The organism is Epilithonimonas bovis DSM 19482, assembly GCF_900108115.1.
Lineage (GTDB): Bacteria > Bacteroidota > Bacteroidia > Flavobacteriales > Weeksellaceae > Epilithonimonas > Epilithonimonas bovis.
In genome coordinates, this window is record NZ_FTPU01000024.1 from 1 (window position 1) to 49,632 (window position 49,632).

51 protein-coding genes and 2 pseudogenes are annotated in these 49,632 nt (G+C 38.6%); 24 read left to right on the forward strand and 29 right to left on the reverse strand.

Annotated elements, in window-relative coordinates; translation table 11 throughout:
- Window positions 1-212 (reverse strand): annotated as a pseudogene (locus tag B0B05_RS10640) (IS1595 family transposase); the annotation flags it as partial.
- Between the two features lie 64 nt (window positions 213-276).
- Complete coding sequence (locus tag B0B05_RS10645) at window positions 277-1,224, reverse strand: PhoH family protein (protein ID WP_076783633.1); 948 nt, start codon at window positions 1,222-1,224, stop codon at window positions 277-279.
- A 102-nt stretch (window positions 1,225-1,326) separates the two neighbouring features.
- On the opposite strand from B0B05_RS10645, the gene B0B05_RS10650 reads away from it, so the two are divergent.
- The 5 genes from B0B05_RS10650 to lnt all read left to right on the forward strand — a co-directional run bounded on the left by B0B05_RS10650 (window position 1,327) and on the right by lnt (window position 7,275).
- Window positions 1,327-2,154, forward strand: coding sequence for an SAM hydrolase/SAM-dependent halogenase family protein (locus tag B0B05_RS10650; RefSeq protein WP_076783634.1), 828 nt, complete (start codon window positions 1,327-1,329; stop codon window positions 2,152-2,154).
- Window positions 2,155-2,197: 43 nt separating this feature from the next.
- Window positions 2,198-2,770: a CopD family protein gene (locus B0B05_RS10655; RefSeq protein WP_076783678.1), complete on the forward strand. Its 573-nt coding sequence runs from the start codon at window positions 2,198-2,200 to the stop codon at window positions 2,768-2,770.
- Between the two features lie 95 nt (window positions 2,771-2,865).
- On the forward strand, window positions 2,866-3,594 hold the full coding sequence (locus B0B05_RS10660; RefSeq protein WP_076783635.1) for an ABC transporter permease: 729 nt from the start codon (window positions 2,866-2,868) through the stop codon (window positions 3,592-3,594).
- A gap of 192 nt (window positions 3,595-3,786) precedes the next feature.
- Entirely contained in the window at window positions 3,787-5,445 is a 1,659-nt protein-coding gene (gene gldG / locus B0B05_RS10665; RefSeq protein WP_076783636.1) for a gliding motility-associated ABC transporter substrate-binding protein GldG, read from the forward strand.
- A 177-nt stretch (window positions 5,446-5,622) separates the two neighbouring features.
- Window positions 5,623-7,275 carry an apolipoprotein N-acyltransferase gene (gene lnt / locus B0B05_RS10670; protein WP_076783637.1) on the forward strand — a complete coding sequence of 551 codons (1,653 nt, stop codon included), beginning with the start codon at window positions 5,623-5,625 and terminating at the stop codon, window positions 7,273-7,275.
- A gap of 112 nt (window positions 7,276-7,387) precedes the next feature.
- Here the strand turns inward: lnt and B0B05_RS10675 are convergent, their stop codons facing one another.
- The 8 genes from B0B05_RS10675 to B0B05_RS10710 all read right to left on the reverse strand — a co-directional run bounded on the left by B0B05_RS10675 (window position 7,388) and on the right by B0B05_RS10710 (window position 14,320).
- Window positions 7,388-7,891 (reverse strand): DinB family protein, encoded by a 504-nt coding sequence (locus B0B05_RS10675; protein ID WP_076783638.1) that lies wholly within the window; start codon window positions 7,889-7,891, stop codon window positions 7,388-7,390.
- A 111-nt stretch (window positions 7,892-8,002) separates the two neighbouring features.
- Window positions 8,003-8,455 (reverse strand): GNAT family N-acetyltransferase, encoded by a 453-nt coding sequence (locus B0B05_RS10680; RefSeq protein ID WP_076783639.1) that lies wholly within the window; start codon window positions 8,453-8,455, stop codon window positions 8,003-8,005.
- Window positions 8,445-8,732 carry a barstar family protein gene (locus tag B0B05_RS10685; protein WP_076783640.1) on the reverse strand — a complete coding sequence of 96 codons (288 nt, stop codon included), beginning with the start codon at window positions 8,730-8,732 and terminating at the stop codon, window positions 8,445-8,447. Before B0B05_RS10685 ends, B0B05_RS10680 begins: the two co-directional genes overlap by 11 nt.
- 168 nt (window positions 8,733-8,900) lie before the next feature.
- A complete protein-coding gene (locus B0B05_RS10690; protein WP_076783641.1) occupies window positions 8,901-10,076 on the reverse strand; it encodes an ABC transporter permease in 1,176 nt (391 codons plus the stop codon).
- Window positions 10,073-11,236, reverse strand: a complete 1,164-nt coding sequence (locus B0B05_RS10695) for an ABC transporter permease (RefSeq protein WP_076783642.1) — start codon at window positions 11,234-11,236, stop codon at window positions 10,073-10,075. The genes B0B05_RS10690 and B0B05_RS10695 overlap by 4 nt, the downstream gene beginning before the upstream one ends.
- Before the next feature lie 29 nt (window positions 11,237-11,265).
- Window positions 11,266-12,261 carry an HlyD family secretion protein gene (locus tag B0B05_RS10700; RefSeq protein ID WP_076783643.1) on the reverse strand — a complete coding sequence of 332 codons (996 nt, stop codon included), beginning with the start codon at window positions 12,259-12,261 and terminating at the stop codon, window positions 11,266-11,268.
- Between the two features lie 15 nt (window positions 12,262-12,276).
- The gene (locus tag B0B05_RS10705) at window positions 12,277-13,704 is read right to left on the reverse strand and encodes a TolC family protein (RefSeq protein ID WP_076783644.1); all 1,428 of its coding nucleotides are present in this window, start codon (window positions 13,702-13,704) and stop codon (window positions 12,277-12,279) included.
- Between the two features lie 97 nt (window positions 13,705-13,801).
- Window positions 13,802-14,320: a ribonuclease domain-containing protein gene (locus tag B0B05_RS10710; RefSeq protein WP_084173939.1), complete on the reverse strand. Its 519-nt coding sequence runs from the start codon at window positions 14,318-14,320 to the stop codon at window positions 13,802-13,804.
- Window positions 14,321-14,439: 119 nt separating this feature from the next.
- On the opposite strand from B0B05_RS10710, the gene B0B05_RS10715 reads away from it, so the two are divergent.
- From B0B05_RS10715 to B0B05_RS10740, 6 genes are all read left to right on the forward strand, one after another.
- The gene (locus B0B05_RS10715; protein ID WP_245799305.1) at window positions 14,440-15,579 is read left to right on the forward strand and encodes an acyl-CoA dehydrogenase family protein; all 1,140 of its coding nucleotides are present in this window, start codon (window positions 14,440-14,442) and stop codon (window positions 15,577-15,579) included.
- A 79-nt stretch (window positions 15,580-15,658) separates the two neighbouring features.
- Entirely contained in the window at window positions 15,659-16,126 is a 468-nt protein-coding gene (locus tag B0B05_RS10720; RefSeq protein ID WP_076783646.1) for a pyrophosphohydrolase domain-containing protein, read from the forward strand.
- A 4-nt stretch (window positions 16,127-16,130) separates the two neighbouring features.
- On the forward strand, window positions 16,131-16,673 hold the full coding sequence (locus B0B05_RS10725) for a TlpA family protein disulfide reductase (RefSeq protein WP_076783647.1): 543 nt from the start codon (window positions 16,131-16,133) through the stop codon (window positions 16,671-16,673).
- Between the two features lie 114 nt (window positions 16,674-16,787).
- Complete coding sequence (locus B0B05_RS10730) at window positions 16,788-17,399, forward strand: DUF4230 domain-containing protein (protein WP_076783648.1); 612 nt, start codon at window positions 16,788-16,790, stop codon at window positions 17,397-17,399.
- A gap of 11 nt (window positions 17,400-17,410) precedes the next feature.
- Window positions 17,411-17,593 carry a hypothetical protein gene (locus tag B0B05_RS10735; protein ID WP_076783649.1) on the forward strand — a complete coding sequence of 61 codons (183 nt, stop codon included), beginning with the start codon at window positions 17,411-17,413 and terminating at the stop codon, window positions 17,591-17,593.
- Between the two features lie 269 nt (window positions 17,594-17,862).
- On the forward strand, window positions 17,863-18,366 hold the full coding sequence (locus B0B05_RS10740) for a hypothetical protein (RefSeq protein WP_076783650.1): 504 nt from the start codon (window positions 17,863-17,865) through the stop codon (window positions 18,364-18,366).
- A 71-nt stretch (window positions 18,367-18,437) separates the two neighbouring features.
- Here B0B05_RS10740 and leuB read toward each other — a convergent pair whose 3' ends face one another.
- Genes leuB through B0B05_RS10760 form a run of 4 tightly spaced genes read right to left on the reverse strand, consistent with a single transcriptional unit; the run spans window position 18,438 to window position 22,762 of the window.
- Window positions 18,438-19,559 carry a 3-isopropylmalate dehydrogenase gene (gene leuB / locus B0B05_RS10745; protein ID WP_076783651.1) on the reverse strand — a complete coding sequence of 374 codons (1,122 nt, stop codon included), beginning with the start codon at window positions 19,557-19,559 and terminating at the stop codon, window positions 18,438-18,440.
- Window positions 19,543-20,148, reverse strand: a complete 606-nt coding sequence (gene leuD, locus B0B05_RS10750; RefSeq protein WP_076783652.1) for a 3-isopropylmalate dehydratase small subunit — start codon at window positions 20,146-20,148, stop codon at window positions 19,543-19,545. The genes leuB and leuD overlap by 17 nt, the downstream gene beginning before the upstream one ends.
- A 57-nt stretch (window positions 20,149-20,205) precedes the next feature.
- The gene (gene leuC, locus B0B05_RS10755) at window positions 20,206-21,591 is read right to left on the reverse strand and encodes a 3-isopropylmalate dehydratase large subunit (RefSeq protein ID WP_076783653.1); all 1,386 of its coding nucleotides are present in this window, start codon (window positions 21,589-21,591) and stop codon (window positions 20,206-20,208) included.
- A 7-nt stretch (window positions 21,592-21,598) separates the two neighbouring features.
- Complete coding sequence (locus B0B05_RS10760) at window positions 21,599-22,762, reverse strand: 2-isopropylmalate synthase (RefSeq protein ID WP_076783654.1); 1,164 nt, start codon at window positions 22,760-22,762, stop codon at window positions 21,599-21,601.
- Window positions 22,763-22,911: 149 nt separating this feature from the next.
- Between B0B05_RS10760 and B0B05_RS10765 the strand changes: the two genes are divergently transcribed.
- From B0B05_RS10765 to rplT, 8 genes are all read left to right on the forward strand, one after another.
- Window positions 22,912-24,447: a hypothetical protein gene (locus B0B05_RS10765; protein WP_076783655.1), complete on the forward strand. Its 1,536-nt coding sequence runs from the start codon at window positions 22,912-22,914 to the stop codon at window positions 24,445-24,447.
- Window positions 24,448-24,503: 56 nt separating this feature from the next.
- On the forward strand, window positions 24,504-26,441 hold the full coding sequence (gene thrS, locus B0B05_RS10770; protein ID WP_076783656.1) for a threonine--tRNA ligase: 1,938 nt from the start codon (window positions 24,504-24,506) through the stop codon (window positions 26,439-26,441).
- 167 nt (window positions 26,442-26,608) lie between these two features.
- Window positions 26,609-27,139: a translation initiation factor IF-3 gene (gene infC, locus B0B05_RS10775; protein WP_076783657.1), complete on the forward strand. Its 531-nt coding sequence runs from the start codon at window positions 26,609-26,611 to the stop codon at window positions 27,137-27,139.
- Window positions 27,140-27,268: 129 nt separating this feature from the next.
- Complete coding sequence (locus tag B0B05_RS10780; protein ID WP_076783658.1) at window positions 27,269-27,562, forward strand: hypothetical protein; 294 nt, start codon at window positions 27,269-27,271, stop codon at window positions 27,560-27,562.
- 29 nt (window positions 27,563-27,591) lie between these two features.
- Window positions 27,592-28,455, forward strand: coding sequence for a C10 family peptidase (locus B0B05_RS10785; RefSeq protein WP_076783659.1), 864 nt, complete (start codon window positions 27,592-27,594; stop codon window positions 28,453-28,455).
- A 10-nt stretch (window positions 28,456-28,465) separates the two neighbouring features.
- Window positions 28,466-28,933, forward strand: coding sequence for a hypothetical protein (locus B0B05_RS10790; protein ID WP_076783660.1), 468 nt, complete (start codon window positions 28,466-28,468; stop codon window positions 28,931-28,933).
- 154 nt (window positions 28,934-29,087) lie between these two features.
- Entirely contained in the window at window positions 29,088-29,285 is a 198-nt protein-coding gene (rpmI, locus tag B0B05_RS10795; protein WP_027384637.1) for a 50S ribosomal protein L35, read from the forward strand.
- 114 nt (window positions 29,286-29,399) lie between these two features.
- The gene (gene rplT / locus B0B05_RS10800) at window positions 29,400-29,744 is read left to right on the forward strand and encodes a 50S ribosomal protein L20 (RefSeq protein WP_074233035.1); all 345 of its coding nucleotides are present in this window, start codon (window positions 29,400-29,402) and stop codon (window positions 29,742-29,744) included.
- 120 nt (window positions 29,745-29,864) lie between these two features.
- Here the strand turns inward: rplT and B0B05_RS10805 are convergent, their stop codons facing one another.
- The 4 genes from B0B05_RS10805 to B0B05_RS10815 form a co-directional block, all read right to left on the reverse strand.
- The gene (locus tag B0B05_RS10805; RefSeq protein ID WP_076783661.1) at window positions 29,865-30,608 is read right to left on the reverse strand and encodes a carbonic anhydrase; all 744 of its coding nucleotides are present in this window, start codon (window positions 30,606-30,608) and stop codon (window positions 29,865-29,867) included.
- A gap of 29 nt (window positions 30,609-30,637) precedes the next feature.
- Window positions 30,638-31,288, reverse strand: coding sequence for a hypothetical protein (locus B0B05_RS16300; protein WP_084173940.1), 651 nt, complete (start codon window positions 31,286-31,288; stop codon window positions 30,638-30,640).
- Window positions 31,254-31,865 carry a hypothetical protein gene (locus B0B05_RS16305; RefSeq protein ID WP_143745999.1) on the reverse strand — a complete coding sequence of 204 codons (612 nt, stop codon included), beginning with the start codon at window positions 31,863-31,865 and terminating at the stop codon, window positions 31,254-31,256. Before B0B05_RS16305 ends, B0B05_RS16300 begins: the two co-directional genes overlap by 35 nt.
- A gap of 233 nt (window positions 31,866-32,098) precedes the next feature.
- On the reverse strand, window positions 32,099-32,431 hold the full coding sequence (locus tag B0B05_RS10815) for a hypothetical protein (RefSeq protein WP_143746000.1): 333 nt from the start codon (window positions 32,429-32,431) through the stop codon (window positions 32,099-32,101).
- Window positions 32,432-32,773: 342 nt separating this feature from the next.
- Here B0B05_RS10815 and B0B05_RS10820 point away from each other — a divergent pair, with 342 nt between their 5' ends.
- Both B0B05_RS10820 and B0B05_RS10825 read left to right on the forward strand, forming a co-directional pair.
- Window positions 32,774-35,008 (forward strand): M20/M25/M40 family metallo-hydrolase, encoded by a 2,235-nt coding sequence (locus B0B05_RS10820; RefSeq protein ID WP_076783663.1) that lies wholly within the window; start codon window positions 32,774-32,776, stop codon window positions 35,006-35,008.
- 175 nt (window positions 35,009-35,183) lie between these two features.
- Window positions 35,184-36,458: a Y-family DNA polymerase gene (locus B0B05_RS10825; protein ID WP_076783664.1), complete on the forward strand. Its 1,275-nt coding sequence runs from the start codon at window positions 35,184-35,186 to the stop codon at window positions 36,456-36,458.
- Window positions 36,459-36,494: 36 nt separating this feature from the next.
- Here B0B05_RS10825 and B0B05_RS10830 read toward each other — a convergent pair whose 3' ends face one another.
- The 9 genes from B0B05_RS10830 to B0B05_RS10870 form a co-directional block, all read right to left on the reverse strand.
- A complete protein-coding gene (locus B0B05_RS10830; protein WP_076783665.1) occupies window positions 36,495-36,797 on the reverse strand; it encodes an ATP-dependent Clp protease adaptor ClpS in 303 nt (100 codons plus the stop codon).
- 13 nt (window positions 36,798-36,810) lie between these two features.
- On the reverse strand, window positions 36,811-38,169 hold the full coding sequence (locus B0B05_RS10835; protein ID WP_076783666.1) for a hemolysin family protein: 1,359 nt from the start codon (window positions 38,167-38,169) through the stop codon (window positions 36,811-36,813).
- Between the two features lie 166 nt (window positions 38,170-38,335).
- Window positions 38,336-39,196: an ATP synthase F1 subunit gamma gene (gene atpG / locus B0B05_RS10840; protein WP_076783667.1), complete on the reverse strand. Its 861-nt coding sequence runs from the start codon at window positions 39,194-39,196 to the stop codon at window positions 38,336-38,338.
- 110 nt (window positions 39,197-39,306) lie between these two features.
- The gene (gene atpA, locus B0B05_RS10845; protein ID WP_076783668.1) at window positions 39,307-40,884 is read right to left on the reverse strand and encodes a F0F1 ATP synthase subunit alpha; all 1,578 of its coding nucleotides are present in this window, start codon (window positions 40,882-40,884) and stop codon (window positions 39,307-39,309) included.
- 18 nt (window positions 40,885-40,902) lie between these two features.
- On the reverse strand, window positions 40,903-41,439 hold the full coding sequence (gene atpH, locus B0B05_RS10850) for an ATP synthase F1 subunit delta (RefSeq protein WP_076783669.1): 537 nt from the start codon (window positions 41,437-41,439) through the stop codon (window positions 40,903-40,905).
- A 5-nt stretch (window positions 41,440-41,444) separates the two neighbouring features.
- The gene (locus B0B05_RS10855) at window positions 41,445-41,939 is read right to left on the reverse strand and encodes a F0F1 ATP synthase subunit B (RefSeq protein WP_076783670.1); all 495 of its coding nucleotides are present in this window, start codon (window positions 41,937-41,939) and stop codon (window positions 41,445-41,447) included.
- A gap of 90 nt (window positions 41,940-42,029) precedes the next feature.
- Window positions 42,030-42,239 carry an ATP synthase F0 subunit C gene (gene atpE, locus B0B05_RS10860; protein ID WP_002664302.1) on the reverse strand — a complete coding sequence of 70 codons (210 nt, stop codon included), beginning with the start codon at window positions 42,237-42,239 and terminating at the stop codon, window positions 42,030-42,032.
- Between the two features lie 36 nt (window positions 42,240-42,275).
- Window positions 42,276-43,346, reverse strand: coding sequence for a F0F1 ATP synthase subunit A (gene atpB / locus B0B05_RS10865; protein WP_076783671.1), 1,071 nt, complete (start codon window positions 43,344-43,346; stop codon window positions 42,276-42,278).
- Between the two features lie 82 nt (window positions 43,347-43,428).
- Window positions 43,429-43,794 (reverse strand): hypothetical protein, encoded by a 366-nt coding sequence (locus tag B0B05_RS10870; protein ID WP_076783672.1) that lies wholly within the window; start codon window positions 43,792-43,794, stop codon window positions 43,429-43,431.
- A gap of 610 nt (window positions 43,795-44,404) precedes the next feature.
- Here B0B05_RS10870 and B0B05_RS10875 point away from each other — a divergent pair.
- Genes B0B05_RS10875 through B0B05_RS10885 form a run of 3 tightly spaced genes read left to right on the forward strand, consistent with a single transcriptional unit; the run spans window position 44,405 to window position 48,638 of the window.
- Window positions 44,405-46,384: a KUP/HAK/KT family potassium transporter gene (locus tag B0B05_RS10875; RefSeq protein WP_076783673.1), complete on the forward strand. Its 1,980-nt coding sequence runs from the start codon at window positions 44,405-44,407 to the stop codon at window positions 46,382-46,384.
- A gap of 26 nt (window positions 46,385-46,410) precedes the next feature.
- On the forward strand, window positions 46,411-46,890 hold the full coding sequence (locus B0B05_RS10880; RefSeq protein ID WP_076783674.1) for a Fur family transcriptional regulator: 480 nt from the start codon (window positions 46,411-46,413) through the stop codon (window positions 46,888-46,890).
- Window positions 46,890-48,638, forward strand: a complete 1,749-nt coding sequence (locus tag B0B05_RS10885; protein WP_076783675.1) for an OstA-like protein — start codon at window positions 46,890-46,892, stop codon at window positions 48,636-48,638. Before B0B05_RS10880 ends, B0B05_RS10885 begins: the two co-directional genes overlap by 1 nt.
- Window positions 48,639-48,743: 105 nt before the next feature.
- Here the strand turns inward: B0B05_RS10885 and B0B05_RS10890 are convergent, their stop codons facing one another.
- Both B0B05_RS10890 and B0B05_RS16605 read right to left on the reverse strand, forming a co-directional pair.
- Window positions 48,744-49,247 carry a hypothetical protein gene (locus tag B0B05_RS10890; RefSeq protein WP_076783676.1) on the reverse strand — a complete coding sequence of 168 codons (504 nt, stop codon included), beginning with the start codon at window positions 49,245-49,247 and terminating at the stop codon, window positions 48,744-48,746.
- Between the two features lie 66 nt (window positions 49,248-49,313).
- A pseudogene (locus B0B05_RS16605) lies at window positions 49,314-49,632 on the reverse strand (IS5/IS1182 family transposase); the annotation flags it as partial.

Sequence of the window (49,632 nt, forward strand, 5' to 3'; positions counted from 1 at the left end):
AATGAAAGATTAGAATTTTGCATAATCGTTCCACTTTTCAAGGAAATTCTTTTACGACACTTTTTGCATTCGTAGCTCCAGATGCTTTTAATCCAGAAATGCTCCTTGTGACCGCACTTGCAAACCACTCCGATTTTATCTCTCTGCTCCTTAAAATGAATTCTGCAATCTTCCTCTCTCCCAAAATGCGTTGTAAAACTAAATATATTCATCTAACTAATTGAATTATAAGTAAATATACGAAATTATGTGTAATTACGGATATTCATTAAAAATTTACTTCTTCTCACTGTTATTGTAAGCCACAATAATTTTTTTAACCACAGGGTGCCTAACTACATCTTCCTCGGTAAGATGCACAAAGCCAATCTCTTCCACATCTTTCAGGATATGCATCGCTTCTTTAAGACCACTCTGCTGTTTGGGCGGCAAATCGATCTGGCTGGGATCTCCCGTAATGATAAATTTGGCATTCATACCCATCCTTGTGAGGAACATCTTCATTTGGGAATGTGTGGTGTTTTGCGCTTCATCCAAGATAACGAAGGCCTCATCCAGAGTTCGGCCTCTCATGAAAGCCAATGGCGCAACCTCGATCACTTTTTTCTCAATAAAACCTTCGAGCTTCTCGTGTGGAATCATATCGCGCAGTGCGTCATAAAGTGGCTGCAAGTAAGGATCCAGCTTTTCTTTGAGATCGCCCGGCAAAAAACCAAGGCTCTCACCCGCTTCTACAGCAGGCCTAGTAAGGATAATCCGCTTAACTTCTTTATCTCGCAGTGCGCGAACGGCCAAAGCTACACTGGTATACGTTTTACCAGTACCGGCTGGGCCAATGGCAAATACCATATCTTTTTTTTCTGATGTCTTAACCAGTTTTTTGAGATTGGTTGTTTTTGCCTTGATAACTTTGCCGTTGACGCCTTTTACAATAATATCCTGATCAAATACCAATTGTTTTTCAGACTCGTCTTTCAGCTTCAGCAACGACTCCAGATGCTTGAGGTCTATAGAATTATGTTTTGTTATGTAAGCGGATATGTCATCCAGTTTTTGCTTCAGCAGATCCAGCGCTTCGCGGTTTCCCATCGCAAAAATAAAATTATCCCGGCCTGTTATCTTAAGTGTCGGAAAGCTGGATTTTATCAGATTAAAATTCTGGTTCTGAACACCGTAGAAGGTTTTGCTGTTGATACCTTCCAATTCATAAGTGATTTCGAACATAAAAGTAATTAGTGGTTAGTCTAACAAATATATGAATAGATTTGGGATCTGGTGCGTCTTTGAATTTTGAATTATATTAAATTTGCATCAAAATCAAATTATATGTCAGTCATTACGCTTACCTCAGATTACGGTCTTGTGGATCATCGTGTTGCCAGCATCAAGGGAAAAATCCTCAGCTGGAGCCATGATGTAAAGGTTGTGGATATCAGCCACAGCATAATGGCTTACAACCTTTTGCAAACCGCTTATATCGTACGCAATGCCTACAAATTTTTCCCCGAAGGCAGCATTCATATTATATCGGTAGACAGTTTTTATCATAAATCCCGGCGAAATATCATCACCAAGATTGACGGGCATTATTTTATTTCTGCTGATAATGGTATAACAAGCCTTATTTTTTTTGACATCAAGCCCGAAGCTGTGTATGAGATCACCCTCAACAATAGATTTGATGATAAAGTCACATTTCCTTCCACAGATATTTTTGTACCGGCTGCGATGCATATTTATAATGGTGGTTTACCGGAAGTGATTGGAAGAAAAATCAAATCTGTTAAAGAAATATCTTTTCCCAGAGCGGTGTATAACGAAAATGAAAAAATGATTGTGGGTGAGGTGATGTATATTGACAATTTTGGAAATGTGATTTCTAACATCAGCAGAAAATTTTTTGATAAGTATGCATCCTTATCTGGCGGTTTTACTGTGAAATTTAGAAATATTGTACTTACCAAAGTCCTGGATCAGTATACCGACGTTGTTCTTGACTGGAACAGGGAACCGGAGTTCCATGGTAAATCGTCTGTCATTTTTAACGATGCAGACCTTTTAGAAATTGCCATTTACAAAGGCAGCCTTCACAATGGCGCCTCCAGCCTTTTTGGTCTGAGTACCGGAGAAAAAATCTATGTAGAATTTGAGTAAAAACTTTTCTTATTTTACCCGTATCTTTGCAAAAAATTCTTTGATGCTATACTCCATTATAAAAGCAATTCATATTATTTTTATGGTAAGTTACTTTGCCGGGATTTTTTATTTGGTAAGAATATTTGTTTATTATAAGGATACCGATGAGTTTGACGAAACCAAACAGCAGATTCTCAGAAATCAGTACACTTTTATGGCAGTCAGATTGTGGAATATCATTACCGTTCCTGCAGGCATTCTGATGCTATTAAGTGGATTGACAATGATTTTACTCAATTCAGGATTACTGAAAACGCCCTGGTTCCATCTGAAGCTGACATTTTTGGTCGGTTTAGGGATTTATCATTTCTGGTGCTGGAAAAAAGTTAAAGAACTCAAAAACCTGAATGGCAGCATTTTACCGACAAGCAATATCAAGCTTCGGCAATTCAACGAGATTGCAACCTTTATTTTATTCGCTGTTGTGTTTACAGTAATTCTCAAATATTCCGTTATACAATATTGGTGGCAGCTGCTACTCGGCTTTTTAGGAATTATTCTTCTGATCACTTCTATTGTCAAACTGGTTAACAGAAGTAAGAAAAAAAAATCAAGGCAAAAGAATCAAGAATAATGGCTTCGAGAGTCCTTCGACAACCTCAGGATGACAATCGCCTGACAAAAAAGCAAAAAACTATCAACTATAAACCATCAACTGACAACTAAATTATGATAGCTATATTTAAAAAAGAACTTTGGAATTTTTTCGGAAACTGGAGCGCGTGGATCATCATTGCCGCTTTCAGCATTATTTCCGCACTGTTCCTATTCTTCTTTGAGAATAATTTTAATCTATTCGAGATTGGCAGCGCCACTTTGCAGAGTTTTTTTGTCTTGTCGCCCTGGCTTTTTATGTTCATCATTCCAGCCATCAGTATGAGAACTTTGGCTGAGGAAGAGCAGTCCGGCACTTTATTTTGGCTATTTTCCCAACCGGTAAAAATCACCGAAATTGTTGGTGGCAAATTCCTTTCTGTTTGGCTGGTTGGTATTTTATGTTTATTACCAAGTTTGGTTTATTATTACACCATTTATGTTTTGGGTGTTCCCGAAGGCAATATCGATGGCAGTATGACTTTTGGGAGTTATATTGGTTTAACAATTCTCATTGCCGCTTTTTCCGCAGTTGGGATTTTGGCGTCTTCGTTGTCATCCAATCAGATTATGGCTTACCTATTAGGCGTTTTCCTTTGCTTCATTCTCTATTTTGGGATCGAGCAATTGGCGAGTTATAAACTATTAGGCGGCGCAGATTATATCTTACAAAATATTGGATTTTACCAGCATTTCCTGGCCTTTACGCGAGGTCAGGTAGACACGAGAGATGTTTGCTATTTTCTTTTCGTTATATTTTTGGGATTGGGACTGGCAAGCTGGTTTGTCTGGAGAAAGAAATAAGGAAAGATTCAAGGTTTTAAGATTATTGAAACGTTGACGAAATTGCTCGGACTGAACGAAGTCAATTGCTGCAGCCCGACTTGAGCGGTTATCCTTTTTGCGAGAGGCTATGCCGAGCAAAAAGATAATAGCGGAAGGCGGAAAAGCTGCCCTGAAAAATTTAAATCATAAAAAATTCATTGTAATAGAAAAATGAATAACAAAAATAAAATCACTTTGATTATCATAGCCGCCCTTCTGATTATCGGGATGAGCGGCCTTGTTTACAAACGTTTTGATCTTACGGCGGAAAAACGCTACACACTTTCTGACTCTACCATCAAAGTCCTGGAAAATGTAAAAAAACCAATGATCATCGAGGTTTACCTGGAAGGTGATTTCCCGGCTTCTTTTAAACAGCTGTCCAATGAAACCAGATTTATGCTGGACGAATTCCGCAAGATCAATCCAAAAATCGATTACAGATTTCGGGACCCGATTGCTGAGAAAATTCCGCAAGACACACTAAAAGGAATGGGAATGCAGCCATCGATTCTTCCGGATATGAAGGACGGGAAAATCTCTGAAATCGTGATGTTTCCTTATGCTGCAATCAAGTATAATGGCTACGGAACTTCGGTTCCGCTGATTGTTCAGCAATCTGGGATTGATGCTGCAACGCAACTCAGCAAATCCATAGAAAATCTGGAATATAATTTTGCTTCCACAATCAAAGGAATGACGGAAGAAACGGCTAAAAACATCGGTTTTTTGGTTAATCAGCAGGAACTTAGCCCAGATGAATTCCGTGGATTTTTGGATCTGGCAATGGAGAATTATAACGTAGGCCCAATCATTCCCGAAAACAAAACCGAATTGTCTCTGGCCGATGTCCCAAAACTGAAACAGATGGACGCTCTCGTCATCGCAAAACCAAGAAAAGCCTTTACCGATAACGAAAAAGTAATTCTGGATCAATACATCATGAATGGCGGGAAAACCCTTTGGATGCTGGATGCGGTGAATGCTGAGATGGACACGCTTTTTCAGGCTAAGAAAATAATGGCCTACCCAATCGACCTCAATCTGACGGATTTTATGTTCAATTACGGACTCAGGATCAATCCTGCTTTGACCAAGGATATGAAAAAGTCAGCTTTGGTAAGGATTGTTTCCGGTGAAGTGGCCGGTAATCCGCAATACAGCAGTTTCCTTTGGCCTTATTTCCCACTAGGCATTGCTGAAAACAAAAACCCAATCACGAAGAACATCAATCCTGTAAAATTCGAGTTTCCAACCTCTATTGACACTTTGGGAAGGAAAAATATCAAAACCAGGGTACTTTTCGAATCCAGTGAAAGAACAACGAGCAAAACCGTTCCCAATTACGTGGCGTTATCAGAAATTGTGCGTGCAGACAGCATTGGCGAGATGGAAAGACCGGCACCGCCCAAGATTTTTGCCGTTGCGCTGGAAGGGAAATTTACTTCGGCTTATGCGACCAGAAGCGAGAAAAATTCTTATCCCGGCTTCAGAGCGCAAAGCCCGGAAAACAAAATGCTCGTGATTGCAGACGGTGATATCGCCAGAAACCAAATCTGGAAAGGCCAGCCGTTACCTTTGGGCGAAGATTTGCTTACTAAAGAACATTATGGCAATGCGCAGTTCCTGAGAAACGCTTTGGATTACCTCCTGGACGACAGCAACATTATGGAACTGCGAGACAGAACCATCGAGGTGAGATTGCTGGACAGACAAAGAATCGATCAGGAAAAATCGGATTGGCAATGGTTCAACCTTCTGTTGCCTTTGGGTATTTTGGGAGCATTGGGAGCAGGATTTTATCTCCTAAGGAAGAAAATGTTTTCGTAAAATCTTAATGAAATTAAATAATTGAACCATAAAAGTCACAAAATAAAATCAATACAAATCATTGTAAAAGAACAAAAAAGATAATTTTTAATCATCCATTTCTTTTTTGAACTTTTTAAAAATTTAGAAAAAGCGATAGCTTTTGTGACTTTTGTGGTTTAGAAGAACTTTATAAAAATGAAAAACCTTATACTTGCTTTGATTTCCGGAGTTCTGTTAGCCATTTGCTGGCCGACGTACGGGATTCCGTTTTTTATATTTTTTGCCTGGGTTCCGCTGCTGATGGCTGAACATAACATTGCAAAATTCAGTACGGTCAAAAAGAAAAAGTTAGCCGTTTTTGGTCTTTCGTATCTTACTTTTTTGATTTGGAATGCCGTAACAACCGGCTGGCTTTATAATTCACAATTACCGGACGGCAGCAAATCCCTTTTGGCAGTTCTTTTCCCGGTTTTGACCAATTCATTTTTCATGGCTCTGGTATTTGTATTTTACCATTTATATAAAAAAAGCCAGGGCACTTACGCCGGATTGGTATTTTTTGTGGCCATATGGATGTGTTTTGAGAAGCTTCATCTCGTTTGGGAATTCACCTGGCCCTGGCTGAATCTCGGGAATGTCTTTGCTGATTACCATCAGTTTGTACAATGGTACGATACGTTGGGTGCAACGGGAGGCAGCTTCTGGATCTTGGTTTGTAATGTTTTGGTATTTTATACGATAAGAATATGGGAAGCCGGACGAATTAGGAAATCATTAATCAAGAATATTGCAATGTCGGTGGCTTTTATTGTCTTGCCGATGATCATTTCCTTGATAAAGTATTATAGTTATTCACCAAAAACAATTGGGACAATCAACGTCACAATGCTGCAGCCGGCATTAGACCCTTACGCAGAAAAATATCGGCAAGACAGTTTGACGATTGAAAATGACCTGTTAAAATTGGCTTCTGAAAATTCGATTATAAAATTAAAAGGAAACGAAAATCAAAACATAGATCTCTATCTTTCTCCGGAAACTTCACTTCCCGGACCAGGTTCAATCAGCGAAAGAGGTTTTAATAATAGCTTGTTGATCAATAATATCAAAAATTTCCTTACTCAACATCCAAAATCTGTTTTTGCAGGCGGGATTTCCAGCTATTATGTCTATAAAGAAGATGAAGAAAAACCATCAACAGCGAGTTACCTCGACAGACAAGGGATTTGGGTTGATGAATATAATTCGGCAATACAAATTATCCCAAATCAACAACCCGAAGTTTATCACAAAGCAATGTTGGTTCCTGGTGTTGAGATTTTCCCTTACATCAATTTCTTCAAACCAATTCTAGGAGACGTGATGATGGATTTAGGCGGAACTACGCGTTCTCTGGGTGTTTCAGAGGAACGGAAAGTTTTTGCCAATCCTTATAACAAATCTGTAATTGCGCCGATTATTTGCTATGAGAGCATCTACGGAGAATTTGTGACGGATTATGTCAAAAAAGGTGCGAATCTTCTCACCATTGTTACCAACGATTCTTGGTGGGGTTACTCGCAAGGCCACAAACAATTGCTGGCTTATGCAAAACTGAGAGCCATAGAAACAAGGCGCGACATTGCAAGAGCGGCCAATAGCGGCATTAGTGCGCACATCAATTCCAGAGGCGATATTGTGGAGGAATTGCCCTATGGTTACAAAGGTGCATTAATGGCAAAAGTGAATCTGATTGACAAGGAAACATTTTACACCAAAAGCGGCGATTTTCTTTCCAGAATTTGTCTGTTCGTGATAGGGGCTCTGTTGCTTTTTATCCCGGGGAGAAAGTATCTCGCGAGGAAATAATTGTAAATTTGTTGATTTGTTGATTTGTTAATTTGTTAAATCAGCAAATATTATTTTGATAATGATTAGATTTACAGTGTAACACATCAACGATTTTACTGTTCGCCAGTTTTTACAAATTAGGAAGATACCTTTCCTTAATAATATTGAGATGATGAATATTGTGGCCAACTGTTAATTTGCCGATGGTTTCTACATTGATGCTGTTTCCATTAACGGTTCCGGATAGCTGTAAGGCGTCTTCCGGAAGTGTTTTAAAGAAAATAAAAGACTGTTTCCTTGTTAATTTGAATTCTTTGATGAGGCTTTTCAAAGTCCGGCTGTCCGCATAAGAATGCTTAGCCCAGGCTTCTTCATCAAATCCCGAAACCACAGACTGATCTTTCCTCGAAAACCTCAGGGCACGGTAAGCAAAAACTTTCTCGGTATCTATCAAATGTTGCAAAAGCGTTTTCAGGCTCCATTTGCCTTCTGCGTAAGCATAATTGGATTGATCTTCAAAAATATTTTCGTAGATATCCAGGGTTTCTTTCCCTACAATTTTCAATTCGTCTAACCAATCTTCTGTCGGAATCAGATCCAAATAACGCTGGATATATTTTTCGAAATCTGTCATAGCTTATATATTTTGATCCTTCGAGAACCTCAGGATGACAATTATTTAAAACATTGTTAGGAAGAAATTCTCGAAGTTTTTCTTAATTTGATTTTTTTACTATTCTCTTGATTATTGATCAATTTCCCATTCATAAAAATTCACCTCATCATATTTTTTGAAGCCGGCGCCTGGGTACAATTGATTGCCAATCTGGTTGTCTTTGCCGGTTTCCAGATACATTCCGCAAGAATCCGATTCTCTGCAAAGTTGTTTGGCCCTTTCTATCAAAGCTTTGGAAAAACCTTTTCCACGAAAATTGGGATTGACATACAAATCATTCAACAACCAATAATGCTTCATCCTCGTTGATGAAAACAGTGGATACAATTGCGTGAATCCGACCAGTTGACTGCCATCTTCGGCCACAAAAATCTCAGAATCATTGTTTTGCAATCTCTCGGACAAAAACTGTTGAGCTGCTGAAAAATCTGATGATTTATGATAAAACGTCCTATACTCATCAAACAACTGAGAAAGTTGTGAAAGGTCCTGCTGATTGGCTTTTCTGATGCTATTCTTCATCCTCGTATTGCTCCAGGTAATAACTGAATGTAAAGCCTTCTACCTCATCTTCGGCGTCTTCCAAAGTCGTCAAAAGATCTTCGAAAGTCTCCAGCTGATCCACGCTCATATTCACAAACTCGATGTGAAGCGGCATTTCCAATTCGCCCGAAATCACGTCGTAAAGTGCATCCAGATTGTCGCCAAAATAGTCCGGTAATTCTAATTTTGATTTCAGTTGTTCGTAAAAATCCTCGTAATCGCCGATGTTGACGAAATCGATATAAATAGTTTTCATATGTAGATTCTTATTTTAATGGTCATATGCAATCGCCTAATCTTTATTGGTATTTAGGTTTTAAAATCATGGCGATTTCATAATTTTTTATAATTGAGACCCAACCATTAGTTTGCGGCCAGATGAAAAGCAAATTTCGATTATTTTTTATTAAAGTCTGACAATTATCTATGCAATATTTTGTTGGGTTCCTAATTTTTCATTCCCTGTCAAATATTTAATTCTGAAAATAAGTAACAACGAAAAAAGAAGCCATAACAGCAACAGATGAATGATCGCCGGGAGGTTATCCGAAAGCGAGCCACCTTCCTGAACGACCGAAATATAAGCCTTTAAAAAAGGCGAAGTCGGCAACATATCCGAACAAAACTGTATGAACCCCGGCAACGCAATATATGGCATCGAGTATCCGGTGATCAAAAAAATCGGGTAAGAAGAAAAAACCATCACCTGAAAAGTCAATAGTTTGGTTTTGAAAAAACTGCCAATCAGCATCCCGAATACAATCACGGTTGCGATAAAAATGGCCGTAACCAAAGCCAAAGCCCAATAACTTCCTCTGACTTCTACCCCAAAAACAGAAAAATTAACCACCGTAAAAAACAGCCCAAAAATCATAAAAACAAAAAAGTACAACAGACTTTTGCCAAAAATGATTTTAGAAATATTTTGACCGGACAAGTTGTATAAACTTTTCAGTTTTTTCTCTTCCCGTTCTGATGCCAAGCTTGCAGCAACACCAATAAGCAAAGTCTGCTGAAGAATAATCGCCAACAATCCTGGCAGCAGAAAAGAACCATACGTCATATCAGGATTATAAAGTGGCCGGTAATCCAGATTAATAGGATTAGTCATTGTCATAGCTTCTTCATCGCTCATCCCTTGCTTGTTAAAATAGGTTTTTCTTACGCCGGCGCCCACCGTCAGGCAGACTTTGGTCACCGTACTTAGCAAATCGCTGGACGGCAAAAAACGTGAGGCATTAAGAACCACATTCACGTTCGCCTGTTTTTGGGACAACAGTAGTTTTTCCAGGTCTTTCTGAATGTAAAAATAACCCTGAACTTCACCTTTATACATTTTTTCCTGAGCGTCTCTCAGGTCGCTTGCAGGGATAATATCAATAATAGAAGTAGAATTCAGTTCGCTCGTCAATGTTCTGGAAATGGTTGTAGCATCATCATCTACCAACGCCAATTTTACCTTTTCTTCACCTTTGTTAAGATAAATACTGCCGTACATAAAAGCATAGAGAATAGGCGCCAGAAGAAGAATCAAAAAAAGGCTGGCATCTTTTGACACATTCCGGATTTCTCTCTTCAATATGTTGATAACAACTTTCAATGTTGATTTTTTAGATAAAGATTAATTTTTCTCTGGAAAATAATTACCGCCAAAGGAAATGTAACACCCGTAAACAGTAATAATTTATAAACTTCAGGCATTGCATAATGCATAGGCAACTGCATAAAATAAAGCTTGATAAAACCATCCAGAAAATGTGTGTAAGGCATTATATCAGAATAGAGCTGATCGTACCAAGGCATAGCCCAGCGCGGAAAAGTAAAACCACTGAAAACAAAAGCCGGCGACGTAAAAAACAAGGCAACATCGGTCACAAAAAGAAGATTGTCTGACAGCGCTGACAGCATCATCCCAATCCCTATACAAGCCAAAGCCATCAATGTGTAAATGATAAAAAAATTAAAGTCCGTACCCGGTTTCTCCAAATCATATACAGGAAAAACCACAAAGGCAACCAGTACAAAAAGAATCCACGAGACAGACAAATGAGCCAACATTTTCCCGATCACAATTTGTGATGATGAATGCGAAATCTCCAAAAGGTCATCAATGGTATTTCTTTTAAACTCAAGATTAAGGATAAGAACCGCCGCAACAATCAGCGCCATCTGCAAACCAACAGTAATCAGCCCGGGCGTGAGATACATCTTATAATTAAAATCGGGATTGTATAAAATGGTTGAATTAAGTTTTATCGGCTGAACCAGCGCATTGGCAGTCTGCGCCGGCATCCCTTGTTTTTCGGCTTTTTCCAGCACCACGGCCAATCCACCTTTGATAATGATCTCTGCTGCACCTTTGTAAATCATTTTGGCAGGTACCAGATAAGCACCATTGGTGTATAAGGTAATATTGGACTGATGGTTTTTCTTGGCATCAGACTCCATATTTTTAGGGAAATGAACAGCTCCGAAGATCTTGCCTTCTTTCATCAGCTTTTCGATCTCGGCATTGCTGAAGGCCGTATGGGTAAAATGGATATTGTCATTTTGCTCCATCATATCGGTGAGGGTTCTGGAGACAGAGGATTGATCCTCATCCCAAACAGCCATCGGAAGCTCTTTGGCAAACTGCTTCTGATAAATCAATCCATAAAAAAAGAAAATCACCGGCGGAATCACCAGCAGAACTACATAGAAATTCGGAATCGAAAAAATCCGTTTCCATTCTCTGATAATGATTTGGCTGATGGTTTTCAAATGATATTGTTGTTAAATGTAGAATGATATTAGTCCAAAACGAGCTGCGCCGTCATCCCGGAACGGAGACCTTTTACCGCATTAGGATTCTCCGGCCTTACTTTGATCTGGAAGGTTCTCAGCTCAAACTCACCGTTCTGTTTCTCGGGCACCCAATCTGCGTATCCCAATGCTGGCGCCAATTCTGCCACTTTACCTTTGATGGTTTCCGGCGTACAACCCGGGATTTTCATGGTTACAACACTGCCTTTTTCAATTTTATTGATTTGATTTTGACGGAGATTAAATTTCACAAAAAAAGAATGATCTTTTTGGATGGTCATCATTGGGTAACCGGCATTCACCATCTCGCCCTGATTAGATATCAGCGTTGATATTTTCCCGGAAGCCGGCGCTTTTATCGAGTTATTATCTTTGATTTGCTCAGCCAGTTTTTCGCTGCTTTTGGCTTGATTGAGCAGTGCCTGCGCCGAGTTTTTCAGTTCTTTGTTATTGCCACGCTGTAAAAGCTGCACATTGAGGCTGGCCGTTTCCAGCTCTTTCTGCGCGGCTTTATATTTGAAAAAAACCACATCACGCTCCTGTCCCGACACTACGCCTTCGGCATACAGATTCTGGAAACGGCTGTAGGTTTTCGACATCAGATCCATCTGCTGCTGCGCAATCTGCTGGAGGTTTTTTGCCGAAGCCAAGACTTCCGGCTCTACCCCACGGTTCACTTTATCCAGCTGATTTTGTGCGATAACCACCGCATCGGACACCTGAGCCTGTATGGTTTCTATCTCCGAAGTCTGTAACTGTGCCACAACCTGGCCTTCTTTAACCTCATCACCTTCCTTTACCAGCAAAGAAATAACCCTACCGGGAAGCGAAGCAGAAACATCCACAAAATCAGCATCTACCATCCCGATTACGGCATTATTATCGGTATCTGATGATTTGTTTTTCAATAGGTAAATCAGCGCAACCGCCAGTACAAACAATGGAATAAAAACGGCCCAGTAATTTTTTATAAAATTTTTCATTCTTTTTTGTTCAAGTTAAGGGATGTAGTTGGTAATATTTTCCGGATTCCCGTTGATATAAAAATAAGTAGCCAATGCCGTCTGATAAGCAACTACAGAAGTGTAATACAGTTTTTCGGCTTCGTACTGCAGCTGCAGCGCATCATTCACATCTTTTACAGAAGAGAGGCTGTTTTCCATTCTTTTTCTTACCATTTCGGTTGTGGTATAAGTCTGTTGACGTGAGGCATCCAGTGTTTCGCTTTGTTCTTTCAGGCTCAGCAGTTTGTTTTCTGCAATCTTTGCCGCCAGGTTTACCGCCTTTTGTTTTTGTTCTATCAGCAGATCCGCTTCTTTAACCAACGATTCAGACGCCAGATTTCGGGATTTTCTTTCGGGATCGAACAAGGTCCACTGCATTTCTACACCTACCAGCCATGGCGGAGTAATCAGCGGTAAATCTTTCCGGAAAAACTGCACATTGCCAATCGCAAAAATATTGGGTTTTGAAAGTGATTTGGTGATGTTAAGTCCGGTTTCGGCTTCCGTTTTTTTGCTCCTCAGGAGTTTGAGATCTGCATTATTCCCGGATTCAGAAAACGGAGGAAGCACGGTATTCTCATTAAGTTTTTCGGTAATCTCCAGAGGTTCATCCAGAGAAATTCCCATTAGGTCTTTGAGCATCAGCAGCGCATTCTGCTTTTCCAGATTAAGGTTTTTCAGATTGGTGCCGGCTTGTTTTTTTGCAATATCTGCCCAGTTTTTCTGATAAGGCGGAATGATCTCCGCCGTCATAAGGTTCCCGGCATATTTTTCATTTTTATCTAAAGACGACACACTCTCCTGCTGTTTAGCAATCATCGAATTAAGATACATAATCTGAATGTACTGCAACGCAATATTGTATGCTGTAAGATCTTTTGAAGTTTGCAGGTTAGCTTTTCCGCTCTCCACCTGCTGCTGAGAAAGTTGCTGCGAAGCTTTGAGCTTACCACCCAAATAGATTGGCTGCCGTACGGCCACTCCGGCTAAAAAGTAACTTTGCTTGGCAATGGCGGGATTGTAATTGGGATAGACTGCGCCAATAATATCTTTGGAAGTCTGATAAATCACATCCTGGATCTGCTGAGTAAGCGGCTGGCCTGTAATCTGCTGAAAAACCGAATTGGCTGCGTAAACGCTTTGATTGGCTGTACCTTCTACAATGCCGTCTTTAACCTGTTGCAGATTAACCCGCAACGGCTCACCGATGTAATTGTAACCTGCTAAAAGATCAACTTTTGGCAGATAATTATTTTTGTTAGACTGCAGAAGTTTTTCCCGCGTTTCCAGAGACTGCTCCGCCAGTTTTATAACACTATTGTTTTCCTGTGCTTTATCAATGCACTGCTTCAGCGAATATTGGGAAAATGCCGTTACAGAAACCATCAAACATACCGGAAAAAAAACTCTATTATACGTCATTGTTTTTAGTAATAATTGCTTCTGTAAAAGGATTAATACCTTCAAATTTAATAAAAAAAAATATTTTTTCAGCAAAGAAAGCTTTTATAAAAACTATTTATTGCCTGATAAACGACTTGTAGTGATCTTTTGTCAGCCAGACATCCCCATTTTTAGTAAAAATAATACGGTCTGCACCACGGTTTCCACAATTATAATTAACATCTGCTTCATAATATTGCTCGCCTTTTGGCAACTGCTTTTCGCGGTTGCTGAAATGGTCGCCACCAATGGCTTTACCGGGCAGCACATCACAGAGATTGCCTTTTGACGGAATCCACCCTTTGCTTTTCGCTTCAGATTTTGTGATGTAGAAATCAGGAAGCTTGTGATTTGCCTGAACATAAGTAATCACATTTTGCTCATCTGTCAACCGTTCTATAGAGTTTTCATCAAATGCATTTTCAATATCCGATTCTTTTGAAGCATCGCTTTTTTTTGCTTCTGTCATCTGGCTTCCGGCATCGGACTTCAAATTTCTCTTCTCGATTTTATAATTCGAAATCAGATACATGGTCAATATCCCGGCAAATGCGCCGATGAGAAAGAAAAACAGGGTTTTCAGTTTTGGATTCATTGATGAAGATTTATGCGCTAAAATAATGAAAACCTTGATTCTTACAGAAGAAAAAACAAACTTTAAAAAAAAATTGTGCTTAACCTAATTTTTCTATATTTGGGCACAAAGATAAAAATATGGAAACCCAAACTATGGATAACTTAAAAATGATAGCCGAAACGGCAAAAGACTTCGCTGAAAAAAATATCCGCCCGAACATTATGGATTGGGATGAGAGCCAGACTTTTCCTGTAGAATTGTTTCGTCAATTGGGAGAATTGGGTTTTATGGGAATTGTAATTCCCGAAGAATATGGCGGTTCTGGTCTTGGTTATCAGGAATATGTAACGATTTTGGACGAAATTTCTCAGGTTGACCCTTCCATCGGATTATCTGTTGCGGCACACAATTCACTTTGTACGAATCATATTTATGAATTCGGGAATGAAGAACAGAGAAGAAAATGGCTGCCACAATTAGCTTCCGGTAAAGTAATTGGAGCTTGGGGATTGACAGAGCACAACACAGGTTCTGACTCAGGCGGGATGTCCACAACAGCTGTAAAAGATGGCGATGACTGGATTATCAACGGTGCAAAAAACTTTATCACACACGCTATTTCCGGAGACATTGCAGTAGTGATGACAAGAACTGGCGAAAAAGGGGCGAAAAATAATTCCACAGCATTTGTTTTGGAAAAAGGAATGGCTGGCTTCACTTCTGGTAAAAAAGAAAATAAATTAGGAATGCGTGCTTCCGAAACTGCTGAGTTGATTTTCGATAACGTTCGTGTTCCGGATTCTCATAGATTGGGCGAAGTTGGAAGCGGTTTTAAACAAGCAATGAAAATTCTGGATGGAGGCCGTATTTCTATTGCTGCATTGAGTTTGGGAATTGCGAGAGGTGCTTACAAAGCGGCTCTTAAATATGCTCAGGAAAGACATCAGTTCGGAAAATCGATTTCAAGTTTCCAAGCCGTGAATTTTATGCTGGCTGATATGGCAACAGAAATTGATGCATCAGAATTGTTAATCAGAAGAGCCTCTGACCTTAAAAATGACAAACAAAAAATGACCCGCGAAGGCGCAATGGCTAAATTATACGCTTCTGAGGCTTGCGTAAGAATTTCTAATAATGCGGTTCAGATTTTTGGTGGTTATGGCTATACCAAAGATTTTCCGGTTGAGAAATTCTACAGGGATTCTAAACTTTGCACCATTGGCGAAGGTACTTCTGAAATCCAGAGACTGGTGATTGGGAGGGATATTACTTCATAAAATTAAAACATATTTTAAAACTATAAATGCTGTCTTCTTGGACGGCATTTTTTACCTTTGTTAAAATTTTAGATAAACAATGGAAAAATTAGATAGCCTAAATCAGGTCGCCGAATTTCATAAAACTTTTAACGCACCAATTTTGGACACGCCACAGATTCCTTCAAAAGAACGTGCTGCTTTGAGAGTCAGTCTTTTGCAGGAAGAACTGGATGAGCTTAAAAAAGCCATTGAAGATAATGATTTGGTAGAAGTCGCCGATGCGCTTTGCGACTTGCAATATGTATTGAGCGGTGCTGTCCTTGAATTTGGTTTGGGCGAAAAATTTGTAGAATTGTTTGATGAAGTGCAGCGTTCTAATATGTCCAAAGCTTGTGACAATGAACTGCAAGCTCAGGAAACAGTAGAGTTTTACAAAGCCAAAGGCACCGATGCTTATTACGAAAAATCCGGCACCAAATACAATGTCCACAGAACTGCAGATAACAAAGTCCTGAAAAATAAATATTATTCTGCAGCAGATCTTGCACCAATTATAAACAAATAACACAATGAAAAAAACAATTCCTCTATTCTCATTTTTTTTATTAACCTTGATTACTTCCTGTGCACAGCGAGTGATTGTCAATAGAGAAGTAGAATCTCAGAAAGACGGCAAAATGCTTTTGGGAACACAAACGCTTGACCAATTCAGAAAAGAACCTTTCAAAACTTGGTTTGATGAGGAGTATAATCGCTACCAAATTGACCAGTCAAGTTTGGCAGAACTGAAAAAAGAAAAACTGAATTCCTATACTTTGGTCGTTTTTGTTGGCAGCTGGTGCGGGGACAGCCATCGCGAATTTCCAAGGCTTATCAAAATACTGGATGCCCTAAAGTACAATACCGAAAAAATGCAGATCATTGCAGTAAACCGCAAAAAAGAATCCCCTGCCGGCGAAGAAGGCCTTTACAATATATCCAGAGTACCCACAATTATTGTAAAAAAATACGGAAAAGAGATCGGAAGGATCACAGAAATGCCCGAAACAGGATTTTTGGAAAAAGATTTGCTTAACATTCTGAAAAAAGATAATTCAAGCTTGTTTAAATAGTTATTAAACCTTCGATAAACTGTCAAATACAAAGCATTTGTTATTAAAGATGCTGTACTCAAACTGTCGAAGTATTTTTATAAGCTTAAATATCGGTGATAAATCCTCAAAACAATGAATAAATACACAGGACTGCTTTCGTTTATTTTCGGAATCATTTTAACGGTTTTTGCTTTTCTGTCATGGAGAAGCTGCCACAAAAAAGACGATGCTGCAATGATCAATCAGGATTATTACCTGATCACCAACCAAATCCAAAAGATGAACAAAATGGTAGTTCTGGAACAGGATTTCTCCAGTTTCCAAACTCATAAAAGCGCAGCGGCAAGAGTGGCTGGTTTTGATATCCTGCCCAAAGAGATGGTACTCTATACCACAGCAAAAGCACAGGTTTCTTACGACTTGAAAAGAATGAAAATTGATGTGGACACGGTCAGCAAAAAAGTTATTATTAATGAATTACCACAACCCGAAATCAAGATTTTTCCGGACGTGAAAATTCACTTTATGGATGATTATGCGGTTAACAGATTCAAGCAAAGTGACATCAATAATATTATGGAATCTGCTAAAAAAAATATGGCAAAAAGCGTGAATCAGGAACAATTGAAACAGCAAAGTAAAAAACAACTTAAAGAAAATCTTAACGAAATTTTTGTTTTGGCAAAAGCCTTGCATTATACAATAGAAGATAAAACCAATACATTTTCTACTGGTGAACTTTAAAAAATATTGTTATGAGTACCAATAAAAAAACAGAAAAAGCAAACGCTGCAGAAAACGAAGTGCAAACCGAGGATTTTAGAAATATTCCGGCAGTGTCTGCTAAAAAGAATCCGCCAGATATCAAGAAAAAAGATATCGAGAGAAGTTCTAAGATCAACAAAGACGGCGAGACGGACAATACAGATAAAAAATAAAATCACATTCAAAACCTTTCAACTTAGCTGAAAGGTTTTTTTGTGGTAATAAGTCTCAACCTTGCGCAGCGCATCCCAGATGGAACGGCCTGTCTGAGCTCATCCCGAAAAAACATAGCCACAGCAATGGCTTTTTTCGGGATAGCGAGTAGTGACAGCTGGAACAGATGCCCAAATCACCAAATAATAATTAAAATAATAATTATGGCCGGTTGTGCATAGTTTTTGTTTGTAACAGAATAAATGTTTAACACCAAAATAATATTATTATGTCTTACACTGTTTTTGGGATTTTTACCAACGAAAAAGAACACAGCGATGTGATTGAAAAACTTGAGGATGCCGGTTTTTATGAATATACGATTTCGCATGCCGAGCTAGATACTCTGGAAAAAGTAGACACCGACAGAAAAACAGGCTTCTGGCATTGGCTTTTTGATAACAATCCTATGGAGGAAGACCGTTACAACTATGCCAGTACAGATGCTGACACCATCACAGTCTATGTAGATAATGAAGATGACGCCAATGCCGTGAAGGACATCCTGGACAAAAATGGCGCAATAGATGTCGAGGAAAAAACTAAAGATTATATCTCCGGCAAATACAAAGATGTAAAGGATGATTATCCGATTTCTGAGGAAAAAAGAGCCAGAATTATTGCTAAAGCTAAAAACAATCTTTATTTTACAGATACTCCGAACGCCAATCTGCCAGCTGCGGGTGGTACAGATACCATAGACGCATCCTTGGGTGTGGATAGTGAATCATAAAATATCGACCAATAGAAAAGAGCCATCAAAAGTGGCTCTTTTTTTATGTAATTACAGTTGTGTTTTTAGATTTACACGATGGTAGATTTGCCCAGTTTTACATTCTCATAATTATAGTAGGTTTTTTCGGAGAACTGGATATAGTCGCTAATAAAGTTTCCCACTTCTGCGGTAGAGTAATTTTGATCTGCATTCAGATCTACTGTCACATAACGGCTTTCTATAGCATGTTCTACGCTTTCACGCAGTTTTTCTGCAGCGGGCCCAAGTCCCAAATAATCCAGCAGCATGGCCGCACTTAGGATAGATGCAACAGGGTTGGCAATGCCTTTTCCTTTCGCCTGAGGGTATGAACCGTGGATAGGCTCAAAAAGCGCATTATCCTCACCAATTGAAGCAGACGGCAACAATCCGATCGATCCACCGATAACGCTGGCTTCATCCGAAATAATATCGCCAAACATATTCTCTGTAAGAATCACATCAAAATGTTTTGGATTAAGGATCATCTGCATCGCCGCATTGTCTACAAACATAAAATCTAAGGTCACATCGGGGTATTCCTGAGCAATTTCCTGGCAGATTTTTCTCCAGAGCCTGGATGTATCCAGAACGTTAGCTTTGTCAACCAATGTCACTTTTTTCTTTCTTTTTTGGGCATCCTGAAAGGCAAGATGCGCAATCCTTACAATATCCTCTCTGGAGTATTTGCAAACATCATAAGCATATTCTCCATTTTCATCTGTGAATTTTTCTCCGAAATAGATACCGCTGATCAACTCGCGATAAATCTGGATATCAGTCCCTTCTATAATTTCCTTTTTCAACGGGCTTTTTTTGATCAGAGAGTCATAGGTTTTAATCGGCCTGATGTTGGCAAACAATCCCAGTTCTTTTCTTAGTTTTAATAAACCCTGTTCAGGGCGGACTTTGGCGTCGGGATTATTGTCAAACGCCGGGTCACCAATAGCACCAAACAAAACAGCATCAGAATTTTTGCATAATTCCAAAGTCTCTTCCGGTAAAGGATTACCGGTCTGGAAAATGGCTTCAGCACCCATCACACCATAATCAAACTGGAAATTATAGTTAAAAACCGAGGCAATTACTTTCAGTATTTTTACGCTCTCATTGGTCACCTCCGGACCGATGCCGTCACCCGGCAACACTGCGATTTTATAATTCTTGCTCATATATTTTTTGTGTTTTTTGTTCAAATGTTTTTATAGCGTCTTTTTTACTCGTTAAGAAATCGATATCATCGTAGCCGTTCATCAGGCATATTTTTTTGTAAGAATCCAACTCGAAGTTTTCTGTTTTGCCGTTAAAAGAAATCGTTTGCTTATCAACATCTACAGTAATTTGAGTGGATGGATTCTGCGTCACTGTTTCTATCAGGTCTTTAAGATACTCTTCCGAAACTTTTACCGGCAATAAACCATTGTTCAGTGCATTGCCTTTAAAAATATCTGCAAAATAACTTGACACAACTACCTTGAAGCCATAATCTGTCAACGACCAGGCCGCGTGTTCTCTGCTGCTTCCACATCCAAAATTATTTCCTGCAACCAGAATTTCACCGGAATATTTAGAATTGTTCAGAACGAAATCAGGATTTGGTTCATTGGTATGAACATTATACCGCCAATCTCTGAAAAGATTTTCCCCGAAACCTTCTTTGCTAATGCTTTTCAGGAAACGCGCCGGAATAATCTGGTCTGTATCTATATTTTTGCTCGGTAACGGAACGGCCTGAGAAGTGATTAAAATTAATTTCTGCATACGTTTAATTCAATGTTCAAAATTTAAAATTCAATATTTTTAAATTCTAATGTATATTTAATTCAGATTTTCAAAAGCCGGAATTCTGCCTTCTACAGCCACTTTTGCTGCTGTTAAAGGGCTTGCTAAAAGTGTCCTTGCGCCCTGACCTTGTCGCCCTTCGAAGTTTCGGTTGGATGTGGAAACACAATATTCACCTTCCGGGATTTTATCTTCATTCATTGCCAAACAGGCAGAACATCCAGGCTGACGAATTTGGAAACCAGCTTCATTAAAGACTTTATCAAGACCTTCATCATAGATTTGTTTTGCGACCTGTTGTGAACCTGGAACCAACCAAGCGACAATATTTTCAGCTTTATGTTTTCCTTTAACATAATCTGCGGCAGAACGGAAATCCTCAATTCTCGCATTGGTACAGCTTCCAATGAACACATAATTTACTTTGATATCCGCTGTCGATTGTCCGGCATCCAGACCCATATATTTCAAGGCTTTTTCCTCGGATTCGTTTTGAGCAGTCGGAATTTTAGAATCAATGGAGATTCCCATTCCAGGATTGGTTCCGTAGGTCATCATGGGTTTGATATCTTCAGCAGCAAATTCGAATTCTTTATCAAAAACTGCGTCGGCATCTGATCTCAAAGTTTTCCAATACGCCACTTTTTCGTTCCATTCTTCTCCTTTTGGTGCAAATGTTCTGTCTTTGATATAATTGAAAGTAGTTTCGTCCGGCGCAATCATTCCGCCCCGCGCGCCCATTTCTATACTCATATTGCACACAGTCATCCGCCCTTCCATCGACATTTCTTCAAAGACATTTCCGGCATATTCGCAAAAATATCCGGTTCCGGCATCGGTTCCGATTTTCGAAATAATGAAAAGAATCACGTCTTTTGCCTGAACATCTTTGTTGAGTTTTCCATTCACTGAAACCCGCATTGATTTTGGTTTATTCATCAGCAGACATTGGCTTGCAAATACCTGCGCCACCTGGCTTGTCCCGATCCCAAAAGCTATTGCTCCAAATGCGCCGTGCGTAGAAGTGTGGCTGTCACCACAAACAATGCTCATGCCTGGTTGCGTGATTCCCAGCTCTGGTGCAATGATGTGAACAATCCCCTGATATGGATGCCCAAGTCCATACAATTCAATATTATTTTTTTTGCAGTTTTCTGTCAATTGCTGAACCTGAGTTCTTGATAATTGGTCTTTGATTGGCAATTCCTGCCCCAAAGTTGGAACATTATGGTCGGCGGTTGCCACAATCTGATTCGGACGGAACACTTCCAGACCTCTTGCTTCCAGTTCTGCAAAAGCCTGCGGACTAGTCACTTCGTGTATCAGATGTTTGTCTATATAAATCACCTGAGGTCCGTCGGGAACGGTTTCTACAACATGTGCATCCCAAACTTTATCAAATAATGTTTTATTTTGGCTCATTTTATTTCTATCCGATTTTTTGATTAAAAGATGTCATCATATAGCTGAGATCTTCATTATTAACTTCTTTTTTGGTATCCGCGATTTTCAAAAACTCCTGATATAAAAAGTCCAGTTCGACTTTTGTCACATCAAAACCAATATTCTTGAAACGGTAAGCCAAAGCAGAACGGCCGCTCCTGGCTGTAAGAACAATCAAAGATTCGTGGATTCCCACTTCTTTTGGGTCAATTATTTCGTATGTTTCTCTGTTTTTTATCACGCCATCCTGATGAATCCCGGAGCTGTGCGCAAATGCATTGGCTCCCACAATGGCTTTGTTGGGCTGCACAGGCATTCCCATCATTTCAGAAACCAGATAGCTCATTTCGTTCAGCATCCTGGAATTGACATCCGTAAAGAAATTAAGGTCAGGATGTTGTTTGATAATCATCACAACCTCCTCCAAAGCTGTATTCCCGGCGCGTTCCCCAAGGCCGTTGATGGTGCATTCGATTTGTCTGGCACCGTTGGTTATCCCCGCAATAGAATTGGCGGTCGCCATTCCCAAATCGTTGTGGCAATGGCAAGATAGAATTGCTTTATCAATATCTTTGACATTTTCTGTCAGATACTTGATTTTTTTGCCATATTCTTCCGGCAGGCAATACCCGGTTGTGTCAGGAATATTAAGAACCGTAGCGCCAGCCTTGATTACTTCTTCGCACACTTTGGCTAGGAAATCATTATCTGTCCGTCCCGCGTCTTCTGCATAGAACTCGACATCATCAACAAAATTTTTAGCATACTTTACCGCTTCTACAGCACGTTCCAGAACCTGTTCTCTTGTAGAATTAAATTTGAATTTAATATGAGAATCAGATGTCCCGATTCCTGTGTGGATCCTTGGTCTTTTCGCATATCGCAGTGCTTCTGCCGCTACTTCTATATCTTTTTTGTTAGCTCTGGTAAGGCCACAGACTTTGGCATTTTTGACGATTTTCGAAATTTCCTGTACCGACAGAAAATCGCCGGGACTAGAAATAGGAAAACCAGCTTCTATGATATCAACACCCAAAAAATCGAGCTTTTCTGCGATCGTCAATTTCTGTTCCGTGTTTAGTTTACATCCCGGAACCTGTTCCCCATCTCTCAGTGTCGTGTCAAAAATTTCAATTTTTTCAGGATTCATAACAGAGTTTTTATCTAATTTTGATAATCAAAAGTATCAATTGATTTATTTGTTTACCTTGAATACCAGTCAAAAAATACAATATTCGATTTACTCAAAATAATTTTCAAAAATTTGATTCTCAAACACTTATATTAATAATTTTTACAATGTCAGAATTACAAAAGGATTTTTTGTTTGTGCTTGTCAAGTCGCTTTCAACTTCCGAAAAGCGGCAATTTAAGCTCTATGTTAACCGTCTGGGTATCAATGTGGACGCCAAATTTCTTTTGCTTTTTTCTGAACTGGATAAAATGAAAGAATATAATGAGGACATTATTCTTGAGAAAAAGATATCCTCAAAACAGCAGCTTTCTAATCTGAAAGCGCATCTCTACAAACAGATTTTGGTAAGCCTGAGACTGAATCCCAGCCATCAGAACAACCGCATCCAGTTGCGGGAACAGCTTGATTTCGCAACCATTCTTTACCAGAAAGGCCTACACAAACAAGCTCTGAAAATCCTGGATAAAACCAAACAATCCGCACTGGAACTGGACGAGAAAACCATCGCTTCAGAAATTATAGAACTGGAAAAAGTCATTGAATCCCAATTCATTACAAGAAGTATAGACGGGCGTGCCGAGGAGCTCATCCGGCAATCTTCGGAAATAAGCCGGCAAAATTCTTATGCCACCAAACTCTCCAACCTTTCGCTTAAATTATACAGCGAAATGCTGACGCACGGCTATATCAAAAATGATGAAGACCGCGATAAAATCCTTGAGTTGTTTGACAGAAAAACGGCAAAAATTGACCTCAAAAAACTGAATTTCACAGAAAAGCTGTGGTATTACAAAGCGCACGTCTGGAAAAATCAGCTTTTGCAGGATTATAAATACACGCTTAAATATGCCTACCAGTGGGTGGAACTCTTTCATCAGAACCCGGAAATGATCAAAAGCCATCCGGTTTGGTACATCAAAGGGAATACTTATCTGTTCAAAATATTGTTTTTGTACGGCAATGTCCAAAGGATTGAGGAGAGTTTTGAGACCTTTAGCAATGTTGTAAAATCTGAGGTTTTTGTGCATAACGAGAACTCACAATCTTTGATTTTTCTCACCTATTACAATACGATGATGAATCTTTATTTTATTAAAGGTGAGTTTTTCAAAGGTGTAAAAATGATCCCTGAGCTAGAACTTAAAATGACCAAGCATCGTGACAAAATTGATGAACATCATTTTCTAATCCTTTACCTGAAAATAGCATCCATGTATTTTGGCAGCAAAAATTACCATGATACTATAAAATACGGATTGAAAATCATTAATTCTAAAGGTAATGTGCAGGAAGAATTGCTTTTCCACACGAGGATCCTGATTCTCATGGCCAAATTTGAAGCCGGTCTGGACGAGGATTATGATGATTTTGTAAAAAACACCATGAAGTTTACAAAAAAGATGAAAAATCCATCTGAACTTCACTATAAAATTGTCAATTTTTTCAGTGAAATCAACGATAACAATCCGGCTGATCAGGTGGCAGCTTTCAAGGAATTTGGAAGACAATTGGAAGAATCAGGCAAAAACCAGTATGATAAAAGGACGCTGGTCTACATAGATATCCACGGATGGATAAAATCAAAATTGAGAAATGTAGATGTCATTGAGATTATTAAAGAGAAAGTTAAGGTCAAATAAATGTCTTTTTTCTTTAAAAAATCACTATTTTTGCAACTCTAAAAATTTCAGTCCTAATGCTAAAAATTACACTTCCTGATGGCAGCATCAGAGAATATGAAGGAGCAGTTACTCCGCTACAAGTTGCGCAAAGTATCAGTGACGGTTTGGCAAGAAACACCATCTCTGCCATCGTTAACGGAAAACAGACAGAAGTAGAAACCACCATCACGGAGGACTCTACGGTGCAGCTTTTGACGTGGAATGACGACATGGGTAAAAAAGCATTCTGGCATTCATCCGCTCACCTTTTGGCTCAGGCTATTATGGAGTTTTATCCGCAGGCTAAGCTGACTATTGGCCCGGCTATTGCCAACGGATTCTATTATGATGTAGATTTTGGAGGTGAACCTTTGTCTGAAAAAGACTTTGAAAAACTGGAAAAGAAAATCTTAGAAAACGCTAAGAAAAACTCTACTTTCAACCTGCGTGAAGTTTCTAAAGCCGATGCACTGAAAGAATATGCAGACAATCCTTTCAAAACCGAATTGATTGACAATCTTAAAGACGGCGAAATCACTTTTGTAACGCACGATAACTTTACAGACCTTTGTAGAGGTGGCCACATCCCTTCAACAGGCATTGTAAAAGCTGTAAAAATATTGAATGCAGCCGGCGCTTACTGGCGTGGTGATGAGAAAAATCCGCAGCTGACAAGAGTATACGGTATCTCTTTCCCAAAGCAAAAGGAATTAACCGAATATCTTGAAAGACTAGAAGAAGCTAAAAGGAGAGACCACAGAAAACTGGGTAAAGAGCTTGGGATTTTTGCGTTTTCGGAAAAAGTAGGGCAAGGCCTTCCGCTTTGGCTACCCAACGGAACCAAACTGAGAAGAAAATTAGAAGAATTCTTGTCAAAAGCACAGAAAAAAGCTGGCTACGAATTTGTAATGACGCCACATATTGGTGCCAAAGAATTATATGTAACTTCCGGGCACTGGGACAAATATGGTGCAGACAGCTTTCAGCCGATCAAAACGCCAAATGAAGGTGAAGAATTTATGCTGAAACCAATGAACTGCCCGCACCATTGCGAGATTTACAAAACATCACAGTGGAGTTACAAAGATCTACCTAAGCGTTATGCAGAATTTGGAACCGTTTACAGATACGAGCAATCAGGGGAATTACACGGCCTTACAAGAGTCCGCGGGTTTACTCAGGATGATGCGCATTTGTTCTGTACTCCGGATCAGTTGATGGACGAGTTCAAAAAAACGATTGATTTGGTTCTTTATGTTTTTGGTTCACTTGGATTTGCTGATTTTACAGCGCAAATTTCTTTAAGAGATCCGGAAAACAAACAGAAATATATCGGTTCTGATGAGAACTGGGAAAAAGCAGAACATGCTATCGTAACGGCTGCTACAGAAAAAGGGCTGAAAACCGTTACCGAATATGGCGAAGCAGCGTTCTATGGCCCGAAGCTTGACTTTATGGTGAAGGACGCTTTAGGAAGAAGCTGGCAATTAGGAACCATTCAGGTAGATTATAACTTACCGGAAAGATTTGATCTTTGGTACACCGGTAATGATAATGAGAAACACAGGCCGGTAATGATCCACAGAGCACCTTTTGGTTCTATGGAGCGGTTCATTGCTATTTTGATAGAGAACACTGCAGGGGATTTCCCGCTTTGGCTGAGTCCGGAGCAGTTTATTATTCTCCCAATCAGTGAGAAATATGTGGACTATGCAAAAAATGTTTCACAATTATTAGAAAATCACGATATTAGCGGACTGATAGACGACCGGAACGAGAAAACCGGTAAAAAGATCCGTGATGCCGAGTTGAAGAAAATCCCTTTTATGCTGGTGGTTGGAGAAAATGAGGAACAGAATGGAACAATTTCTGTAAGAAGAAGAAGCGAAGGCGATCTTGGCGCCATGAGTATCGAAGATTTTGTCAGCTATTTTAAGAAAGCGGCTGACAGCGGATTCGAATTCAAAGGATAATCAAAACCGCAGCCCGACTTGAGTGGAGCTCTTTTTTGTGAAGAGGCACGATGAACAAAAAAAGCGGGAACGGAAGGCGGAATAGCTGCCATAAATAATATATAGTAAGTAACCCATAAAATTATAATACAATAGCACAGAAATTTAATCACAGAGGAAGAGGCCCAATGCGCCGACCTGTACAGGAAGATCTACATCAGATTAACGAAAAAATCCGCGCAAAAGAAGTTCGCCTGGTAGGTGATAATGTGGAGCCGGGCGTTTATCCATTATCAAAAGCTTTGGAGATTGCAAGAGACCAAGAACTGGATCTTGTGGTGATATCAGATAAGGCTGAACCGTATATCTCCCGTATCCTGGATTATAAGAAATTCTTATATGAACAGAAGAAAAAGCAAAAAGAATTAAAAGCAAAACAGGTAAAAGTAGTAGTAAAAGAGATCCGTTTTGGACCTCAGACTGATGAACACGATTATGAGTTCAAAAAGAAACATGCTGAAAAATTCTTGGAAGAAGGCTCTAAACTGAAAACTTATGTGTTTTTCAAAGGGCGTTCTATCATCTTCAAAGATCAAGGTGAGATCCTTCTGCTGAAACTGGCTCAGGATCTGGAACACGTTGGCAAAGTAGATCAACTTCCTAAACTGGAAGGAAAAAGAATGATTATGATGATGAGCCCCAAGAAGCCTGCTAAATAGGCAGGAGCATTAGTCAATATAAAAAATCATAATTCTTCACAAATTATTAAGAGATTTTCAAATAAATTGAAAATCTCATTTTGTTTTAAAATTTTCACTACTTTAGGAAAAATTTTAAAACAAGTATATATGAAAAAAAATATTCTTTTTTTATTATTAGGAAGTGTATTCTTCCTAAACAGTTGTAGAACAGAATATGAATTAAATCAAGATGAGCATTTTGTTAACAAAAAGACTATTTCTAATGCGATACAAGCAAAAGCATTTTATTCCTTAGCTGTAAAATCTCGTTTTTTTAAAGGAAATTCTTTAAAAAAATACAACAATGGGCAATTAAAAATTAAAAACATTGTTGACATTAAAAATGAAGATAATTTAGCTTCATTTTATGCTGTAAATCTAGAAGAAGGTGGTTTTTATTAATTTCCGCAGACGATAGAAGTCACCCAATTATGGGTATCGTTGATGATAGTGAATTTGTCTTGTCAAATAAAGAACTTCCACAAGCTTTTGTAGGGTATTTGGATAATGAAATTTATGCAATAGAAAATATACGAAAAACTGATATAGAGCCTACTCAAGAAATAAAAAAAGAATGGAACGCGTTTCTTAATCGTGTACCCCCGGATGACGATCAACCATATTACTGTCCAGGAGAACATTATACAGTAAAAGATCCTTTATTAAATACAAATTGGAATCAAACCGCAGGATACAACGAATATTGCCCAAATTTAGGTTGTTCAAATACTACTGGAAATCAAAAAGCTTATACAGGTTGTGTTGCAACTGCACTAGCTCAAATCATGAAATACAACCAATACCCAAATTATTACAATTGGAGTGATATGCCTAATAACTGGGGCTCTTTAGAAACTTCGAGATTAATGTCGGATATAGGTAATAAAGTAGATATGGATTACGGTTGTGATTCATCAGGTGCAAACTCGTCCAAAGCAAAAACAGCACTTGCGAACTATGGTTATAACAATGTTATACAAGCAGATTATAATTATAATATTGTACAAGCCTCCATTGCTGCAAACAAACCTGTATATCTTTCAGGAGGGGAATATTATGGATTTTTAGGTCTAAAATATAAATGCCATGCTTGGGTTGCAGATGGATATCAAGATTCATATTTTTGTACTTTTGATGACAACGGACACATCACAGGTGGTTATGGTTATCTATTTTTCCATATGAATTGGGGTTGGGGAGGTGCCTACAATGGTTGGTTTGGCTTGAGCAATTTTAATCCGAACGGTCATAATTATAATGAAGGTAGAAAAATGATAATTTATAATAAACCTTAAATTTAATATTATGAAAAAAAATTTAAATCTCTGTTTATATTCTTTGATACTATTAGCTTTGTTGAATTGTAGAGATAAAGAAGATAATAAAGCAGAAACCATAATTAATAGTAATTTTGATTACACTATCTTAAAAGGCGGAAAATATGTTTTTGATGATCCTAACTTCAAAAAAGATAATATAAGAGTATTGTATCTGAAAAATGGCGAATGGAAAGAATATTATGAATATAACTTAGATCCCAAATATGGCTATTTTTTTTACAATAGAGAGAATCATACTTACATTCGTTTATTTCCAACGGATTATGATAAAGATGGTATAGAAAATTTAAAAATAAAATATGATGAAACTACAACTGATGATATAAAAGCTGAGTTTTCATACCGGGAAAATAGTGAAACACTTACTAAAATATGGTATAACGGAAAGGAGTTTACTAATCCTACAAGTTCAGCATTTACAATCGAAAAATAAACTAGCATTCAAAAGCAACTTTTTCATTGAACAAATCATCTTGTTTATACTTAATTGAATATCCAAATAAAATTTGTACTTTTGCAAACTATTATACCTGTTGTATGACAGGATCAAAAAAGAATATTGATAACAAACTATAAAACACAGAACAATGCCAAAATTAAAAACGAAATCAGGTGCTAAAAAGCGTTTTGCTCTTACCGGAACTGGTAAGATCAAAAGAAAAAATGCTTTCAAAAGCCACATCTTGACTAAGAAAGAAACTAAGCAAAAGAGAAATCTTACGCAAACGTCTTATGTTGCTGCTGTGGACACAAAAAGTGTTTTGAGACAATTAGCAATTAAGTAGTTTTTATAAATCCATTTCGGTTTATAAGAATTAAACAATTCACAATTTTAACCCTGAAACGGTGCCACTAAGAGCAAGCTAGTTGCCGCCCTTTTCAAAAAAACAATTACAATTATGCCAAGATCAGTAAACGCTGTAGCGTCTAGAGCGCGCAGAAAAAAAGTACTTAAGCAAGCTAAAGGTTTTTTCGGTAGAAGAAAAAATGTTTGGACTGTAGCTAAAAACGCGGTAGAAAAAGCAATGCAATATGCTTACCGTGGTAGAAAAGAGAAGAAAAGAAACTTCAGAAGCCTTTGGGTAACACGTATCAACGCGGGTGCCAGAGAGCACGGATTATCTTACTCTCAGTTTATGGGAGCTCTTAAGAAAAACAACATCGAGCTTAACAGAAAAGTTCTTGCAGACCTTGCAATGAATCATCCAGAAGCTTTCAAAGCTGTTGTAGATCAAGTAAAATAATTAGAAATCTTTTTTGTTATCAATATAAAATCCTGAGTTTTTGCTCAGGATTTTTTTTAGTAAAAGCCAAAAAGAAAGACCATCATAACTGATGGTCTTTCTTTTATCATGCAAGATGAATTATTTTGAACGTTCTACCACTCTGCCATTGATAGGTTGTACAGGACGGTTGTTACTTTTTGGTAAATGTTTTGCAACATCTTCTATCTCGTCATCTGTCATTGTGATTGGGTTTCTGAAAACAATCCAAGTCACTTGGTCAGAACAAGGAGGCGTTGTAAGAGAACCTTCATAAGTGTAATACGCTTTGTTTGCAGGATACATTTTTTCTGGGTCAAAGGCAATATCTGTATCTGCTTTCGCATTTTTAGCCAATGTTTTGAAAACTTTAAGTTTTTCAAAATAAGAATTTTCGTCACCTTCTTTTACCATCACACCAACTACGATGATTTTACCTGCTGCAGATTTGTGTACAAAGTGCAGTTCCAATGGATATCTTACACCGTCAATGGTGTGTTCTGACTCTTCGTGGGCGTGGAATTGGATCAAAGCATATTTTGTACCTTCATACTCCATATAGCTGCCTTCTTTGAAATCGAATTGCAAAGAGTGACCATTATCTACAATATCTTTGATATCACCCAAACTATAGTTAAATTTTATAGCTGGTAATTTTGAGTCCAGTTTTACTTTTTTGTTAACGATATTAATAGGCGACTGGCTTTTGCTTTGTCCACATTTTTCTGCACCCTGGATATAACCCCATTTATCAGGAGCTTTATCGCCTGTGTAACCCCATTCTGCTTGTTGTGCGCTTGTAAGAATTGTGCTTAGGATACTTAATGAATAGAATAATTTTTTCATGATACTTATGTATATTTAGATATTTTTGATTAATTAAAATTGACTTGATATTGTGCTAATACAGCTCCTTTGGTTGTGATTTTATCGCCTGCAACATCATATACAGGTCTGTTTTGATAAGAGATAGTAAATTTTGATGTATGGCCTGACAATAACCAGTTAACACCCATATCCCAGAAATTCACTGCATCATTAAATTTTTCATAATTAGAATGTTGTAAAGCGAAGTAAGGCATCAAAGTAGTGTTACCGATCAGGTTATTTTTGAATTTGTAACCAGCCTGTGCATACAAAGTTGTCCCTGTACCATACATTGGGAACGCAACACCGGCACCATTCAGGATATTGGGGTTATTGTTTCCGTTAGCAGGATTCATAGTACCGGCATTTCTGAAATAATCTTTTCCAAAATCAAAATGGGTAATGTTACCATACAAACTGATGGCCTGCCCTTCTTTACCGATTGGTGCATCATAAAATACATCAGCTGACAAATGGAGCATATTTTCATTAATAGTCTGGTTATTATCATCCAGTCTCCACATGGCGTCTTTTTGATAAATAATACCGGCACCAATGTTGAAAACTGATTTAGAACCAAGGTAAGTTCCTGCCAAATAAGGTATCATATTAGATTCCTGATCTTTAAACTGATATTGAAAATATCCGTTGTACTGCATTTTTGGAGGCAAAGCTGCAAAGTTGGAAGTATGTAACGGTAGGATTATATCCCGCCATTTTTTTGATATCCATTGGTTGCGCCATTGCTACTCTATAGTCAAATTTGCCCAATTTACCTTTTGCAAAAACAGACAATTTTCTAAGAAACTGGTCAGTAACATCACTGGTAGCCTGTTGGTACATAGGAGCATCAATCCCCAATTGAGAACCAACCGCTGGTGAAGCAAAACGAGAAAGCCCACTCCATCCGGACAATCCCATACCTAGAGATAGTTTTGTTTTATCAATTGCATATTCACCATAAGCATCATTAAGGAAAAACCCTGACTTTCTTTCGGACAGATCATTAAAGTTATTAAGACCTATTTGGGTGAAAGCAAAAACCCTGTCTGTTAATTGCCCGTAAACTTGAATTGCAGATCTCCTGATACCAATATCAGTGCCGCTGTTTTTAGCAACATCGTCGATTGTACTTCCGGGATTATAATCAGCAGAACGGATCCAGGCCTGAGTCATAAATGTGAATTTGACAAAATTGCTACCATCTTCATTTAATGGAATTTTTCTGTCTTTCATAAAGTTTGATGTTTGTGCGCTAATCTGATTTGTGAGCAGCATTGCACAACACACAGAAACAAATGTGTTAAACTTTTTCATAAGGTTTTACTATTAAATTTTTTTAGTTTATAAGTACAGATTGATCCTGGATGATAATAGAAAGATCATCCAAAATACAGTATTGTAATAATTGAGAAGGAAATGTTTATATATCGAACCGCCAGTCACAATACAGATCATAGAGGTTTTCCCTATCCTTCAATTGTACATTTTGAGGATAGTGGATAGTGGGACAACTCTTTAGCCGTGTATGCAAAAGCAGCGGAAAATTCTCTTTTTGCAGAGAAAAAAGGATTTGAAACAAGCGTTTTAAGTTCTAAAACTTCATCAGAAAAAATAAAATCCAACTGATTGCCAGCAACAGAAGTGGTTTGAAAAACCGCACGGTCCTTGCAAGAATTTTCAAAATCTGGTGTTGTAGAAAATGGTGTATAAAAATCTCCTTTGAAATTACTCGCAAAAGAAAATATGATTAAAAATAAAAAGTATAAAAGTAATAATCGTTCCTTAGGTACTTTTAACAACCGTACCATTACTATGTATAGTTTTAGCGAGGACAAAATTACGACTGTTATATAAAGTGACCGCAATTATTCAATTTTATTTTTAAATATACCTATATCACTTTATTGATTATATAAATAAATACCAATAAATAACTGAAATTCAACAATATAAAAAGCAATTGAATTTCTATTTTATATAATAATTTGACTAATCAGACCATATTTTTTTTACATTCATAAATATTTTGATAGATTTTTCATAAAAAAACCCCTTATGTGTTTAACGGAAATTACCGCTTAAAGTCATTTTTTATCCTTATTAAAAAAGCTTAAATTTGTTCTCAATAAAAATTAGAATAAATGTTTTTATCAAAATCCAAATTAAAACAGCTTTCAACAATTTCATTGCTTGGGATTTCAGCGCTATACTATTCTCAGGAAAAAAATCTGAAAAACGTTACCAAACTTACTTTTGGCGGTGATAATGCCGAGGCTTACTTCTCCCCCAACAGCAAAATGCTGACAATGCAGGTGACCAATCCTGAAATTGGTGCACAATGCGACCAGATTTTCCTCTATGACCTTACTCAAAAACCGGCAGAATCTAATCTTAAGCTGGTTTCTACAGGAAAAGGAAGAACAACCTGCTCCTTCTTTATGCCGGATGGGAAACATATCATCTATGCATCTACGCATAAAGCCAACCCCGATTGCCCGCCAAAACCGGCACCAAGAAAAGACGGAAAATATCTTTGGCCAATCTATTCCGATTTTGAGATCTATGAAGCTGATCTTAACGGGAACATTACAAAACAACTGACCAATTCCCCGGGTTATGATGCAGAAGCAGTTGTTTCCCCGGATGGGAAGAAGATTGCCTTCACTTCCACAAGAAGTGGTGATCTGGAGATCTGGATTATGGATATTGATGGTAAAAATCTAAAGCAATTAACCCACGGCTTGGGTTATGATGGCGGTGCATTTTTCTCGCACGACAGCAAAAAACTGGTATTCCGTTCTTCCCGTCCAAAAACCGATGAAGAAGTCAAAGAATATAAAGAATTATTGGCAGAAAATCTGGTTGCACCAACCAATATGGAGATCTATACGATTAATATTGATGGAACAGACCTGAAACAGATTACCAATCTTGGCAAAGCCAACTGGGCACCTTACTTTCATCCTTCTGACAAAAAGATTATTTTCTCATCCAACCATCATTCTACAAGAGGATATGATTTCCAACTGTACATGATTGATCTGGACGGGAAAAACCTGCAGCAAATCACTTACGAGAGTGAGTTCAATGCATTTGCAATGTTCTCTCCGGATGGCAAAAAACTGGTTTTTGCAAGTAACAGACAAGGTGAAAAACCACACGAGACTAATGTTTTTATCGCAGATTGGATTGATAGCGATCCTGCAGAACTGGTAAACGAAGACAACCTGAAAAAAAATCTGTATTACCTGGCTTCTGATGAACTCAAAGGAAGATTGGCTGGCTCAGAAGGCGAAACAAAAGCAGCCAATTATCTCTCCGCCGAATTCAAAAAATTGGGTCTAAAACCTTATGAGGGCAAAGATTTCATCATCCCATTCCAGTACGATGTAAAACTGAATCCGCATGATGACAAATCTTCTGTCCCTGTAAACGGGAAAAATGTTGTGGCTGTTTTGGATAACAAAGCAGACAAAACCATTGTCATAGGTGCGCACTACGATCATTTGGGACTTAACGAGCATCACAATTCTACATTGGCCAACTCAGAAGGGCAAATCCACAACGGAGCAGACGACAACGCCTCAGGAACCGTAGCTGTTTTAGAATTGGCAAGAATGTTCTCTCAGAACAAAACCAAAGAGAATGTCAATTATATTTTCGCCTTATTCTCCGGAGAAGAAGACGGATTGATGGGGTCCAAAAAATTAGCTGAGACCATCAAAACCAAATATCCTAACACCATTTTTATGATTAATATGGATATGGTGGGAAGATTGAACAAAGATAAAGACCTGACCGTTGGTGGCGTAGGAACCTCTCCTATTCTACCAGAATTGGTTAAAAAATACCAGCCTGCCGGAGTCAATTTGGCTTTGGACGAATCCGGAGTAGGGCCAAGTGATCACACCTCTTTTTATCTTAAGGATATTCCTGTACTATTCTTATTTACCGGAACGCATAATGATTATCACAAACCATCTGATGATGCCGACAAAATCAATTATCCGGGTGAAAAGACTATTGTAAATTATGTTTTTAACCTGGCTAATGCCTTAGGTAACGAAAAAGAAATTCCGTTTACGAAAACTAAAGTATCTACAACCAAAGCGGTCCCAAAATATAAAGTAACACTCGGGATCATGCCAAGCTATGCCGACAGCAAAGACGGGATGGTCATAGACGGCGTTATGGATAACAGACCGGCTGCCAATGCAGGCATAGAATCTGGCGATGTACTGACAAAAATTGGAAAATGTGAGGTAAAAGAAGTCTATTCTTATATGGATTGTCTTACCAAAGTTAATGCCGGAGAAGAACATCCTGTAACAGTTAAACGCAATGGCGTAGAAAAAGTGGTAACTGTTAAATTTTAACAAGTCAATTTTTATAAAAATTTTATTTCGCCCCTTCAGAGTCCAGAACTTTGAAGGGGTTTTCTTTTAGAATCAATTTTAACATATTGTGGAAAAATATCTTAGACATTAATTCCAATTAATTTCTAATTTTGGAACATACGAATTCGCCTTTCCCTCCCAAAAAAACAAAAAAATGTACGCCTTATTAGACTGCAATAATTTTTTCGTCTCGTGCGAGCGAGCCCTTGATCCTCAATTGAAGAATCAGCCGGTTGTAGTATTGTCTAATAATGACGGCTGTGTCGTATCCCGAAGTAACGAGGCAAAAGCTCTTGGGATCCCAATGGGCGCTCCGGCCTTCAAATACAAAAGTCTTTTTGCAGAGCACAATGTCAGGGTTTTCTCTGCAAAGTTTGAACTGTACAATTTTTACAGTCAAAAAGTGATGAGTATTGCCAAAAGCTATGTGATGGATTATGAAGTTTACAGTATTGATGAGCTTTTCCTAGATTTCCACGGATTCAAATATATCAATCTTTTGGACTATTGTACTACAATAAGGAAACACATCAATGATGAGCAGAACATCCCGGTAAGCATTGGGATTGCCCCTACCAAAACACTTTGTAAAGTAGCCAATCATATTGTAAAAAAAAATACTGACATCTACCCGGATGGCGTCTGCATTCTGGATTCCAAAGAAAAAATAGAAACAGTTCTAAAAAACTTTGAGATTGGAGATATTTGGGGAATTGGACACCGGCTGAATGCCAAAATGCAGGACTATGGCGTTTTCACCGCCTGGGATCTTTTGCAAAAACCCGAAATCTGGATCCGGAAAATAATGGGAATCCACGGCGTGAGAATGATCAATGAATTGAAGGGTTTTCCTCAGTTGGAGCTGGATGCGCCTTCTTCTAAAAAATCAATTATGGTGAGCCGAAGCTTTATGCAGATGATTACAAAAAAAGAAGAACTGGCAGAGCGTGTCGAGACTTTTGCAATCTATTGCGCAGAGAAACTGAGGAAACAAAACTCCTGCTGCAAAGTCCTGAGTGTTTTTGTACAGACCAACAGATTTCGGAAAGAATTGGGAGAATATAAGAATGGATTTTCTGTTGTTTTGCCCAACCCGAGTAGCTCCTCTATTGTCTTAGCAAAGTACGCCAACTCTATTTTTGAAGCGATTTATAAAGATGGATTTCATTATAAAAAAGCAGGTGTCATGGTCTCGGATTTTGTACCGGATAATGAGAGACTGATTAATCTTTTTGAAAAAGACGTGGATGATAAGCATATCCCGATTATGAAAACCATCGACAAACTCAATAAAAAATATGGCAAAGACAAAATACGCCTGGGTGGTATGTCTGGGGAAAACACTTATGGCAGAGCTGCTCTCACACCAGAGTATGAAGAATTTTTAAAAAACAATATTCTCCCGGAAGCTAATTACCGTTTTCATTAATAACAAAAACGATCACCCAGAGGTAATCGTTATATATTATACAATTTCAGAACTGAGTCCTTTATCCAGCAATGCCTGATTCATGGGTTTGAGTTTTTCCAGCGAACCGGTTTTCACAGTGCATTTTCCCTTATAATGAACCAGAATGGTACATTGTTCTGCCTGCTCCAATGTGTGTTCACAAATATCTATCAAGCACATTATTACAAAATCAAATGTATTGACTTCATCGTTATGGAGAACCAGTTTGTAAACCTCGTCCTCTTGTTCCAAAACCAATACATCTTCATCGTACTGCCGCTTTGGCTCATCGTAAGATTTGTTGCTATAGATTTTCATTACTTTTTCAAACTTAAGCTTCTGCCGTCTCATCGGTAAGGTCTTCAGCTACAGGTTTTTTATAAACCAACTCTACCAACTCCACACTTTTATTTTGCATCTTGAGGATTTTGAAATGATAATAACCAAAATCAAATTCCTGATTCTCCTCCGGGATATCCTGCAATTCATTAAGTATAAAACCTGCCAGTGTATTGTATTCGCCTTCTTCTGATTCCGGTATTTTTTTGGGAAGGCATTCATTGATTTCCTCCAAAGGTTGTGTGGCTTTTACCCAAAACGTGTTCTCGCCAACTTTGTCTACGATCCTTTCTTCTTCATCTTCCTCATCCTGAATCTCACCAACCAATTCTTCCAGGATATCTTCCAGCGTTATAATACCTTCGGTACCACCAAATTCATCAATAACGATAGCCATATGCTGCTTCTTGAGCTGGAATACTTTGAGAAGATCAGATATCTTTTTGCTTCCTACAACAAAAAATGCCTCTCTCATCAATCCCCTAAGATTGTCATGATTAAGTTCTCCTTTACTTTTTATATACTCGCGGATAATCTCTTTGGTATAAAATATCCCGACGACATTATCAATAGAACCTTCGTAAACAGGAATACGGGAATAACCGCTATCCATAATCTGGGCAATAATCTCCTCGGTAGTATCTTCTATATCTATACTGGAAATATTTTGCCTTGGGATCATAATCTGTTTGGCAGTATGATCTGTAAAATCAAATGCATTTTTGATGATCTCATAATTCTCTTCCTCTATCTCACCGCTATCTGCTGACTGTTTTACCAGAAGCTGTAATTCCTCGGTGGAGTGGATATCCTGATCCGATGCGGGATTGATCTTAATGATCCTCAAAAATCCGCTGGACAGAGAATTCATCAGCCAGATAAACGGCCGGAATACATTATAAAACAAATGCAAAGGATAGGCTATAAAAAGTGTGGTAGCCTCGGACTTCCTTATGGCAATGGATTTTGGTACCAACTCACCAAATACAATATGCATGGTGGTAATCAGCATAAAACTGCAAACTACTGATATTGTAGTCACTGTGGAAGCGGCTAATTCTATATTTAGCGAGTGAAAAAGACTTTCTATCAGATGATGCAGTGCACTTTCTCCTACCCAACCTAATGCCAGAGATGCCAATGTAATACCCAACTGGGTAGCAGACAGGTAAGCATCAAGGTTTTTGATAATATTTTCGGCCTGTTTGGCCATTGTGTTGCCCTCTGCAGCTTTGAGCTGGATTTGGGAATAACGTACTTTAACAATTGAAAATTCAGCGGCTACGAAAAAGCCATTCAGAAGAACTAAAAATAATGCAATGAGAAGTTTGACTAAACTATCGGGGTCCATTTAATATTGTTATACAATCTTTTGCAAAGATATATAATTTTTTTTAACATCAGTTACTAAGAATTTTTAACTGACAGAGAAGCAATTGTATTCTTAAATAATAAAAAGCACTGGGAAAAACCCAATGCTTTTTATAACTAACTACTAACTTTAACTTATAAATATTCTAACTGTTTTTAAGAGCTTCTGCTCCGGAAACAATTTCGAGAATTTCGTTTGTAATGGCTGCCTGTCTGGCTTTGTTATAGAAAATAACAAGGTCATTTTTAAGCGCCTGTGCATTATCGGTGGCTTTATGCATTGCCGTCATCCTTGCACCATGTTCGGATGCTACAGAATCTAAAATTGCTTTGAAAACCTGAGTTTTGATTGATTTTGGGATCAAAGTATCCAAAATCTCCTGTCTTCCCGGTTCAAATATATAATCAACATTGATTTCGGTAGTTTTCTCGGGAACTGCTATTGGTAAAACCTGCTCGGTAACCACTTCCTGTGTAGCAGCATTGATAAACCTGTTATAGATCACAAAAACTTTATCAAACCTGCCTGTTTTGAAATCTGCCATCACGCGCTCTGTCACATTAGAAACCTGCTCAAAAGAAAGGTTATCAAACAGGGCACTTTGATTATCATACAGAGTACGGCTTCTTCTTACCGCATCAAAAGCTTTTTTACCTATGGTTAAAACCTCTGTCCCAACATTATCGTCGGCAGCAAGTTGATTATTAAGTTCCTTAATTACAGAAGAGTTAAAAGCACCAGCCAAACCTCTGTTGGAAGTTACCGTGATGAAGAGTACTTTTTTCACCTCTCTCTCCGCTGCAAAAACAGAAACGTTATCAGAGTCTGAAGCGGCACTGACATTCTCTATAATCTCCTGAAGCTTTTCGGAATAAGGTCTCAGCATTACGATTGCATCCTGTGCTTTTTTAAGTTTCGCTGCGGAAACCATTTTCATAGCACTTGTGATCTGCATCGTAGAAGATATAGATGAAATCCTGCCTCGTATTTCTTTTAAGTTTGCCATATATTATAGTTGTTGTCCCTCGACTTTGCTCGGGATGACATTGTTATTGGTTGTTGGTTGCTAGTCTTAGAACAATCTGTCAACTATCAACCAAAAACCATCAACTAATTTTAATTGTATTTGGATGTAAGATCTGTAGCTACCTGTTTTAGAACCCCTGTAATCTCGCCATCAATTTTACCTGCTTTTAGTGCAGCCATTACTTCAGGATGTTTATTTCTAAGATATTCTACATACTCCAACTGGAATTCTTTAACCTTTCTGATAGGTACATTTTTCAAAAGATTCTCTGTACCTGCGTAGATCATTGCGACCTGGCTCTCTACCGGAAGCGGAGAATTAACAGGCTGCTTAAGGAGCTCCACATTTCTTTCCCCTTTTGAGATTACCGCCAAAGTTGCTGCATCCAGGTCAGAACCAAATTTTGCAAAAGCTTCCAATTCTTTGTACTGAGCCTGATCCAGTTTCAAGGTACCAGACACTTTTTTCATTGATTTGATTTGAGCATTACCTCCAACTCTGGATACAGAGATACCTACGTTGATCGCAGGACGAACCCCTGAGTTGAACAAGTCAGACTCCAGGAATATCTGTCCATCTGTAATAGAGATTACGTTAGTTGGGATATATGCAGAAACGTCACCTGCCTGCGTTTCGATAATTGGAAGTGCCGTTAAAGATCCGCCACCTTTTACAATTGGTTTAAGAGAATCCGGCAAATCGTTCATTTGAGAAGCGATTGTGTCATCAGCAATTACTTTTGCTGCTCTTTCCAACAATCTGGAGTGAAGATAAAATACGTCACCAGGATAAGCCTCACGGCCCGGTGGTCTTCTTAGTAACAAAGAAAGCTCACGGTAAGCTACTGCCTGTTTTGACAAATCATCATAAACAATCAGTGCTGCTCTACCACTGTCTCTGAAAAACTCACCAATAGAAGCACCAGCCATTGCAGAATAAACCTGCATTGGAACCGGATCTGAAGCGTTTGCCGCTACAACAACTGTATAAGCCAACGCGCCTTTATCTTCTAGGGTTTTTACAATTTGTGCTACTGTAGACGCTTTTTGCCCAATAGCCACATATATACAATATACCGGTTTGCCGGCATCATAAAATTCTTTTTGATTGATAATGGTATCAATAGCAACGGTAGTTTTACCCGTCTGTCTGTCACCAATAATCAACTCCCTTTGGCCTCTACCTACAGGAATCATAGAGTCTATCGCTACGATACCAGTCTGCAACGGTTCGTTTACAGGTTGTCTGAAGATTACACCCGGTGCTTTTCTTTCCAATGGCATCTCAAAAAGATCACCACCAATAGGGCCTTTACCATCAATTGGATTACCCAATGTATCCACAACCCTGCCCAGCATGCCTTCTCCTACTTTGATAGAAGAGATTCTCTGGGTTCTTTTAACTGTATCACCTTCTTTTACCAATTTGGATTCACCAAGAAGCGCCACACCTACGTTATCTTCTTCAAGGTTAAGAACGATCCCTTCCACACCGGAATCAAATCGTACTAATTCTCCGTACTGCACATTTTCTAAACCGTAAACACGGGCAATACCATCTCCAATTGTAAGAACAGTACCAACCTCCTCTACGTTGGATTGTGTATCAAAATTTGCTAATTGCTGCTTCAGTATCGCCGATACCTCCGCCGGATTTATTTCTGCCATTATATGGTTCTTTTTTTCTTAATTAAGTTGAAATTCTTTTTTGATATTATTCAGTTTGGTTTTTACCGAAGCATCAATTTGCTGATCACCTACTCTTAGGATATATCCGCCAAGGATATCTGGTTTTACAACCGTTTTAAGATCATAATTGTCGACATTCACCATGTTTGAGGCGGCAATAATCTGCTGCACCGTCTGTGGTGATAAAGCAGTCGCCGTTACCAGAGAAATACGCTGTGTACCTCTGATATCCTCTACCTTATTAATAAAATCCTGAGCAATATTACTAAGCTGAGCCTCTCTGCCGTGTCTTATTACCAGCCTGATAATATTTTGCGATACTGTAGAAAAATCTTTAAAGATCTCCAAAGCAACCGCATCTTTTTTTCGGGCATCGATAAAAGGCGTATGCAAAAACTGATTCAGCTCTTTGGACTCGGACATGATTTTGACAATATCCTTCATCTCACCGAAGACAGTATCTGTATTACCGGACTCCTGCGTAAAATCCAATAAACCTTGTGCGTATCTTTTAGCTACTTTAGATGTTAACATCCTGATTAGTTAAGGTTTGATTTGTTTAAAATATTTTCTACCAAGGCATTCTGAGCACCATTGTTATCCAGCTTTTCTCTAAGAATACTTTCTGCGATGCTTACAGACAAAGAGCCAATCTGATTCTTGATATCTGCCATAGCTGCATTTTTTTCTGTCTCTATAGATTGTCTTGCTGCAGCAATCATCTTTTCTCCTTCAACTTTAGCACTGTCTTTTGCTTCGTTAACGATTTTATCCTTCATCTCACGGGCTTCTTTCAGGATGCCGTCTCTTTCTGCTCTGGCCTCACGAAGAATCCTCTCGTTATCTTCTTTCAGCTGTGCCATTTCCAGTTTGGCCAGCTTAGCCTGGTTCAGTGCATCGATAATCGTCACTTCTCTCTGGTTAACCGCATTAAGGATTGGTTTCCACGCAAAAGCTTTAAGAAGAACTACCAGTAGGATAAATACGACTGCAGTCCAGAAAATGTTACCAATAGAAGGCGTTAATAAATCCATTATATAATATTAGTATTAAAATGTTGTTGTTAATTAAATTAATAAAAGTATTCTATAAACCAACCGTTTATAGAATACTTTAGAAATCTCTTATCCGTTTCCTAGTAATGCTACTACGATACCGAAAAGACCAGCACCCTCGATAAGAGCGGCTGCGATAATCATTGCAGTTTGGATTTTCCCAGATTGTTCTGGTTGTCTTGCAATACCATCCATTGCAGAACCACCAATTTTTCCGATTCCTAATCCAACTCCTAGAACTGCTAAACCAGCTCCGATTGCTGCGATACTACCTGTCATAACTATATAATTTAAAAATGTTATTTTTTATTCCTATTAATGATCGTGTGCTGTTTCTACAGCCGATCCTATAAATAATGCCGTTAACATAGTGAAGATGTAAGCCTGTAATGCAGCCACCAATACTTCTAACACATAGATGAACAATGCCAATCCCAATGATACCGGCGTAATGGCGTAAGTTCCCATGATAAAAATAAGGGAAATCAAACTCATGATAATGATGTGCCCTGCAGTCATGTTCGCAAAGAGACGGATCATCAATGCAAATGGCTTGGTAATAATACCCAAAAGCTCTACAGGAACCAAAATAATATATACCAAAATTTTACCGGCAAATGGCATATTTTTCCCCAACGGGTCAATCATGTGCATCCAATAAGTTTTTGTACCGCTGAAGTTTACAATCAATAATGTAAATACAGACAACACCAAGGTAAATGCAATGTTACCTGTTGTATTAGCAGATCCTGGCAAAAGCCCAAGGATATTGAGTACCCAGATGAACAAAAACAAAGTCACCAGGTAAGGCACATATTTCTGATATTTTACAGACCCAATATTTTGTAAGGCAATCTCATCTCTTACAAATACGATGATCGGCTCCATAAATTTAGCAATACCAGAAGGCACATTAGATTTTTTGTAAGATGCAGCCGTCGCAAAACCAATAATCAACAATATCACCGCAGCCAAAAACATCTGCGCCACTACTTTGGTAATAGACAAATCTATCGGCATCTTATTGGTTGGATGGCCGTCGTGCTCTGTGATATCACCAGCAGCGTTGGTTTCATAAATCTTGTTATGAAAAATCTTATAATACTTACCATCTACCTCTGCCACTTCATCTTCATTATGACCAAATTTTGCAGAGCTGAATACCTTAAGGCCGTTATCAATCAATATAATTGGCAAAGAAAAGCCAACGGACTCATGACCTTCGCCCCACAGATGCCACGAATGAGAATCCTGAACGTGGTGCATGATAAACGGAACGGGATTATACTTCTCTTCTTTCTCTGCAAGCTCTTTACCTAAAGATTGCGCAAACACCTGCCCGAAAAGGAAAACAGTAAGAACAATGTACAGTTTTTTAAGACTCATAAGCCAAATAATTCTCAATTTTTTGCAAAAGTATAAAATTAATTCCAATCGCCCAGCATAAGCAGAGATTAATTACATGATATTAATCTTGTTTTTTTATCAGCTTTATAACGAGCAACATATCGGTCATCATATAAATCCAATATAAGATAAAATAAACCAATATATGATCAGAAAAGTCGGTCCTGAAGCGGTAAAAAAGATAGGCAACTGCAAAAAATTTAAAGATAATCAAACCTAAAAAAACAAATCCGATCCCTTTATATTTTGACGAATTATAAAACCCAAGAATGATCAGAAATCCTATCAAATTAATTGCGAACAGCCCGCTGTGAAGTGCAGGATTAACATCCAGACCAGGAATAAAATATTTAATCACCACGCCACAAATAAAACCCACCAGCAAAAAAATAAAAAGATAGCTGAGAGATGTTTTTAATCGATCCATAGACTGCAAAAGTAGAAAAAATAATATTCTGCGAACATTCACCAATATAGAAATCTGCTTTCACTTAATTTTTCACTATTCTTAATTTTAATAAATAATTAATGCGAAAATGTCAATACTTAACAGATGTAAGTTCCATGAACTATCTATGGCTTTGGTATGGCTTTACTATGGCTTTGCCATGAATGGGATATTGATAAAAGACAGCCAGAAAATCTGCCGAAAATAAAAAACGCTGAAAGGAAGCGTATTCACAGGTTTTCACTTTCTCATTTTTAACGTAAAACAACAATATATGGCGAACTACTCAAAGTAAAGCCAGAAGAAAAAAATTATGAATATGTAAATCCTGCAAATGATTGCATCCTATCAGAATTAGCAGGCATCTGACTACCAAGAACAGTAAAGAAACTAAATATAATGTCTGGTTATGATTTCATGAGAAAAATCATATCATCACAGCCGAATGATTATAAATCCAATTCAGTAAAGGATATCCTGTATTTTTAAACAGCGTTACTAGTATATATTGTTACATTTATGTCAAAATAATTCCTCTGTCTGTAAAATAATATAAATTTGCAGAATTGTTTTTCAACATCGCATAATTATGTCGCAAAATAGCAGTGGTCATTTTGACCTCAAAAAATTATCGTGGATAGGTGTCCTGGTTTCCTTAGGAATAGTCTTTGGAGACATTGGAACATCCCCACTTTATGTAATGAAAGCCATCATCAATGCCGGTAAAGCCGGTGGTGTTATTTCGGAAGAGTATATAGAAGGCGCGCTGTCATGCATCATCTGGACACTGACCCTGCAAACCACTGTAAAATATGTTATCATTGCACTAAGGGCAGATAACAAGGGCGAAGGAGGGATTTTATCATTATACTCGCTGGTCAAGCGTTTCAAGAAAAAATGGCTTTACCTGATTGCCATCATTGGCGCGGCAGCGCTTGTGGCAGACAGTATTATTACGCCGTCTCTTACTGTAATGTCCGCCATAGAAGGGCTGGAACTGGTAACGCACAAACCACCTGTTGTGCCCATAACACTTACCATTTTGGTTGTTATATTTGTAGTACAGCAATTTGGCACCAGTTTTATCGGTAAGTTTTTTGGCCCTGTGATGGTGCTGTGGTTTCTGGTATTGGGAGGATTTGGACTTGTTCATCTGGTAGAGCAGCCGGCAGTTTTGAAAGCCTTCAACCCTATATACGCCATCAAGCTTATTTATAATTCGCCAAGTGCCATAATTATTCTAGGTGCTGTTTTCCTTTGTACCACAGGAGCAGAAGCACTCTATTCAGACCTTGGGCACTGCGGTATCAAGAACATCCGCCTAAGCTGGGTATTTGTAAAAATCATGCTGATCCTCAATTATCTCGGTCAGGGTGCCTGGCTGTTGAGCAATTACCATGAAGTCTTCCGCGGGAAAAATCCGTTTTTCGGCATCATGCCGGACTGGTTCATCATACCGGGGGTTATCCTGGCAACTGCTGCGGCCATTATTGCCAGCCAGGCTGTTATCACGGGCGCATTCACCATGTTTTCCGAAGCGATGTCGCTCAATTTTTGGCCCAATCAGGAGATTGAGTACCCGTCTGGAATCAAGGGGCAGATGTATATCCCAAAAATCAACTGGGGAATATTGATTCTTTGCTTTATTGTGGTTATGTATTTCCGCGAATCCGGCCGAATGGAGGCTGCCTACGGACTCTCTATTACGGTTACCATGCTGATGACCACCATACTGCTGATTTTTTGGTTCCTCAAAACCAGAACCAAGAAGATCTGGATTGGGCTTTTTGCGTTGATATATATTGTTATAGAAGGTGGATTTTTCAGTGCCAACATCATCAAGTTTTTTGATGGCGGGTGGATTTCTGTTTTACTTGCCGGGTTTATAGGCGTTTGCATGTATGCCTGGTACAACGGGCGTATCATCAAGACAACCTTTATTAAGTTTGTAAAGCTCCAGAAATATGTCTCAACCATCAAGGATATGAAGCTGGATGAGACCATCCCAAAATATGCTACCAACCTAGCCTTTTTTAGCCGTGCCAAGCGGGATGACGAGGTAGAGTCCAAGATTATCTACTCGATTATCCGGGCTCAACCGAAAAGGGCGGATCACTATTTTATCCTTAATATTGTCAACCAGGAAGACCCTTACAGCTTCCGCTATCATATAGAAGAAGTTTTGCCGGGCACTATTTATAAAATTAATTTCCTTCTCGGCTTTAAGAGAGACCGGAGAATCAATGATTATTTCCAGCAGATCCTGAATGATATGATGGAGGATGGCACTATCCCTTCCCGCAGTTCCCACCCGTCACTCAGGGCACACAACATCCCGCCGGACCTCAAATTTGTGATTATTGATAATGTCTACATCAATGATATCCTACTGACCATCAGGGACAAAATCATCCTAAACATCTACAACTTTGTCAAGAAACTCGGCAGCAATGATTTTACAGCTTATGGTGTTGAGAGCCACAACGTTGTGGTAGAATCTGCTCCACTACTTGATCAGAAAATCGAAATAGAGAAAATACAGAAGGTGGAAAACCACCATTCTGATTAATCCAAAAAAATCGCTATTTTTGTACTATGGATACGAAACAAAAAGAGCTGAATGTAACTACTATAAAAGATGTTCTAAGACAATACCTTCAGGAAAAGGGCTTCCGCAACACGCCGGAACGCTATACTATTCTGGAAGAGATTTACAATATGGAGCACCATTTTAACGTGGACGACCTTTATCTGCTGATGATGCAGAAAAAATACCATGTCAGCAAGGCCACCATCTATAATACCATTGAGATTTTTTTGGATGCAGGGCTTATCAGAAAGCACCAGTTTGGTGAAAAAACGCTCAGTACCTCTTCTTACGAAAAATCTTATTTTGATAAGCAGCATGATCATTTGGTCATATACAAAACCGGTTCTGATAAAGAGATCGAAGAGATTATAGAATTTTGCGACCCGAGAATTCAGGGTATCAAAGATTCTATCGAGCAGGCATTTGGAGTAACAATAGATACCCATTCCCTTTATTTCTACGGACACAAGAAGTCTGATAATTAATGAAGAAATCCTTTTTTGTTTTTTTTTTGCTACTGGCTTTTGCCAGGTTCTTTTCACAGGTTGCTCCGGGGCAGAATACTGGCGTTGCAAAAGATCCTTTTTTTTCTAATGCTACTGCTAAGAAAGACCCTACCAAAAAAGTAAAACATATACACTCAGACACTGCAGGTGTAAGTCCTGAGAAATATGAGGGTAATATGGTATTCTCCGGCAACGTGCAGTTTGAGCATCAAGGCTCTGTGCTTACGGCGGACGAAGTAATTTTTTATCAGAAAGACAACTTTTTGAAAGCGATAGGCAATGTCGTGTTAACCACATCAGACGGCAGCAAAATTACTGCCGAAGAAATGGAATATGACGGCAATACGCAACGTGGAATCGCCCGCAAAAATGTGGTACTGACAGATCCTAAGCAGACCATCAAAACAGAAACACTCTATTACGATAAAATACCGAACACCGCCTACTTCAACACCGGCGGAACCATCTATACCAATGACGGTGCGGTGATGTACACCAAAGCCGCCACCTATTATCTCAACACCAAGATGATCGATTTTGTGGGCCGCTCTAATATCGAGACCGATAAATATACCATCGTCAGCGATAATATCAAACAAAACCAAAACACCGGCGTATCGGATTTTTTTGGCCCTACGACTATCAGAAGTAAAGAAAATCCAAGGAATTACGTTTATACAGAACTGGGCAGTTATAACTCGAAGACCAGCGAATCCTTCCTCAACAAAAATTCCAAAATCTACTATAACGATAAAATCTTATCGGGTGACAAGCTCTATTATAACCGCAACACCGGATTTGGTAAAGGCAATGGCAATGTAAGACTAGATGACCCTAAGGAAAACCGCTACATTATTGGTGGATATGGTGAGATCTATGAGAAAAAAGATTCGGCTATGGTTACCGATAAACCATATGCTGTTAAAATCCTCAGCAAAGATTCTGCTTATATTGCTGCAGACCGTTTCCTGAGTTTCCAGAAGCCGGATTCGGCCAATGCTCTAAAGAAAAAAAGCTTTTTGCGCGCTTACCGCAAAGTCCGTATTTTCAAAACCAATATGCAGGCGCGTGCCGATTCGCTCAGTTATAATGAGACCGATGGCGAGATGCACCTGATGAGACAACCTGTCCTGTGGATGGGCACCAAACAGATAACTGGAGACGAGATCCGTGTGTACAGCAATCCTGAAAAAGAAATCACAGACTCTGTGAGGGTTCTGGGGAATGCTTTTGCTATCAGCAAAGTAGACTCCCTGAACATGAAAGATGAGTTCCATCAGATCAAAAGCAAAAACATGGTGGTTTACCTAAAAGATAATGCCATAGATGTTGCCAAAGCTGTTGGTAATGCGCAGGCTATCACTTATGCTGATGATGAGAATCAGAAAACGCATGAGATCACGCGGATTGGTGTGGCACTCTCTACCTGCGGCGAGATTGTTGCAGAATTTGTAGAGAAAAAACTGGAAAATGTCTCCTGTAATATTGGCGCCAACCAGGATACTTACCCCATGAGTAAAATCTCCCGAGAGCAGCGTTTCTTCAAAGATTTTAACTGGAACACCAAAGACCGACCCCGGAAATGGAATGATATTTTTGTAGATACGCCCAATTATCCTGAGATCCAATACGAGTCGGACAACTCATTATTTAACCGTGCTGAAGCAGAGCGCAAGAAGCTTGAAGAGAAAAACAAACCTAAAACGCCAGTAAGAGTTAAGAAATAAAAGCCTTGTTTTCCTTTTTTTGCTGAAAGTCAGAGACTTTGCGCAACGGTGCTGATATTTCGGATTGCAAATATGCAACCTCTCGATTAGAAATATCATTTAATATTAAAACATCTCGTTTGCTATCATGTTGCATTGATTAATAAATCTCTCACAACGTTTTTCATAGCGATAAGCCTCACCCCAATCAATGTACGACAGCCCCTTATCATGTACATTTTCTACTAGATGAACAAATTCTCTGAAAACTAACTTGTCCTCTTCTGTGGTTCTTGGAAATATATCATTCGGGAAATACCAAAAGCTGCAACATAAATTATAAATATGACTTAAACTATTTTCGTAAGGTTTGAATCCATAAACAAGCTCAATTAAGCCACGACCAACATGTTCAATTGCCTTATTATGTAAAAGTACTTTAATCACAACCTCTTCTGAATCATCAATTGCATAACCACCATGGAAATAACCATTGGCATTGTTACTATTCTGTTGCCACACTTTTCTTGCTTTTTCAATCCCTTTCATTGTGCGAAATCCATCATTTCTATGAAATTTCCAATTATGAACTTTTAACCCGTTGTGAACAATCCTTTCTTTATTCTGCAATATTTTGTGAAAAAAAGGGGTATTTTTATCAAGCTGCTTCTGGATCTCATCATAAGTAGTCGTTCCTTAACAAAACCCACTATTTAATTTATTTTTAAAAACAGGATTAGAAAACAGCATAATTTGTATCTTATAAAATAAGAAAATAATTTTCTGTTTCAGTAGTTCCATCATTTTCTTCATGTTCCAAGCGGTTGCAGCTAGTAATGCATTGATTTGTGGTCCCGTTTCTCCCATGAAGTAATTTTTTGCCAGCCTAAAATCGGTTTTTAAATGTCCGATGATAGGTTCTATTGCCGCTCTGGTTCTAAATTTTTTGCGCTTTGTCTGCTTTTGATAAGCAGTGTCTTTTTTTCTTGGAGTGCTTGGGATGGAGATTTTCACG

What these genes read in the sequence shown, in the direction of transcription:
- B0B05_RS10725 (WP_076783647.1), top strand. Translation starts at nt 16,131, where the DNA reads ATGAAAAAAACAATTCCTCTATTCTCATTTTTTTTATTAACCTTGATT.
- leuB (WP_076783651.1), bottom strand. Translation starts at nt 19,559, where the DNA reads ATGAGCAAGAATTATAAAATCGCAGTGTTGCCGGGTGACGGCATCGGT.
- B0B05_RS10875 (WP_076783673.1), top strand. Translation starts at nt 44,405, where the DNA reads ATGTCGCAAAATAGCAGTGGTCATTTTGACCTCAAAAAATTATCGTGG.
- B0B05_RS10700 (WP_076783643.1), bottom strand. Translation starts at nt 12,261, where the DNA reads ATGAAAAATTTTATAAAAAATTACTGGGCCGTTTTTATTCCATTGTTT.
- B0B05_RS10760 (WP_076783654.1), bottom strand. Translation starts at nt 22,762, where the DNA reads ATGAATCCTGAAAAAATTGAAATTTTTGACACGACACTGAGAGATGGG.
- B0B05_RS10780 (WP_076783658.1), top strand. Translation starts at nt 27,269, where the DNA reads ATGAAAAAAAATATTCTTTTTTTATTATTAGGAAGTGTATTCTTCCTA.
- B0B05_RS10805 (WP_076783661.1), bottom strand. Translation starts at nt 30,608, where the DNA reads ATGAAAAAATTATTCTATTCATTAAGTATCCTAAGCACAATTCTTACA.
- lnt (WP_076783637.1), top strand. Translation starts at nt 5,623, where the DNA reads ATGAAAAACCTTATACTTGCTTTGATTTCCGGAGTTCTGTTAGCCATT.
- B0B05_RS10680 (WP_076783639.1), bottom strand. Translation starts at nt 8,455, where the DNA reads ATGAAGAATAGCATCAGAAAAGCCAATCAGCAGGACCTTTCACAACTT.
- B0B05_RS10735 (WP_076783649.1), top strand. Translation starts at nt 17,411, where the DNA reads ATGAGTACCAATAAAAAAACAGAAAAAGCAAACGCTGCAGAAAACGAA.
- B0B05_RS10710 (WP_084173939.1), bottom strand. Translation starts at nt 14,320, where the DNA reads ATGAATCCAAAACTGAAAACCCTGTTTTTCTTTCTCATCGGCGCATTT.
- B0B05_RS10765 (WP_076783655.1), top strand. Translation starts at nt 22,912, where the DNA reads ATGTCAGAATTACAAAAGGATTTTTTGTTTGTGCTTGTCAAGTCGCTT.
- infC (WP_076783657.1), top strand. Translation starts at nt 26,609, where the DNA reads ATGCGCCGACCTGTACAGGAAGATCTACATCAGATTAACGAAAAAATC.
- B0B05_RS10730 (WP_076783648.1), top strand. Translation starts at nt 16,788, where the DNA reads ATGAATAAATACACAGGACTGCTTTCGTTTATTTTCGGAATCATTTTA.
- gldG (WP_076783636.1), top strand. Translation starts at nt 3,787, where the DNA reads ATGAATAACAAAAATAAAATCACTTTGATTATCATAGCCGCCCTTCTG.
- B0B05_RS10790 (WP_076783660.1), top strand. Translation starts at nt 28,466, where the DNA reads ATGAAAAAAAATTTAAATCTCTGTTTATATTCTTTGATACTATTAGCT.
- atpE (WP_002664302.1), bottom strand. Translation starts at nt 42,239, where the DNA reads ATGACAGGTAGTATCGCAGCAATCGGAGCTGGTTTAGCAGTTCTAGGA.
- B0B05_RS10685 (WP_076783640.1), bottom strand. Translation starts at nt 8,732, where the DNA reads ATGAAAACTATTTATATCGATTTCGTCAACATCGGCGATTACGAGGAT.
- B0B05_RS10705 (WP_076783644.1), bottom strand. Translation starts at nt 13,704, where the DNA reads ATGACGTATAATAGAGTTTTTTTTCCGGTATGTTTGATGGTTTCTGTA.
- thrS (WP_076783656.1), top strand. Translation starts at nt 24,504, where the DNA reads ATGCTAAAAATTACACTTCCTGATGGCAGCATCAGAGAATATGAAGGA.
- B0B05_RS10830 (WP_076783665.1), bottom strand. Translation starts at nt 36,797, where the DNA reads ATGAAAATCTATAGCAACAAATCTTACGATGAGCCAAAGCGGCAGTAC.
- B0B05_RS16300 (WP_084173940.1), bottom strand. Translation starts at nt 31,288, where the DNA reads ATGCAGTACAACGGATATTTTCAATATCAGTTTAAAGATCAGGAATCT.
- atpA (WP_076783668.1), bottom strand. Translation starts at nt 40,884, where the DNA reads ATGGCAGAAATAAATCCGGCGGAGGTATCGGCGATACTGAAGCAGCAA.
- B0B05_RS10835 (WP_076783666.1), bottom strand. Translation starts at nt 38,169, where the DNA reads ATGGACCCCGATAGTTTAGTCAAACTTCTCATTGCATTATTTTTAGTT.
- rplT (WP_074233035.1), top strand. Translation starts at nt 29,400, where the DNA reads ATGCCAAGATCAGTAAACGCTGTAGCGTCTAGAGCGCGCAGAAAAAAA.
- B0B05_RS10870 (WP_076783672.1), bottom strand. Translation starts at nt 43,794, where the DNA reads ATGGATCGATTAAAAACATCTCTCAGCTATCTTTTTATTTTTTTGCTG.
- B0B05_RS10715 (WP_245799305.1), top strand. Translation starts at nt 14,440, where the DNA reads ATGGAAACCCAAACTATGGATAACTTAAAAATGATAGCCGAAACGGCA.
- B0B05_RS10675 (WP_076783638.1), bottom strand. Translation starts at nt 7,891, where the DNA reads ATGACAGATTTCGAAAAATATATCCAGCGTTATTTGGATCTGATTCCG.
- B0B05_RS10880 (WP_076783674.1), top strand. Translation starts at nt 46,411, where the DNA reads ATGGATACGAAACAAAAAGAGCTGAATGTAACTACTATAAAAGATGTT.
- B0B05_RS10820 (WP_076783663.1), top strand. Translation starts at nt 32,774, where the DNA reads ATGTTTTTATCAAAATCCAAATTAAAACAGCTTTCAACAATTTCATTG.
- leuD (WP_076783652.1), bottom strand. Translation starts at nt 20,148, where the DNA reads ATGCAGAAATTAATTTTAATCACTTCTCAGGCCGTTCCGTTACCGAGC.
- rpmI (WP_027384637.1), top strand. Translation starts at nt 29,088, where the DNA reads ATGCCAAAATTAAAAACGAAATCAGGTGCTAAAAAGCGTTTTGCTCTT.
- atpB (WP_076783671.1), bottom strand. Translation starts at nt 43,346, where the DNA reads ATGAGTCTTAAAAAACTGTACATTGTTCTTACTGTTTTCCTTTTCGGG.
- B0B05_RS10740 (WP_076783650.1), top strand. Translation starts at nt 17,863, where the DNA reads ATGTCTTACACTGTTTTTGGGATTTTTACCAACGAAAAAGAACACAGC.
- B0B05_RS10825 (WP_076783664.1), top strand. Translation starts at nt 35,184, where the DNA reads ATGTACGCCTTATTAGACTGCAATAATTTTTTCGTCTCGTGCGAGCGA.
- B0B05_RS10785 (WP_076783659.1), top strand. Translation starts at nt 27,592, where the DNA reads ATGGGTATCGTTGATGATAGTGAATTTGTCTTGTCAAATAAAGAACTT.
- leuC (WP_076783653.1), bottom strand. Translation starts at nt 21,591, where the DNA reads ATGAGCCAAAATAAAACATTATTTGATAAAGTTTGGGATGCACATGTT.
- B0B05_RS16305 (WP_143745999.1), bottom strand. Translation starts at nt 31,865, where the DNA reads ATGAAAGACAGAAAAATTCCATTAAATGAAGATGGTAGCAATTTTGTC.
- B0B05_RS10720 (WP_076783646.1), top strand. Translation starts at nt 15,659, where the DNA reads ATGGAAAAATTAGATAGCCTAAATCAGGTCGCCGAATTTCATAAAACT.
- B0B05_RS10660 (WP_076783635.1), top strand. Translation starts at nt 2,866, where the DNA reads ATGATAGCTATATTTAAAAAAGAACTTTGGAATTTTTTCGGAAACTGG.
- B0B05_RS10885 (WP_076783675.1), top strand. Translation starts at nt 46,890, where the DNA reads ATGAAGAAATCCTTTTTTGTTTTTTTTTTGCTACTGGCTTTTGCCAGG.
- B0B05_RS10655 (WP_076783678.1), top strand. Translation starts at nt 2,198, where the DNA reads ATGCTATACTCCATTATAAAAGCAATTCATATTATTTTTATGGTAAGT.
- B0B05_RS10645 (WP_076783633.1), bottom strand. Translation starts at nt 1,224, where the DNA reads ATGTTCGAAATCACTTATGAATTGGAAGGTATCAACAGCAAAACCTTC.
- atpG (WP_076783667.1), bottom strand. Translation starts at nt 39,196, where the DNA reads ATGGCAAACTTAAAAGAAATACGAGGCAGGATTTCATCTATATCTTCT.
- B0B05_RS10855 (WP_076783670.1), bottom strand. Translation starts at nt 41,939, where the DNA reads ATGGATTTATTAACGCCTTCTATTGGTAACATTTTCTGGACTGCAGTC.
- atpH (WP_076783669.1), bottom strand. Translation starts at nt 41,439, where the DNA reads ATGTTAACATCTAAAGTAGCTAAAAGATACGCACAAGGTTTATTGGAT.
- B0B05_RS10650 (WP_076783634.1), top strand. Translation starts at nt 1,327, where the DNA reads ATGTCAGTCATTACGCTTACCTCAGATTACGGTCTTGTGGATCATCGT.